Genomic DNA, 56,730 nt, shown 5'->3' with positions numbered 1-56,730 from the left:
CGGCAAAGATAAACAAAAAGATGAGCACCTTCGGCGCTAACGCCTGCGCCTGAAGCTTCGAGGGCTCTCCCACATAGGCAAGAAAGTTTGTGAGGTCATAAACCGTCTCTTCAAACTCCTCTGGCGAGAGCTCGCCCTGACGAGTAATTTCCAACGTATTACAGCCAGTTTCGCTGCCGGAGGTACCTTCTGATGCATCTGCTTCAGGACATACCTTTTCCTGTACACCCTGAAGCGGCTCCAGCACATTGGGCATGGCGACCAGCTCGAATACCGCATTATTAACCCCGGTAGGACGGCTCGGATCCTGATAGAAACTGAGTAGATAGGAATACAACCAATCAGTGCCGTGCAGCCTAGCTGACAGTGTCAGGTCAGGGGGCGGCGCACCAAACCAGGTCTCACCGTCTTCCTCGCTCATTGACGTTTCCATTTGATCGTTGAACGCCATTTCGGAGGAAAAGATGACATTGTCCTCAATAATGTCCCGTGGAATATCCAAATCCTCAGCGGCGCGCGAAAATCGCTGATACTCAAGCGAGTGGCACCCCATACAATAGTTAACGTAGAGCTTCATGCCATTTTGCAACGACGCCTGATTCTGCAGATCCGGCTCCATGGAGTGCGGGACACCTGCGCCACCGGCAGCCATTGTGGTCATAGGCACCAGAACAGCAATGAGCGCGATCAGTTGTTTTTTCATTAGCCTGTCACCCTTTCCGGAACGGGTTTTGTTCTTTCCAACCGCGTATAGATCGGCATCAACAAGAAATAAGCGAAATAGATCGCTGTACAGACTTGGGCCAATAGTGTTCGCCCCCCTGTTGAAGGCATTACACCTAGAACACCCAGCGTCACAAAGCTTGCCGCAAACAACGCTAACATCAGCTTGGATATCCAGCCTTTATAGCGGATCGAACGCACAGGGCTACGATCCAGCCACGGCAGCACAAACATCACGGCAATGGCCGCCCCCATGCACATCACCCCTAAAAACTTAGCCTCCAAACCGAAAATCGAGAAGGTAATGGCACGCAAAATCGCGTAAAAGGGCGTGAAATACCACACGGGCGCGATGTGGTCGGGGGTTTGTAACGGATTCGCCGGTTCAAAGTTGGGTGTTTCAATGAAATACCCACCCCCTTCCGGGAAATAGAAAACCACAATGCAGAACACAAACAGAAAAACGGCAACGCCAACCAGATCCTTAACCGTGTAATAAGGATGAAAAGGGATACCATCCCGCGGATTACCGGCTTCATCTTTCTTCTGCTTGATATCAATGCCGTCCGGGTTGTTTGAACCCACTTCGTGGAGTGCCACAATGTGCAGCACCACCAACGCGAGAATCACAATCGGCAACGCGACCACATGCAAGGCAAAAAAGCGATTCAGCGTGATGCCTGAAATCAGGTAGTCGCCACGCACCCACTGCGCCAGATCCGGACCAATAAAGGGAATGGCAGAGAACAGTGAAATAATGACCTGCGCACCCCAGTACGACATTTGCCCCCAAGGCAGCAGATACCCCATGAAGGCCTCGGCCATCAGGGTCAAATAAATGGCCATGCCGAAAATCCACACCAGCTCTCGGGGGGCTTTGTAGGAGCCATATAGCAATCCCCGAAACATATGCAGATAGATCACCACAAAGAAGGCTGATGCCCCCGTGGTATGCATATAACGGATAAGCCAGCCCCACTCCACATCGCGCATAATATATTCAATGGAGTCAAAGGCGCCTTCCGCACTGGGGTTGAAGCTCATGGTAAGCCAGATCCCGGTCAGAATCTGATTGACGAGAACCAATAGCGCGAGTGAACCGAAAAAATACCAAAAGTTAAAATTTTTCGGCGCGTAATAGTGCGATAGATGGTCCTGAAAGAACTGCGTTGCCGGAAAGCGGGCGTCAATCCAGCGCATCAGGCCTCGGGGCGCTTTGGTTTTATTCGAATTACCCATCAGGCCGTCTCCTCATCTTCACCGACAACAATGATGTTATCGCCTTCGAAACGATAGGGGGGCACTTCCAGATTGGTCGGCGCCGGTACATTGCTGAACACTCGTCCCGCCAAATCAAACCGTGAGCCATGACAGGGACAAAAGAAGCCACCAGGCCAATCCTCGACGCCAACGCCCGCTGCATCAGGCTCGGGACGATAGACGGGCGAACAACCCAGATGCGTGCAGATACCAATCAGGACACCGATTTCCGGGCGTATGGAGCGCATTTGACCGGCAATATAGGAAGGTTGCAGAGACGCTTGAGATTCAGGGTCAGCGAGGCGATCAGTGGCAAAGGATTCCGTGCGCTCGATCATTTCGGGCGTTCGGTTGATAATCCAGACGGGTCGCCCTCTCCATTCGACCGTCATACGCTGCCCGGGAGCCAGTTTCGAAACATCGGCCTTAACAGGCGCCCCTGCCGCACGGGCTCTTGCACTCGGCTGCCAAGCTGACACGAACGGGATTGCAACCCCAACCGCTCCTACTGCGCCGACAACCGTCGTCGCGCCTACAAGGAAACGCCGCCGCCCCTTGTTAACGCCGTTATTTGCCATATCCGGCCCCCACTTTTTCCTCACGCAACGCTTAACGTTCCGCAAGAATGACTGTTGTTATTTAATGTCTATGTATAAAGTAGTTTAACCAGCGTGCAGTTCGCCAGGCACGCTTAATCAACGTACACCTTGACGGATGATTGTTATAGCAAAAAAAAGCCCAGGCCAATGGCCTGGGCTTTTTCCACAGTATTTGAGCGTCCGATTAACGCTTGGAGAACTGCGGACGACGACGTGCTTTACGCAGGCCGACTTTCTTACGCTCTACCTGACGTGCATCGCGCGTCACATAACCCGCGGCGCGCAGTGCAGGACGCAGGTCTTCGTTATAATTCATCAGCGCACGGGTAATACCGTGGCGAATGGCACCGGCTTGTGCTGAACCACCACCGCCTTCAACCGTGACGTAAACGTCGAACTGGTTGAGGGTTTCGGTCAGTTCTAGCGGCTGACGCACAACCATACGACCGGTTACACGACCGAAGTAATTGTCGAGTTCACGGTTGTTGACGGTAATTTTGCCGGAACCCGGCTTCATAAAGACGCGGGCGGTGGAAGTCTTGCGGCGCCCGGTACCGTAATACTGCTGTGTCATGGCGGAGATTTCCTCAGATGTTCAGTTCAAGCGGCTGTTGGGCAGCATGCGGATGCTCGGCACCAGCGTACACTTTCAACTTGGTGTACATGGCACGGCCAAGCGGGCCTTTGGGCAGCATGCCTTTCACGGCAGACTCAATAATACGCTCGGGCGCATGGTCGATCATTTTATCGAACGTCATGGAGCGTAGACCGCCCGGGTAACCAGTATGGCGGTAATAGGTCTTGTCCTTCGCCTTGTTGCCGGTCACTTGGACTTTTTCAGCGTTGATCACCACGATGTAATCGCCGGTATCAACGTGAGGGGTAAATTCGGGCTTGTGCTTACCGCGCAAGCGGCGAGCAATTTCGGTAGCCAGACGGCCGAGCGTCTTGTCCGTTGCGTCGACAACGTACCAATCGCGCTGGACGGACTGCGGCTTAGCACTGAACGTCTTCATGGATGAAATCACCAGTTAAATGTGTTGGGTACGACACACCGCAATGCGGCGTTGCACCATCCCTATTTTTTTTGGTTGCGGGATCTTGACCCACAACGTGTAGCGAGGCGGCATTCTACAGCAAGCCATCCGTCAAGTTAAGCCTTTATAGGTATTCACCGAGACTTTTCTGGATTTATCTTTTTATGTGGTCATGGTTCATACAGCCAAGTTTCTACGACCGAGTTTTATATGGCTATACTTTATGCCGCTAGGGCTTGTGCGGCAGCGCCAAATATTCATGGGACTGCATCTCCTGCAGCCGAGAGAGCGTTCGCTGGTATTCAAACGTCAGCTTTCCACCTTGGTAGAGCGACTCCACCGGCACCTCTGCCGACATCAAGACCTTGACGCCCCGGTCATAGAACTCATCCACCATATTGATAAAGCGCCTTGCCAGATCGTCATCTGCGCCGCGCATAGCAGGGACATTAGAAACGATAATCGTGTGAAATTCGCGTGCCAGCTCGATATAGTCATTTTGGCTACGCGGTCCATCGCAAAGCGCCGCAAACTCAAACCAGGCGATGTCATCGTGCAGCCGGCGAGTCGTCAGCACACGCTGATTAATTTCAAGCGGAGCGTCTTCCTCCCCAGCGTGCCCCGCAATTTCGCGAAAACTGCGTGCCAGCTCTTTTTCGGCGGCGTCGTCGAGCGGCGAGTGAAAGATTTCTGCGCGCTCCAGAGCGCGCAGTCGGTAATCAACACCCGAGTCAACATTCACTACCTGACAATGGCGATTGAGCAAATCGATAGCAGGCAGGAACCGGGCGCGTTGAAGACCGTCTTTATACAGGTCGTCAGGCACGATATTCGACGTTGCCACGAGGACGACCCCTCTTTCAAAGAGGGCTTCAAGCAGGTTCGCCAGGATCATGGCGTCGGTGATATCCTTGACGAAGAACTCGTCAAAGCAAATCACCCTCGCCTCACTCGCAAATTTGCTCGCCACCAATGTCAGCGGGTTCTTTTCCCCTTTGTAATGGGTGAGCTCGTTATGCACACGCTGCATGAAGCGATGGAAATGGGTGCGCATTTTATCGGCAAACGGCAGCGATTCGTAGAAAGTATCCACCAGATACGTTTTGCCGCGACCCACACCTCCCCAGAAATAAAGTCCCTGAACGCTCGGCGTCACCGGCTCTTGAGCGGACGTTTTTTTACCTATCAACCCCGCCACCTTGGCCTTAAGCCCTTTATTGGCAAGGACCGTTTTCGGCACCGTCGTCGGGGTTGACAGCAATGCATCGTATAAACGCTGCAAATGCGCCACTGCCGCTTCCTGGGCCGGGTCGTACTCAAACCCCTCTCGCTTAAGGTCTGCACGATAACGCCCCATCGGCGTCGCCGTATTCGGCGCTGGCCCACCACCGTCCGACGTTGCCCTCATCGTTTAACTCTCCTGTTATTTCCGCCTAGGATTACTGAAAACCAACACAACATAAATAAAGGCAACAAGTATACGTGGTTAGGCTCACCAACGCATGAGCATTGACCCAACCATCATCAAGGCGCCTATAATAGCAATCGACTGTTTCATGCGCTGTATAACCAGCAGCGACAGGCATCAAGGGAGATAAATGTGGAAAGCGAGCCATTAACCTATGCAGCAATAGGCCTTGTGATCGGCTTGATAATCGGCGCAGGATGCTACCGGTTACTCAGCAAAAGCCAGCGTCAACTTGCTTCACTTCGCCAAACACTATTGGAACGTGAACATCAGGTGGCGTCACTCAAGAATGGCGTCAGCCATCAACTGTCCAGTGTGCATGAATCGCTGGCAACGATCCGCCAGGAAACCGACGAGCTGGAAAAAAAGCTGCAAGACGACGCGGGCCAGTGGCAACTAGACCAGCTAACACATCGCCCTGCCGAGTTGACTGACCTTCGCCCTGTAAACGAGCCCAGTGATACGCTGAGTGCACCCGCGACGCCTCGCGACTACGCCGATGGCCAGAACGGCACGTTATCCGAACATTTCGGCCTCAAGGATAAAGAGGCTCGCGACGACACGGCAACACCGCCACGTTACTGAGCGCTTCCAGTGTGAGTTGACCCTCGGCAGCATTGCCGAGGGTCAACGTCATCAAGCTGGATTATCAATATCGACAAATCGGTGCTCAACACCATATTCATCAGCCAACCATTCCCCTAATGCCTGAACACCATAACGTTCAGTGGCATGATGGCCTGCCGCCAGATAATGGATCCCCATTTCTCTGGCAAGATGCGTCGTTCGCTCTGAAATTTCTCCGGAAACAAATGCCTGCGCACCACCTTCAAAAGCGGCACTGATCATATCCTGCGCCCCACCCGTGCACCAGGCGATGCGCTCTATGTCACCCACACCCGGCGCTTCAATGAGCAGTGGTTCTCGCTGCAAGGTCTGGCTTATTTGCCCGGCAAGCGCGGTCGCACTCAGTGGCTTGGCAACGCGCCCAGACCAAAGCAAACCTTCACCCAGCTCCCCATCCAGGCAACCTTCAACTTTCCAGCCAAGCTGCCTGGCCAGCTCAGCGTTGTTGCCCATCTCGCTGTGGGCATCAAGGGGTAGATGATAGGCCAGCAGGTTTATCTCATGATCGAGCAAGGTTTTGATTCGTCTTTGCTTCATGCCCGTAATGGCGACCGGCTCGTTCTTCCAAAAATAGCCATGGTGCACAATCAACATATCAGCCTGCCAGCTCACTGCTTCGTCAAGCAAGGACTGGCAGGCCGTCACGCCGGTCATGACACGGGCTACTCGATCACGACCTGCCACCTGAAGGCCGTTAATTGTAAAGTCTTTAAACTGTGAAGCGCGAAGCTGATGGTCACAGGCTGCTACTAATATATCGCGTTGAATCACCGTTGCTCCTAAGTATCTGCTGGCATCCATGAGATACAAGCCAATAAAATGTTATCATTTATAAGATAACGTCTAGTGTAAAACTGACGACTCGTCAGCGCTATTATCTACCCCTCGACGATCGCCAAAGGAAACCTCAATGAAACGCTTTGTGCTGCCTTATATATGGCCCATCATCACAGGCTTTTTGCTGGCAGCGGTCATCATGTTTGCGTTTCCTGAGCGCTTCCCGCTGCCCTTTCAGCCTTCAGCCCCCCAAACCGCAGACACGCCCTCTCTGGTCACCACGGCAGATAAAGAGACCGACCCAGACCGACCGGCACCTGAAGTCCGGCGAGCGGCGCCCCTGAACCGCAACCAGGGCCCTGCCAGCTACGCCGCTGCAGTCAACCAGGCGGCGCCTGCCGTGGTCAACGTCTACTCATCTCGCATCGTCGAACGCGACGAACACCCACTGATGTCAGACCCGTTCTTTCAGCAGTTTTTCAACGGCGATGACGCCACTACCCATCAACGTATGCTGTCGAGCCTGGGGTCAGGCGTTATCGTCAGTGACGAAGGCTATGTGCTCACCAATCACCATGTCATCAACGGTGCCGACGAAATCCAGGTAGCGCTGCGCGATGGCCGCGAAGTACTCGCTGAAGTGATTGGCACTGACCCTGAAAGTGACCTCGCCGTGCTTAAAATCGACCTGGAAAACCTGCCCGTTATTGAGCTGAGCAATTCAACGGATGTTGCCGTTGGCGATGTCGCCCTGGCCATCGGCAACCCCTTTGGCGTTGGACAGACGGTGACAATGGGGATTATCAGCGCCACCGGGCGTACCCATCTGGGCCTGAACGCCTATGAAGATTTCATTCAGACCGACGCAGCCATTAACCCGGGGAACTCGGGTGGAGCGCTGGTCAACCCGGAAGGCGCGCTGGTGGGCATCAATACGGCCATCTTTTCGCGCTCGGGGGGGTCTCAGGGTATCGGGTTTGCCATTCCAGCCAACCTTGCCCATAGCATTCTGGACGAGTTGGTTACCCAGGGGCGAGTCATCCGTGGCTGGCTGGGGATTGAGGCGCAGGCACTATCCAGAGAGCTTGCCGCCTCTTTCGGCCTACGCACGCCTCAAGGGGTGATTGTCGCTGGCGTTGTGGATGGAGGGCCCGCAGAGAAGGCGGGATTATTGCCTGGCGATGTCCTGCTATCAGTCGATGGCCAACCTATTCTCGATGCGCGCGCCACCATGAGCGATATTGCCTCGATCAAGCCAGGCACCGAGCTACCGCTGACGATTGTCCGCGACGGTGAACGCATGGAGATGACGCTGAATGTTGGTGAGCGCCCCATTCCTTCGACACTTCCACAACCCGACGGAACCCGCCGAAGTGACAATGATGAAGGCGAACCAACCCAGCCCTGACGGACTGAGTGGCCGCCTTTTTCACCCCATCAGGACGGTTTGATTCGATATTCAGCGGATCGCGCGTGAGCGGTCAACGATTCACCGCGTGCCAATACTGAGGCGACCTCACCCAGCGCTGACGCCCCCTCGGCCGAGCAGTGAATCAACGACGAGCGCTTTTGAAAATCGTAGACGCCCAGCGGTGATGAGAAGCGCGCGGTACCCGAGGTGGGCAGCACATGATTCGGCCCCGCACAATAATCACCCAGCGCCTCTGCCGTGTAACGCCCCATGAAGATCGCGCCCGCATGACGAATACCCGCGAGCCACGCATCTGGCGTTTCCACTGAAAGCTCAAGGTGCTCGGGGGCAACCCGGTTGATCAGCGTGACGGCCTCCTCCGCATCGCGGCAGTGAACCAGCGCGCCGCGTCGACGCAATGACTCACGGACGATATCGGCCCGCTCCAGGGTCGGAAGCAGACGTTCTATAGCGGCTTCTACATCCGCCAGATGCTGAGCGTTCCAACTCACCAGGATGGCTTGAGCATCTTCATCGTGCTCCGCCTGGGAAAACAAGTCCATCGCCAGCCAATCAGGGTCGGTCAGTCCATCCGACACCACCATGATTTCAGAGGGACCAGCAATCATGTCGATACCCACCTGACCGAATACGGCCCGCTTGGCCGTGGCCACATAGATATTGCCCGGCCCGACGATCTTATCCACCCTGGGGACGCTTTCTGTTCCGTAGGCCAGGGCGGCAATGGCCTGGGCTCCGCCAATGGTAAACACCTGGTCCACACCGGCCACGTGCGCTGCCGCCAGTACAAGATCGTTGAGTACACCATCGGGGGTGGGAACCACCATGATGATCTCTTGCACTCCCGCCACATGAGCGGGAATCGCATTCATCAGAACTGATGAGGGATAGGCCGCCTTGCCGCCAGGTACGTAAATCCCTGCGCGGTCGATGGCCGTCACTTGCTGGCCAAGCACCGTTCCGTCAGGTTCTTCGTATTGCCAGGAGGTCGGTTTCTGATGCTCGTGATAACGCCGAATTCGCTCGGCAGCCCTCGCCAAGGCATCACGCTGCTCAGCGGGCAGCGACTCAAAGGCCTGACGCAATTGCTCAGCCGTCAGACGAAGCTCATCCATTTGGGTAACCGAGACGCGATCAAAGCGATTGGTGGCTTCGATGACTGCCGCATCACCATGACGCTTCACGTTGGCGAGAATGTCATTCACGCGCGCCTGAACAGCACTGTCTGACACGCCCTCCCAATCCAGCAACGCGTCCAGTTGTCCGGCAAACGCCTCATCGGCAGTGTTGAGCCGTGCTATCGTCACTGTAGCGTTCTCGTTCATAGCAACCTCACTTAGTCGGCGGACGATATCGTCTTGCGATCGGCAATGGCGCGTTCCAGTCGAGCCAGCAATGGCTTGATACGCGCGTGCTTCATGGTCATGGCCGCCTTGTTGGCCACCAGGCGCGTGCTGATCGGCGCAATCAGCTCACGCGGTTCCATACCATTGGCGCGCAGGGTATTACCGGTGTCGACGATATCGACAATTTCATCGGCCAGGTTCATCAACGGCGCCAGCTCCATGGCACCATAAAGCTTGATCACCTCGGCCTGGATACCTTGCTCGGCATAGTAGCGCCGAGCGATATTGACGAACTTTGTTGCCACCCGACGGCGTGCCAGCTTCGGCGGCTCACCGGTAACGCCGGCGGTCATCAGCTTGCAGCGTGCAATATCGAGATCAAGCGGCTCATAAAGCCCTTCGGCGCCGTGCTCTAAAAGGACATCCTTACCGGCCACCCCCAGATCGGCTGCCCCAAGCTGAACGTAGGTCGGCACGTCCGTTGCCCTGATCACGACGAATTTGACATCGGGCAGGTTGGTATCGAACAGCAGCTTACGACTTTTATTTAAATCCTCTGTAGGCGTGATGCCTGCATCGGCCAGCAGCGGTAGCGTCTCTTCTAGAATACGGCCCTTTGAGAGGGCTAAGATCAGTTGCTTACTCATTTTGGTTGCCAATGGTTGGGGGCCGGGCTCAGCCTGGGATACGGCGGATACGCGCACCCAGCAGCTGCAGTTTTTCCTCGATACATTCGTAGCCACGGTCAATATGATAAATGCGATCGACCAGGGTTTCGCCCTCCGCCATCATGGCGGCAATCACCAACGAGGCGGACGCGCGCAGATCCGTCGCCATCACCGGCGCACCCGAGAGCTTGTCAACACCGCTAATCAGGGCGGCATTGCCCTCCAGAACGATATTCGCACCCATGCGGTTCAGTTCCTGCACGTGCATGAAACGGTTTTCAAAAATCGTTTCAACAACTCTTGATGCCCCTTCTGCCACGGCGTTCATGGCCACGAACTGGGCTTGCATGTCGGTAGGAAAGGCCGGGTACGGCGCCGTGCGGATATTCACGGCACGGGGACGCTTGCCGTGCATGTCCAGGGCAATCCAGTCGTCGCCGGTAGAAATCTCGGCACCCGCCTCTTCCAGCTTGGCGAGCACGGCTTCAAGGATATCCGCCCGGGTGCGTTTTACCTTCACGCGACCGCCGGTCATGGCCGCCGCAACAAGAAAGGTACCGGTTTCGATACGGTCCGGCATGACATCGTGAACGCAGCCCCCAAGCGACGCCACGCCTTCAATCGTGATGGTATCGCTGCCGTGTCCACTGATCCGAGCGCCCATTTTGATCAGACACTCAGCCAGGTCGACCACTTCAGGCTCACGAGCGGCGTTTTCAAGCACGGTGACGCCATCCGCCAGTGTGGCGGCCATCAACAGGTTCTCGGTGCCGGTAACCGTCACGGTATCAAAATAAATCGTCGCCCCTTTCAGGCGACCATCCACTCGCGCACGAATATACCCTGCTTCGACGCGAATCTCGGCGCCCATGGCTTCGAGACCACGAATATGCAAGTCCACCGGGCGGGAACCGATCGCACAACCACCGGGCAAGGACACATCAGCTTGGCCAAAATGTGCCAGCAGAGGCCCCAGCACCAGAATGGAGGCGCGCATTTTCTTTACCAGCTCGTAAGGCGCGTGGCAGTGAGTGACCTGGGAGCCGTCCAGTTGGATGGTGAGGTTATCCCCCATCACCGGCTCGACGCCCATACGGCCAAGCAGTTCCAACGTGGTGGTAATGTCCTGCAGGTGCGGCAAATTACCGATCACCACAGGCCCCTTGGATAAAAGACTAGCGCAAAGGATGGGCAATGCCGCGTTTTTGGCGCCGCTGACCCAAACTTCGCCGTCAACCGAGCCATTGCCGGTAATTATGAGTTTATCCATGAGATAACCGTTACTGCACGTTTTCAGCAGCGGTTTGCCACTGTGACGGGGTGTAGGTCTTGATGCTGATGGCATGCAAGGCACCCGAGGCAATCTCATCACTCAAGGCTGAATACACCAATTGCTGGCGCTTCACGGGCGATAATCCTTCAAAGGCATCACCCACTGCAATCACCTGAAAATTACAGCCTTCGCCCTGAATATGGAACTGACATCCGTCGACACGCGATTCGAGCAGGGCTTTCACCTCTTGGGGTTGCATAGGACAGAGACTCCTTAAAGGACGTTTGTAAGTGGGTAGATGGATATCAAGAGGAGGACATCATAAAGAAAAGCTGGCGCTTTGGCGACGCCCACGAATCAGCCAACAGACTGCTCGCCGGGCGCCCGGATCAATGCGTCCAGCTCGGCAAGTTCGGCAAGCCGCTGGAGCGGCGCTGACAGGGCAATAGACGTTACCCTGATACGATACTCATGGCATGTGCGCAACCATTGGAGCAAGACGCTCAAGGCGACGTTGCGCGGCGTTGCCACCTTACTGAAATCAAACGCGACCGTTTCGGGCTTTTGACTGGCTAACCAGCGCGCGCCCTCTGCAGCAAGTGCTGCCGCAGAGGCAATATCCACGTCACCCTGCACACTCAAGCCATCGGCCTGCTGGTGCAGCGATACATCGCGGTCGGTAAAAATCACCGTCACGCATCGCCCCCTGCTTCGAGCTCGTCGACACCCACGTCCGGCGCCCAGCTATCAATTACCGCATCGTAATCCCGGTTATTGTCACGCATTGCCTGATCAAACTGGTTACGGAAGGTCAGCCCCAGATTGATGCCGTTCACAATGACGTTGACGACACGCCACTCGCCGTCGGATAACCGCAGACTATAGTTGACCGGATAGACATCACCATTAGTGGCGACGACTTCCATGGCCACGCTGGCACGGTCTTCTTCACGCTGAGGACGCTGGTCATCCAGAACGCGAATGTCATCGTAGTCAAAGGTCACCAATCCGCGTGTGTACGTATCGATAAGCGTTTGACGAAACACGTCGACAAAACGACTGCGCTGCTCTGGCGAGGCATTACGGAAATAACTTCCCATCACGCTGGCACCGATGTAGCGAAAGTCCGCCACTTCTTCAAGACTCTCATCGACTTGCTGTTTCAGCTCATCGATATTTTCTTCGTAGTACGCCTCACGGCCTTCAAGCTGGGCCATGAATTCGTTGATATTGCTGCGAATCATCTCTTCGGGTGGCTCGGGTTGAGCGCTTGCCGAGAGCGGCACCATCGCCGCGAAAAGCGCGACAGCAAAGGTGAACACCGAGACGAACGACCCTTTCTTTACAGACATCCTTTTATCCTCCTATTGACGGCGAACAATGTCTCCGTCACCTGTTTCAACACGAGCAAGTCAAACAAATACGGCAAGGGCACCTCATCACAATGATCAGTTAGTTGCCATATTGGATATAAATTGCTGGATAAGTTCTTCAAGCACCAGAGCCGATTGGGTATCGCGTATCGTATCGCCTTCCTCAAGCATCTCGGGGTCGCCCCCCATGCTCAGGCCAACGTACTGTTCCCCGAGCAACCCTGACGTCAGAATCGCGGCAGTGGCATCCCGGGAAATCTGACCTTCCAGCTCATTGCTCAGGTTCAGCGTTACCCGGGCGTCATACCATTCGGTATCCAGCTCGATCGACTCGACATGACCCACCGTGACACCTGCCATGGACACCCGCGCACGAGGTTTCAGGCCGCCAATGTTGGAAAAGTTAGCCTCCAGTTGATACGTATTAGACGCACCCGAAAAGGTCAAGCCACTCACCCGCAGCCCCAGAAACACCAACCCCAGGATGCCCACCAGGATAAACAGGCCGACGCCAAACTCCATGGTCCTACTTCGTTTCATGAAACAGCTCCAGCTAATCAGAGGCCGCCAAACATAACGGCGGTTAATATGAAATCAAGCCCCAGTACCGCAAGCGACGAATAGACAACAGTCCGCGTTGTCGCGCGGGAAATACCTTCGGAGGTAGGCAGCAGATCATAGCCCTGGAAAACCGCTATCCAGGTGACCACCACGGCGAACACAATGCTTTTGATCATGCCGTTGCCAATGTCGTTGATAAACGCCACGCTGGCCTGCATGTTGCTCCAGTAAGACCCTTCAAAAACCCCCAGCCACTCGACGCCGACCAGGTAGCCGCCCCAAATGCCGACAACGCTGAACCCCACAGTGAGAATCGGCAGCGCCACCACACCTGCCCAGAAACGCGGCGCCACCACCCTTCTCAGCGGATCCACGCCAATCATTTCCATGCTGGTTAGCTGCTCGGTGGCTTTCATCAAACCGATCTCGGCGGTCAGCGCCGAACCAGCACGACCGGCAAATAACAGAGCAGCGACTACCGGGGCCAATTCACGTAACAGCGAAAGCGCCACCATCTGACCCAGGGCGTCCTCGGCGCCAAAATCAATCAGAATGGTGTAGCCCTGAAGCGCCAGCACCATACCGATGAACAGGCCGGATACCAGCACAATGGCCAGCGACAGGACACCGACAAAATGCAACTGCCGCACCCACAGGCGGAAGCCTTCAGCTGATGGCACCCCCACCGCAGACTGAGCAAGAAACACCCCGGCACGGCCCAGCGATTCCACTACATCACAGCTGCGCCGCCCTAACCGGGTAATACGCGTGGCGACCTGCCCACCTCTCATCGACATCAGGCTTCTCCTCGGGTCGCCGTATCGCCCAGCATATCCTGGTAAAACTGAGCGGCTGGGTAATGGAAAGGAACGGGACCATCGGGCTCACCATGGATAAATTGCTTCACCCGTGCGTCCTGGTTGACGTCGAGATCCGCTGGCGTTCCATGTGCCACCACATGGCCCTCGGAAATAAAGTAAAGATAATCAGCAATCGTCAGGGTCTCCTTGATATCGTGGGAAACCACCACTGACGTCAGGTTTAGCGCCTGATTCAGCCGCTTTATCAGTTGGACAAGCACGCCCATGGAAATAGGATCCTGCCCCACAAACGGCTCGTCGTAGAGGATCAGTTCCGGATCCAGCGCCACGGCCCGCGCCAGCGCAACGCGTCTGGCCATGCCCCCCGAAAGCTCGGCTGGCGTGAGATGGCGGGCACCGCGCAGGCCGACTGCCTGAAGCTTGAGCAACACCAGGTCACGGATCATGGCATCGGGCAGGTCCGTATGAACCCGCAATGGAAATGCCACATTTTCATACACATCCAGATCGGAAAACAGCGCCCCACTTTGAAACAGCATGCCCATGCGCTTACGTAGCGTAAATAGTGCCTTGCGCGAAAGCCGATGCACGTCATCCCCGTCGATCAGCACGCGGCCCTTGTCGGGGGTCAGCTGTCCGCCGATGAGCTTTAACAGGGTCGTTTTGCCAGTCCCGCTGGGGCCCATGATCGCCGTCACTTTACCGCGCGGGATGGTCATGTTCACCCCGCGGAAAATCTCGTTATCACCCCGAGAAAAATGCAGGTTCTCGACTTCAATAAAAGGCACATCGCTCATGGAACCATCGACTCTCGCGTTGACTTGCACCATTGCTCGCTTCACGCAGCAATTAGGAAACAGTGATAAAAAATCCGTGTTAAAAAAACTGTATTTAAAAAACCACGTTAAAAAACCATTATCGAACAACGTATTCTAACCCTAGCAGACGATGACAAGCGAGCATCGCTTATCCTCACGACAAAACGATGGGGCAAAGTCCACTCGGTCAATGTTACTCTTACGTTTTAATTGTCATTTTTAACGAGCCACGCGATTACCCATGCCAGCGACAACTGCGACCACACCCTTTCGCCAAAGCGCATTGCGCACGCTAGACATTGAGCAGGCCGCCATCGCAGGCTTGGTCGGCAAACTGGATGCGCATTTCGACCATGCCTGCGAGCTGATTCTGGCTTGCCAGGGACGCGTTGTGGTGACCGGCATGGGAAAGTCAGGCCATATTGCCGGCAAAATCGCGGCCACACTGGCCAGTACTGGCTCGCCGGCGTTTTTTGTTCACCCTGGTGAAGCCAGTCATGGTGACCTGGGCATGATTACCCGCTGCGATGTCGTGATCGCGCTCTCGAACTCAGGAGAAACTGCTGAGGTAACGGCTCTGCTGCCGCTGCTGAAGCGCCTGGGTACGCCACTGATCAGCATAACAGGACGCCCGACCTCTACACTTGCCCAGCATGCGGATGCTCATTTGAACAGCAGTGTCGATCGGGAAGCCTGCCCACTGGATCTAGCGCCGACAAGTTCTACCACAGCGGCATTAGCCCTGGGCGACGCTCTCGCTGTTGCCCTACTTGAAGCACGCGGCTTTACCGCAGAAGATTTTGCCCTGTCGCATCCTGGCGGCAGCCTGGGCCGCCGCCTCCTGCTTCGCGTTCGTGATCTTATGCATCAAGGCGAACGTTTACCTCAGGTCGCCCTGGGCAGCCCCCTGCGCGATGCGTTACTGGAAATCACCCGACAAGGGCTGGGATTCACCTGCGTGGTAGACCCCGACGGCCTGTTAGTCGGCGTATATACGGATGGCGATCTGCGCCGCACCCTGGATAACTTTCACGACCTGCGTGACGTACAGGTAGATGACGTCATGACCCGGCCTGGCAAGCGTATATCTCCCGACCTTCTCGCGGCGGAAGCCGTTCGTATAATGGAAGACAACCGCATTACCGCGCTGGCCGTAGTGGACGAACACCAGCGCCCGATAGGCGCGCTGCATATGCATGACCTGCTTGCCAGCGGCGTTATTTAACCTAAATCGACCGGAGTCCTAATGACCCTTTCTGCTGACCTACTCGACCGACTACGTCGCATTCGCTTATTTGCCCTTGATGTCGATGGTGTGCTTACCGATGGTCGCCTCTACTTTCAAGCCGACGGTGTCGAAATAAAAGCCTTCCACACCCAGGACGGCCATGGACTCAAGTTATTGAAACGTGCGGGCATCTCAGTAGCCTTGATCACCGGCCGCGACTCCCCCATGGTCAGCCAACGTGCCGCCGCTCTGGGCATCCCCCACGTCTATCAAGGCTGCGAAGATAAACTGGCCGTCCTCCGCGGCCTGTGCCAACGCCTGGAGCTTGACTTGTCTCAGGTTGCTTATTGCGGTGACGACCTTCCCGACCTGGCCAGCATCAAGCGTTCGGGGGTTGGCATCACGGTACCCAACGCCCCTGACTACATGCACACCCACGCTGACTGGGTCACCGAACGCCTGGGGGGACACGGCGCTGTCCGCGAAGTCTGCGATACATTACTCGATGCTCAGGGCCACTGGGGTGCCGTCGTCGATACTTATCTACACGGCTGAGGCACTATGCTGAAGACACTGCGCACGCGCCTGGGACTGGCCCTGATAGTGCTGGCTCTGGGTGGCTTTCTGGTATGGCTGGACCCAGGTGGCCCACAGACTGTCCCGACAGACCCGGAAGCCCGAGCCGAGGAGCCAGGTCATGTCCTTCACAATGCCGAGCTTACACTGTTTGATGAACAGGGGAATATTCAGCAGGGGTTAACCACGCCTCGTCTGGTACATACCCCCCAATCCGCCTCAACACTCGCCGAAACGCCGCACGCCACGCTTTATGACAGCGAGCGACGTATCTGGAACGCCACGTCAGAGATAGGTACGCTGAATACCCGTTCCCAGGAGCTGACGCTTTCGGGCAATGCAAGATTGATCGCCCCTGATGAAGGCTGGCAGCTCGACACGGACGTTCTGCACTATGAGGGGAAAACCGCCCATGCGTGGAGTAATACTCATGTGCTGCTCCAGCAACCGCCCCAGCGCATGACAGCACAGCGAATGGATGCATGGCTCAACGAGGAGGAGGTGCGCCTCGAAGGTAACGTTCAAGGCCACCACCCTCCGGAGACGCAACCCGGACAGGAATGAAACATGAAAGCGTTTATCTACACGGCGATGGCTGCTGCCTGCCTAGTGCCTTTTTACGCAACCGCAGATAATCACCAGCAACCGGTTGAAGTCGTCGCCGACCAGCTCGACCTGGATCAGCGCGCCGGTACAGCGGTCTACACCGGCAACGTCGAAGTTCGCCAAGGCAACATGCTGATAAGAGGCGACGAAGTGGAAATCCAGCGAAATGAGGAAGGCGAGCTCTCGCGGGCCACGGCGCTGGGCGAACGGGCCTATTTGCGGCGGCAGCCCGAAGACCAGGATGGCCCGATGGAAGGCTGGGGTCGAAGGGTGATTTACCATGTCGCCGAGCGACGCGTCGAGTTGATTGACCAGGCGGAAATCATCCAGCAAGGCGACCGCTTCACCGGGGGGCGGCTGGAATACTTTATCGACCGCGAGTTCGTCAAGGCGCGCTCCGACGTCGACAATCAAGAGTCGCAGCGCATCCGCATGACGCTGCAACCCGAGGGATAAGGAGAGCCTGATGGCAGTTGCCGACAACAGCGCAACACGAACGCTATACGCCCGCCATTTGGCGAAAAGCTACAAGCGCCGACGCGTCGTAAAAGACATCAACCTGGATATCTCACAAGGCAGCATCGTCGGTTTGCTCGGCCCCAACGGCGCCGGTAAAACCACTTCATTCTACATGATTGTCGGCCTGGTCAAGGCAGATGCAGGCAGCGTCGGGATTGATAGCCTGGACCTTTCCCGAGCACCCATGCACGAGCGTGCCAAGGCAGGCATTGGCTATTTGCCCCAGGAGGCGTCGATCTTTCGCAAACTCTCCGTCGCCGACAACATCATGGCCATTTTACAAACCCGTCACGACCTGGATCGAGCCGGACGCGAAGCACGCCTGGAAACACTCCTGGAAGAGTTCCATATTACCCACATCCGCGACAATATGGGCATGAGCCTTTCCGGAGGCGAACGGCGCCGCGTCGAGATCGCCCGGTCCCTCGCGACAGAGCCTGCGTTCATCCTGCTTGATGAGCCTTTCGCAGGTGTAGACCCCATCTCCGTGGGCGATATCAAGTCGATCATCCGCGCCTTGAAGGAGCGAGGTATTGGCGTATTGATTACCGATCATAACGTGCGTGAAACGCTGGATATTTGCGATGTGGCGTATATCGTCGGCGACGGGCATATTATCGCCAGCGGTTCGCCGGCCGCCATTCTTGACAACCAGGAGGTGCGTGACGTTTACCTAGGTGCTGATTTCCGTCTCTAAAGCCAGCAGTGGCATATTTATTGCCGATGGCATACTTATTGCACTTGCACCCAAACACAACTCGCACTAGGGTGGATGCTTTCCGATAAACGAGTGGTTCTCAGATGGTCATGAAAGCTTCTCTTCAACTGCGGATCGGCACTCAGCTCACCATGACACCCCAGCTGCAGCAGGCAATTGCCCTGCTACAGCTATCAACGCTCGATTTACGCCAGGAAATCCAGCAAGCGCTTGACGCCAACCCCATGCTCGAGCAGGAAGATGAGTTCAGCGAAAGCGAGCAAGCTGACAGCGAGCCGGAAGCAAGCGAGTGGGCAGATAGCATTCCCAAGGAGCTATCCGTCGATAGCGACTGGTCAGATACCTATCAGGATACGATGGGCAGTGGCAGCACAAGTAGCGAGGGACCTGACTTCGAGCGCCAGGCCACCGGGCAAACGCTGCATGGCCACCTCCTCTGGCAACTCGCCATGACCGATTTGAGCCAACGTGAACAGTTGGTGGCCGAGAGCCTGATTGACGCACTGGATGCTAACGGTTATCTCACCCAGCCCCTTGCCGATATCCGCGAAGGACTGCGAGACCAGGGCGTGGAAGGCCTCAGCCAGCGCGAGGTTGAAACTATTCTACTGCGACTGCAACAGTTCGAGCCCACCGGCATCTTCGCCCGCGATCTTCGCGAATGCCTGATGCTTCAGCTCGCCGCACTACCCGGTGACACACCGCTGCTGATTCCTGCGCGGCGTCTGGTTCGCCAGTTCCTTGAAGCGCTGGGTAAAAATGATCAGCGCCTCCTCAAGCGAAGACTCGGCCTGGACGATGTGCAACTCGATGACGTCATCCAACTGATCAGAAGCCTGGACCCGCGCCCCGGCAGCGTTTACAGCGCCACTGACGATAGCTACGTGATTCCCGACCTGGTAGTTCGCCACGATAACGAAGGCTGGCACCTCGAACTCAACCCAGAGGCCTTACCCAAGCTCAGGATTCAACCCGACTACGCTAGCCTGATCAAGCGCGCCGACAAGAGTCATGATAACCAGTTCCTCAAGGATCACTTGCAGGAAGCCCGCTGGCTGATCAAAAGCCTCTCCAGCCGCAACGACACCCTGTTACGCGTCGGCCGCGAAATCATCACTCGCCAGATCGGCTTTCTCGAACACGGCGAAGAGGCCATGAAACCGCTTATCCTGGCCGATATTGCCGATGCGGTAGAGATGCATGAGTCGACCATCTCTCGCGTCACCACCCAGAAGTTCATCCATACACCGCGGGGCATTTTCGAGCTTAAATACTTCTTTTCCAGCCAGATCAGTGGCCAGGACGGCGACAGCCACTCCAGCACGGCCATTCGCGCTCGTCTCAAAAAACTGATTCAGGAAGAACCCCCCGGCAAACCTTTGTCAGATAGCCGTCTTGTCATCCTGCTGGAGGAAGCCGGCATCCACGTGGCACGTCGCACGGTTGCCAAATACCGCGAAGGCATGGGCATCCCTTCGTCCAGCGAACGGCGTCGCTTACGTTAAGCAAACGGAAACTCAACACAAGGGCTTTGCTTAACGCCAAAAAGGGTTACAATCGAAGGACAGTCCGACGGATAAGGAGTACGTCAATGCAAGTCAATATCACCGGTCATCATGTAGATCTGACTGACGCCTTGCGTGACTATGTCAACGAAAAGCTGGAACGCGTTGAGCGCCATTACGACAACATCACCACCGTGCAGGTAACGCTCTCGGTCGAAAAAGAGCGTCAACAGGCCGCCTGCACACTCCACGCTGCTGGGGCTGACTTGCATGCTGAGGCCCTCGATAATGACATGTACGCCGCCATCGACGCCCTGGCGGACAAGATTGATCGACAGCTCGTTAAGCATAAGGAAAAAGCACAAGCCCGCGCCCAGGGCGCAGGTGTGCGTTAATTCAATGACGTTGGCCACAATCCTCCCCCCGGAACGCGTTCTCTACGATGTGCCCGGGGGCAGCAAAAAAAGGGTGCTGGAGTTTTTCAGCACCTTTATCGCACAAAACATTCCCAGCCTCGACAGCCAGGAAGTGTTCAGCCGTTTGATTGGTCGTGAACGCCTCGGCAGTACGGGGATTGGCAACGGCGTGGCGATTCCCCATGCTCGAAGCCCGCACTGTGATTCACCTATCGCCGGCTTTCTCAAACTCAATGAAGCGGTCGACTTTGACGCCATTGATGGCGACCCGGTTGACCTGGTGTTTGTTCTTCTCGTGCCTGAAGAAGCCGACGACACCCACCTCGCACTGCTGGGACAAGTTGCTTCCATCATGAATGATGCCGACACGCGCCAGCAGCTACGTAAGTCGGGTAGTCAACGTGAATTGCTGGACCTCATCTCCGCCAAGATACGCGACCAGGCGGCCAGCCTTTAATAGGTCGGCACGTAATGAACCGTCCTGACCAAGGGGCGTTTATCCAAGTCGCTTGACCGCAAGCAAGAGAGCCTTCATGCAACTCGTCATTATTAGTGGCCGATCGGGGTCAGGCAAATCGATAGCCTTACAGGCACTGGAAGATCTGGGTTATTACGCCATTGATAACCTGCCCGCCATGCTATTGGACTCGCTGGTGGATGAGTTGCGTGATCAGGGTGATCGCTCCCACTTGGCTGTCAGCATTGATGCACGCAATCTGCCAGGCGCACTTGCCAAACTTCCAGAACTGCTCAAAGAGCTTCGACAGCGGACCATCAAGTGCCAGATCGTGTATCTCACCACCGACGCACGTATTTTACTGGAGCGCTATTCAGCCACTCGCAGGCGGCATCCGCTCACGCGCAACAGCAGTCTCACGCTAGAAGAAGCCATCGACAAAGAAGAGCAAACGCTGCACGAGATACGCGATCTGGCCGATTTGACCATCGACACAACGCGGCTTTCAGTCCATGACCTTCGTCGGCGCATCACCGACCAAGTCGCCCATCAGCGGCGCGATGAGCTAACGCTGACCTTCGAGTCCTTCGGCTATAAGCGCGGCGTTCCGCTGGATGCCGATATTGTCTTTGATGTCCGTTGCCTGCCAAACCCCTACTGGGACCCTGTGCTACGAGGCTCCACTGGCCGCGATGCCGACATCATTGCGTTTTTATCCAGCTACCCACTGGTCGATGACATGACCAGCGATATTCAGGCATGGCTTGAACGCTGGCTGCCCGCCTACCAGCATAGCCAGCGCAGCTACATGACCATTGCGATCGGCTGTACCGGCGGTCAGCATCGCTCCGTGTATATGGCTGAACAACTGGCGCAACGCATCGCCAGCCAACAGGGCGAAGTAAAATTACGCCACCGCGAGCTAGGCTTGCAGTACACGGTTAACGCGCCGCTTTAAGTTCGAGCCACATTGACCCGCTATCACGAAGACCCTCATAGCCAAAAGGAACCAGGGTGCCAGAACGTAGACTTACCCTCACTAACCAACGCGGTCTTCACGCGCGGGCCGCCACGAAGCTTGTTCAGTGCAGTCAACAATTTGACGCCAACGTACGCATTTGCAAACAGCAACAGGAAGCCGATGCCGCCAATATCATGGCACTGCTGATGCTAGCGGCGCCCTGTGGCACGGAGCTATGCATCAAGGCAGAAGGCGATGACGCCGAACAGGCGCTGGATGCCATTCAATCGCTGTTCGACGCTCGCTTTGACGAAGACAAGTAAAGCCCTGCCTTCAACGCTTGGTTAGTTACCGGCGATGGTCATGCCATCAATCAACCAGCTACCGGAATGGATGCTACCCCGGCGGTCGATATCATCTCCCACGCCTACCAGGCCTCCGAACATACGCTCCAGGTTGCCCGCAATAGTGAACTCCTCGATCGGGTATTGAACCACGCCTTTCTCGACCCAGAAACCGGCCGCACCGCGGGAATAATCGCCGGTCACGCCATTGATTCCCTGCCCCATCAGCTCAGTCACCCAGACACCAGTGCCCATTTGCTCGAACAGGGCTGCCGGGCTGGATAACGGCGCGGTAATGCGCAAATTGCGCGCGCCGCCAGCATTACCCGTGGTACTCATTCCCAAACGCCGTGCGCTGTAGGAGGACAACATATAGCTTGCTATCTGGCCGTTTTCGATAAAGCGGTTGTTGCGCGTTTGAACACCTTCTCCGTCGAAGGGTGAGCTCGCCGTCGCGCCGATTTCCATGGGTCGTTCTTCCAGGCTGAACCAATCGGGAAACAGCGCGGTATCGAGTCGATCACACAGAAATGAGGCCTGACGGTATAGCGCACCGCCTGCCAGCGCGCCCATCAGATGGCCCACCAGACCACTGGCCAGACTTGGATCGAACAACACCGGATACGTACCGGTAGGTGGCCGTTTGGCCCCCAGCCGACGCAACGTACGTCTCGCCGCTTCGCGGCCTACCGTCGCCGGGTCGGTTAACTGCCCAGGATCACGTGCCGAGGTATAGTCCATGTCGCGCTGCATGCCTTGCTCGTCTTCGGCAATCAACATGCAGGAAAGCGAATGTCGGCTACCTTTTTGGGTACCGATGAAGCCATGGCTGTTGGCGTACACCCGCACGCCTTCACCGCTGGACAACGATGCCCCGTCCGACTGGGTAATCCCCGTTACGTCCCGTCCTGCCTGCTCACAGGCCAAGGCCAGCTCGATCGCCTGGTCAGTGGTTAACGCCCAGGGGTGATGGACTTTCAGATCCGGGATATCGGTCGCCATGAGCGCCGCATCAGCAAGACCTGCCGACGGGTCCTCCCCCGTATAGCGGGCAATCCCCAGGGCCTTTTCGACGGTTGCCTGAAGCGAGGCCTCGCTGGCATCAGTGGATGATGCGCTACCCTTGCGCTGCCCCACATATACGGTGATGGCAATCCCCTGGTCACGGGAAAGCTCAACGGTTTCCACTTCGCCCTGGCGGACACTGACGCCAATTCCCTGATCAACACTTGCGCCCACTTCAGCGGCATCTGCCCCCATCCGTTTGGCCATTGCCAGCGCGCTTTCAGCGCGAAGAGTGAGCAGTGCCTGCTGGGCAGATGCGTCGAACGCTTGTGCCATACAATCTCCTTAACCACCGACATGGTCGGTAGATCAATATTGAGCATCGCAGCCTGATATAATAAGACCACGAATTCTGTTGATGAGAACCTACGATGCCAAAACAACGCCCCGAGCCCCTAGACGACGGCATGGCAGAGCGCCCCAGCAAGTCCCAGTTGAAGCGCGAAATGCATGCGCTTCAAGCATTGGGGGAGACACTGATTGCCATGCAACCCGCCGAGCGGGCGCGTTTCCCGCTATCCGATGACATGCTGCGTGCCATCGACGAAACCGCTCGCATTCGTTCCCATGAAGGGCGCCGTCGGCATATGCAGTACGTCGGCAAATTAATTCGCAAGGAAGACCTTGCCGCCATTCAGGCCGTGTTCGACAACATCGAACAAGAAAAGCAGCAGCGCGACCATGCGTTTCATCGACTTGAAAAATGGCGTGACCGGCTAATTGATGAAGGGGACCCGGCCGCTGAGCAGTGGCTCAACGAGCACCCGGACACCGACCTTCAAACCCTTCGCCAGTTGATTCGCAACGCCAGACGCGAGCGTGATCAGGACAAGCCACCCACCAGTGCTCGCAAGCTTTTCAAGTTTTTACGCAATACCGCTGAGCTGTAATTTTTTAAGACTGCGTGCCGCCGACGGTCAGCTCGTCAACTTTCAACGTCGGCTGACCAACCCCCACCGGCACGCCCTGGCCTTCTTTGCCGCAAACACCAATGCCGGTATCCAGCGCCATGTCATGGCCGATCATCGAGACACGGCTCATGGCGTCAGGGCCATTTCCGATCAGCGTCGCGCCTTTAACCGGCGCTGTCACGCGGCCATCTTCAATTAAATAGGCTTCGCTGGCGGAGAACACGAATTTACCTGAGGTGATATCGACCTGGCCGCCACCAAAGCTCACGGCGTAAATACCCCGCTTGACGCTCTTGATGATGTCGTCTGGCTCGTCATGCCCCGCGAGCATGACGGTGTTGGTCATTCGCGGCATCGGCAAATGGGCAAACGACTCGCGCCTGGCGTTGCCAGTGGGCGCCATACCCATCAGACGAGCATTGAGCTTGTCTTGCATATAGCCAGTCAGCACGCCGTCTTCGATCAACGAGGTGTACTGCCCTGGCGTGCCCTCATCGTCGACGCTGAGCGAACCACGCCCATCGCGTAACGTGGCATCATCCACCACGGTAACGCCTTTTGAGGCCACACGCTGGCCCATCCGCCCGGCAAAGGCCGAACTTCCCTTACGATTGAAATCTCCCTCCAGGCCATGACCGACGGCTTCGTGAAGTAAAATACCCGGCCACCCGGCCCCCAAGACCACCGGCATTTGCCCGGCGGGGGCATCGACCGCCTCAAGGTTGACCAGCGCCTGACGCACGGCCTCTTTGGCGTAGCGCTCCGAGACCTGCTCATCGCGCAGCCGCGACATTGAATAACGCCCGCCCCCACCGGCACTGCCGCGTTCGCGACGGCCGTTCTTGACGGCAATCACACTGACATTGAAGCGCACCAATGGACGAATATCCGTCGCTAGCGTGCCGTCACTGGCCCGTACCAGCACCACTTCGTAGGTGCCGGAGAGCGACGCGCTCACTTGAGTGACGCTGGGGTCGGCCGCACGGGCAATACGGTCAGCATCTTTCAGCATGGCGACTTTTTCGTCAGCGCTCAGCCCGGCCAGCGGGTCGATGCCAGCATAGTAGGACGCAGCCGTCACCGGCTTGACCGCCTGTCCGGTCAATTGCTTGCCACTGCGCACGATACCGGCTGCCGTTCGTCCGGTATCCATCAACGCATCGGCGGTGATCTGGTTGGAATAGGCAAAGCCGGTTTTCTCGCCTGCCAGCGCGCGTACGCCGACGCCGCCATCGATGTTGTAGCTTGCCTCTTTAACCTCTCCATCTTCCAGTACCCAGCCTTCTTCCCAGGAGCGCTGAAAATAAAGGTCAGCATAGTCGACCCCGGCGCCCATGGCGTAACCCAGGCCGCTGTCCAAGGCGTCAATATCCAGTCCGCCCGGGGTGAGCAAAATCGAAACGGCGGTTTGTAAGTCGTTAGTGTCTGCGGTCATCGAGAACCTTCTAAAGTCACTTGCGGCGAGGCCCATGGCCCCTCCACACGGTAATAAATTGTGGTCACCTGATCCAAGGCGTCGCCGAATAGTTGGTCGGCCAGGAACAACGCGCCGCCTACCACGGGCGCTCCGATAGCGAGCGCCGCCATTGGTAAGCTTTGGCTTACCGGTAATGCGACGCCAAGGCGTTGATCAAGTTCACGGTTCACCAAATCAACGTCTCCACTAAGCGATAACGTGGCGGCAGGCGCCTCTATTTGCAATGGCCCCCGCAGCATGAGCTGACCATTGGCGATGTCGGCAGCGCCGTGGACACGATCAAACGCCGTGCCTTGACCTGTTACGTCGGAAAAATCCAGCCGCAAACGCCGCAAGATATTGTCGAAGTTTAGCAGCCCTACCAGGCGTGCCGGTGCCGATTCCAGGGTAAGAAAACGACCATCGCGGATGTCGGTGGTCATCTCCCCTCCTGCCTTGGCGAGATCCAACTGCCATGGGGCGCCGGGCCAGGCAAGCGCGGCATCCACCCGGGTACTGCGGCTGCGCATGGCCACCGGCTGGTCAAGACGTTCAAGCGCGGTGGCAATATTGCCACCCTTGATCGACACGTCCGTACGCGTCCGACTGGTGGCACTCCCCCCTTCCCAATGCAGCGAACCGGCGGCGGTGAGCTGCCCCAGCGTCAAGCCGACGGGCTCCAGCGAAAAGCCGTTACCATCGGCATGCCAGAACGCCGTTAAAGGGCCCATTCGCTTGCCGTCGAGCAACATCTCGGACAGACGCAAACGGCCATCAGGAACATCCGCCAGCCATTCGGGCAAAGCCATTGGAGTCGATGCTTCAGGTGTCGTTGTCTGAACGGATTCGGTCCAGGAAGTCGGCATAGGCGCCGTTGTCTGCTCCCGACCATCCCTCGTCGCCGCCTCCACAATGGGGTCCAGGGAGAGCTGAGTGAGCGCGATATCCAAGGGCCTCGGCCCAGCGGGGCGGTACTCAACCTGCCCCCTCACCACATCGCTGTCGACCATCAGCGACACCTTGCTGTCACGCAGGCTGCCCTCAGCGGTACCACCTCCCAGGCAAGCCTGCTTATAGACCACGCAGGACGTGGCGATATTCAGCGAAAGCGGCGGGAGTGTTGACATTGACGTATCGCCAGCGTCTGCCGCGTCGCTGCCCCGAACAAGGGGGGATAACGCCCTTTGCCAGGCGGCGATGTCCAGCCGTTCAACCTCGGCAGCCAGCTGCCAGCCAGGCGTTTGCCGCCAGCCCGACGTACGACGAGAAGCTTCACCCAGGCGTACGCTGCCAGCAAGCTCGCCGACGGTAGACTGGATATGTAAATCGGCGATATCGGCTAGGCGGCTCTGAATACGTAACGGCTCAAGGTCCGCCGTTAGTGTCCAGGGCCATGCCTGTTGGGCACTCTTGGCAAAGGGAGCGGGCAGCTTGACGGCCATGCCTTGCCAATCACTTTCCAACACCAACTTGGGCGTGGGCGATAGGACCAGTTGCCCCTGCCAGGATGACCGACCTTCGACAAGCGACCTCGCCGCTTCAGGGCTAAGCCCTGCCAACCCCAGCAACCCGCGAGCCGATGCGTTGCCCTGAAGCGCCACGCTGTCTTCCCGGGTATCAATCGCCGCCTGAATCACGCCATCCAATAGTTGCCCATTCAATTGGCCAACCAGTGCGCTTTGCTTGCCTTGTTGCTGCCAGCTAATCTGGCCCTGCAATGCCTCGATGCGCTCGGCGAGGGCACCATAGCCTACCTGCATGCTTCTGGGTTCGGCGTTGACTTCCAGAGTTAGATCGCCTTCCTTTTCCAGCGACAAGGCAAGTGCCACGTCTCCATCAATATCGCCCTGGAGCTCCAGGACGTTGATGTCAGGGGTATCGATATCGGGCATCACCGACAAGAACGCCAGCGCGTTTTGCCCGCTTGCCTGCCACTGGCCTGACAAGTTCAGCACATCGTCCTGTAACCGAACGGCACCATCGCTAAGCACTACGCCTTGTGTTTGCCCACGCTCCACCTCAGCCAACAGGCGGCCATTTTGCCACTTCAAGCGACCGGCCAAATCCTCAATCTGCGGCCAGCCAGGGGCCATAGGCAAGTGTCCATCGCGCAGTGTCAGTTCCAGGGTGGACGTTAACGCATCGTCGCCAACGTCATCGCCGAAAGGCTGGCTGAGCTTTAATGCGCCCTGGGTGACATAGCCCCCCACATCGTTACTCAGCCACTCGCGCAATTCCGGCTCTAGTGCCTTCATTGGCACCCACTGCGCGAGCGGGCTATCAAGGGCATCGACATCCTGAAAATCAATATCCAGGCCGAAATGCCCACGATCAGCATCGGTGACTAGTCCAAAACCTCCGGTGACGCGTGCGCCATCCCAGTCGAGGGTGATATCCCGCCCGCTGACTAATGCCCGAGGGCCATCGTAAACCCACTCCACCTGCCCTGTGGCATGCTGTAACTGCATGGGGGCATCAAAGAGTTCTGGAAAGTAAAGAGTGCTTTCGCGTTGGTTGGCAAACTGAACGCGCCCCCTGAAATCACGCGCCTGTACCCAGGCATCCAAGGGACCACCTCCGGGTGCCTGCTCCCAGGGCAACACTTCGAGGTTGCTGATGGCCGCATCAACGCCCCACTCACCGTTCTTCTGACCAATACGGAATCCTTGCACCTGACCACGCGGAGCGAGCGTTTGTAATACGCGGGTCACCGACTCCGGCATCAGTACATAGTCTCGCCATGCGGCAAGTGACGCCAGCTCAAAGGGACTGGTGCGCATTTCCCAATCATTGGGCTGGTGCGTCAGGTACCAATGCCGGGGAAGCGCGGGGCCCTCACTGACGCCCGCGGGCTGTGCCCACTCGACATTTTCCGCATCACCACTTAGCCAGGCTTCGCCACCATTGCCATTGCGTTGCCACTGGCCCAAGGCTTCTACATTTCGCAATATGGCGCGTTGTACATCGTGGCTCAGTATCAACTGGGGTATATCAACGCCCACACGCGCCCGGTCCAGCTGGCCTTTGTACCACTGCCCCCAAAGACGCGCATCCCCCCCCGCCTGGGTAATCTTGGGGACATACTCGGGACGTATGACCTCCGCCAGGAGAGCCAGATTGTCAAGTTGAACATCTACGCTCAACGCCGCCGAGAAGTCTCGATAGCCGTCCTCCCCCGGAGAAACCTCCGCCTGCAGAAACGCCACCGGCAATGGCCTTGAAGGCTCACCTTCCGTCTGATCAATAATATTAATACTGCCTTCAAACTGAGTGTGCTCTTCATCCCCCCCCAGCAATAGTGTCGGCGCATGTAAATCGACCGTATTATCCTCACCGTGCAGCACCAGGCGCGTATCTTCCACGCTCAGCCGTTGGCGGAGCAGAATCCCCGTCCAGCGATCCAGCGCGGTTAAATTGATATCAGGCTGGGCTTCCATCACAGGCAGTTTGGCAGGAGCTGGCCACTCCCATCTATCACTGAAGAGACGATAAAGGTGGAATTCGGTGCCACGAATATCAGCCTCATTGAAAATAGGCGCGCGCGCCTTGAGCGATGCCCAGACATCCAATCGAAGCGTTGCTTGGGCCAGCTTGAACAGGGGATAGCCATTGGGGGTCTGGGCGCTGACATCGCCCACCATGAGTTCGATATCATTACGCTGAAGGGCGAGCGTCAGCTGCTCAATGTGAACCGGAACGCCAAGCTGGGACTCCAGAAATGCTTCAACGCGGGGCGTCAGTGCATCCGCCTGACTCATCGCCAAGCGCACTAACAGCAGCATAACCGCCAGCGCACCAAGCCACCACGCTGCGATTCTCAACGCAATACGCACCACTGGACGAATCCTCATGGATCACATCAACACAATATCGTACTGCTCTTGAGAATAGTGCTGTTCCACCTGAAAGCGTATCGTCTTATTTATAAATCCTTCCAAGTCCGCAACGGCAGCTGACTCTTCGTCCAATAAACGGTCAACCACCGGTTGGGAAGCCAACACCATGTACATCTCGGCACTGTAAGCGCGCTCTTCACGAAGAATCTCGCGGAAAATCTCGTAGCACACGGTCTCGGGGGTTTTGAGAGTGCCTCTACCACTGCAGGTAGGGCATGCTTCGCACAGTGTTTGCTCAAGACTTTCCCGGGTACGCTTACGGGTCAGTTGTACCAGGCCAAGCTCGGTGACACCGGTGCATTTTGTCTTCGCATGGTCACGTTCCAGCGCCTTTTCCAGCACGCGCAGCACCTGTCGCTGGTGTTCGACATCTTCCATATCGATAAAGTCGATAATGATGATGCCGCCCAGGTTGCGCAGGCGTAACTGCCGGGCGATCGATGTTGCCGCCTCCAGATTGGTCTTGAAGATGGTTTCTTCCAGATTGCGGTGCCCTACATAAGCACCGGTGTTGACATCGATGGTGGTCATTGCCTCGGTAGGGTCAATCACCAAATAGCCACCCGACTTCAACTGCACTCTACGGCCAAGTGCTTTCTGAATCTCGTCTTCGACGCTGTACAGGTCAAAAATGGGTCGCTCGCCAGGATAATACTCAATACGGTCCACCGCGTCGGGCATGAACTCCTCGGCAAACTCCACCAGCCTGACAAAATTTTCACGGGAATCGATGCGGATTTTTTCGATATCATCGCGCATCACATCGCGTAAGGTGCGCATGAACAGGGGCAGGTCATCATATATGACCGTTGCGGGCGCCGCCGAAATTTTACGCTCGCTGACCTTGCGCCATAGCCGCAGCAAAAAATGCATATCGCCGATAAGCTCTTCATCGCCCACCCCTTCAGCCGCGGTACGCACGATAAAGCCGCCGTTTACATCCAGCGTTTGCTCGCCGATGCTGTTATCCAGTAATGCCTTTAAACGCTCACGCTCACGCTCGTCTTCAATGCGCTGGGAAACACCGTGGTGGGGCGAATCGGGCATGTAGACCAGATAGCGCGAGGGAACCGAAAGATGCGTGGTCAACCGCGCCCCTTTACTGCCGATCGGGTCCTTGGTGACCTGCACGACCAACGCCTGGCCTTCATGCAGCAGTTGGCCAATGGTCTGCTGCTCGTCAACGGAGGTACCAGGGGCCATCACTTCCTGGGCATGGATAAAGGCGGCACGTTCGAGGCCAATATCGACAAAGGCAGCCTGCATTCCAGGCAGCACTCGTACCACCTTGCCTTTGTAGATATTGCCGACGATGCCGCGCCGACGGGAACGCTCGATGAGCGCCTCTTGCAATACGCCGTTTTCGACCAGCGCCACGCGGGTCTCCATCGGCGTCAAATTAATCAGAACCTCACCGCTCATGCAAAAATCCTTGTGGGTTTACGCGGGTAAATATCCATCCCATAACGGTACCCCCTGACGACGCAGCAAGCACGCTGTTTCAAAAAGCGGCAGCCCCACCACTGCCGAGTGACTGCCTTCAATCCCGGCTACAAACACCGACGCCAATCCCTGTATCGCATAACCGCCGGCCTTGTCCTCTGGCTCAGTCGTTTGCCAGTAGGCCGCTATTTCTACTTCACTGATGTCACGCAGCGTCACGCGGGTGGTCACACCACACGTCAACACGCCTTGGGGGCCGGTGACAGCGACACCGGTCAGTACCTGGTGCTCGCGCCCCGAGAGCTGGCGTAACATCCAGGCGGCATGCTGCTGACTCTCGGGCTTGCCTAGAATCCGCCCATCCACGACCACCGCCGTGTCGGCGCCTAATGTGGGTAGTGGCGTCAGGGCTGCCGCCGCTTGCGCCTTGGCCTTTGCCAAGCGTTCCACATAGCCCTCAGCGGACTCATTGGCTAACGGTGTTTCATCGATGTCGCAGGGCTGCACCTGCACCGCCACGCCGATCGATGCGAGCAGCGCGCGGCGTCGTGGCGATGCGGATGCCAAGCACAACACCGGCTCTGATTCCAACGCCATATCAGCTCCACGTCGATTTTCAGGCCGCCTTACCTGTTGTTAGCGGGCAAGGCGGCGCTGCAGGGCGGAAAACATCGTCGCAAGCCAAGGCCACAACGCGGCGCTGACCACCGACGAGGTTAAAAACGCCAGATGAATAGAGAAATCTCCCACCAGGCTGCGCAACCACTGGTCGACCAGCTGGACGAGCCCCAGCAGCACCAGCACCAGCAACGCCTGCTGGAGCAGTGAGTAGGCACGAAAACGGGCATAGACAAGTGCGCACAGAAACGCCAGCAAAGAGAACATGATGGCGTGATGACCCAGAGGGGTTCCCTCGATCAAATCCAGCAGAATACCTAGCACAAAGCCGTGGAACACCCCCACTTGATCGGGCTCGCGCATACACCAATAAATCATCATCAAGCCCAGCCACTCGGGTCGGAACACCTGCCACTCATCACCCAGCGGCATCACCTGCAGACACAGCGCCATCAGCAAGGTCAACCACACCACCACCAAAGGCGTTACCGGAACGCGGGGCATCAGGGCACCTCCTGGGAAGATGATTCATCGTCAGGGTTTGCCACCTGGTGAGCACTGCGTAACGCGTCGACCGAGACTCGCAGAGAGTCATCCCAATATTGCTCATCAGGCAGTTTTTGGGGCGGGGGGGAAAGCAACAGAAAATAGCGCGAGCGTTTCAACTGAGCCGTGGGCTCTGCGGTAACCTGAGCAAACGGCTGTCCAGGGTCATGCGCAACCTTGGTGACCCTGGCAACGGGGTAGCCAGGCGGAAACCGCCCTGCCAAACCCGACGTTGTCAACAAATCGCCTTCGCGGATATCCGCCGTGTTGGGCACATGCAACACATTCACGCGACCATAGCGTCCCGTGCCCTGGACAATGAAACGCAAACCATTGCGATTGACTTGCACCGGCAGGGCATGACTGGCATCGGCGACCAGCAGCACACGACTGGAGTAGGTCGAAACGGCGGTTACCTGACCGACCAGCCCCGTGGCATCAATGACCGGCTGGCCCACATAGGCACCATGGCGATGCCCGCGATCCACCACCATCTGATGACTGAAGGGGTCATTGTCGAGAGACAGCAGTTCCGCGGTCATAAAGGGGATATCGCGCTGCTGGGCAGCGCCTAGCAAACGGCGTAATTCAGCATTTTCCTTGGTGAGGTTTGCCATTTGCTGCCCACGGTGGGACAGCGTCAGAATTTGCTCACGCAGGCGCTGATTCTCATCAACGAGCGCTTGCTGGTCTGAAAACGCCAACGACCCCCAATCCAGAAGCCGGCTGGGAACGCCCACCACCCACTGGATGGGGGCTACCACCACTGACATCTGGGCGCGCACGTTTTCCATACGCGTAAAACGCTGGTCGGCAAACATCAACGCACTGGCAATCAGCACGCAGAAAAATAGCCGATATCCCGGTAAAGGACCATGCGAAAACAGCGGTTTAATAGGCAAATCCCCCGCAATTAACCGCTGCGATTAGTCGCTCGACAGCAACTCAAAAGTGTGCTGATCTATCATTTCGAGCGCCTTGCCCCCGCCGCGCGCTACACAGGTCAGCGGATCTTCCGCCACGATCACGGGCAACCCGGTTTCCTCAGCGATCAGCTTGTCGATATCACGCAGCAACGCGCCACCACCGGTCAGCACCAGTCCCCGCTCGGCGATATCAGACGCCAGTTCGGGAGGTGATTGCTCCAGCGCATTTTTTACCGCTGCGACAATTGAGCCCAGTGTCTCTTGCAGTGCTTCGAGAATTTCGTGGGAATTGAGCGTAAAGCTGCGCGGAATCCCTTCAGCCAGGTTACGCCCGCGCACATCGATCTCGCGAAGCTCGCCACCAGGATAAGCGCAGCCAATTTCTTCCTTAATACGCTCAGCCGTCGCTTCGCCAATCAAGCTGCCGTAATGACGGCGCACGTAGGCAATAATCGCTTCGTCGAAGCGGTCGCCACCCACGCGGATAGATTCAGAATAGACAATACCGTTGAGCGAAATAATCGCAATTTCGGTGGTACCACCGCCGATATCCACGACCATCGAGCCTTGCGCTTCTTCCACGGGAAGCCCGGCACCTATTGCCGCTGCCATGGGCTCCTCGATCAGATCCACCCGACGTGCGCCAGCCCCTTCGGCTGACTCGCGAATCGCGCGGCGCTCCACCTGTGTCGCCATATAGGGGATGCACACCAGAACGCGCGGGCTGGGTGTAATGAAGGTGCTTTGATGCACTTTACGGATAAAATGCTGAAGCATTTGCTCGGTGACGGTAAAGTCAGCAATGACGCCGTCTTTCATCGGGCGAATAGCCGTAATATTACCCGGCGTACGCCCCAGCATGCGTTTAGCATCGGCACCTACTGCCGCGACGCTTCGCATATTACCGGATTGACGGATAGCAACGACGGATGGCTCGTCAAGGACGATGCCACGACCGCGTACGTAAATCAGTGTGTTGGCCGTACCCAGGTCGATCGATAGATCGCTGGAAAACAGCCCCCTCAGACGTTTGAACATGGATGTTGATACCTAGTGCAGACTGGGAACCCTGTGCGGATGCAAACGGTATCACCGCAACCCCCTGGCAGCAAGCACGAGTCGCGCCAGACACTGCCCGTTTGCGCCAAGATGTGGTACATTTTGCGGCTATTTTACACATCTGCGATACAAGACGTTATTACGATGACTGACTGTATACCGCGTAATGCGGGATATGTTCCATCACCTTCGCGAGGAATTTCGAACATGGCGCTTGAAGACTCTCATGTGCGCCGGGCCGCCCACCTAGCCCGGATCGCCGTCAGCGATGACCAAGCCAGCAGTTTCGTAGAGGACCTGAGCCGCATCCTGGACATGGTCGACCAGCTGCAGGTCGTCAATACCGACGGCGTCGCGCCCCTGGCCCATCCCCTCGATGCCACCCAGCGCCTGCGCGCCGACGAAGTCACCGAAACCAATCAGCGCGACACTTTCCAGCGCTGCGCCCCAGCGGTTGAAAACGGTCTGTACCTGGTGCCCCGCGTCGTCGAATAGCGCATCACTCAGGGCATAAGCCACCTTTTCAGCCTTATCTTTTGCTTCGAACGGAGCTCTCAGGTCATGCACGACAAGACACTGACGCAACTCGCCAACGCGCTGGGCAGCGGTGAACTATCCAGCCGCGAGCTCACTGAGCACTACCTGCAACGCATACAACATAGCGGTGCAACACTAAACAGCTTTATTACCGTCACCGCTGATCAAGCGCTGGCACAGGCCGATGCCGCCGACCAGGCGCGCGCCAACGGCAACGCCGGATGGCTGGCCGGTCTACCGCTTGCCCTGAAGGATATCTTTTGCACCCAGGGCGTTAAAACCAGCTGTGGCTCCAGAATGCTGGACAACTTTACAGCGCCTTACGACGCCACCGTGGTAGAAAAGCTCAAGGCGGCGGGCACCGTCAGTCTTGGCAAGACCAATATGGACGAGTTCGCCATGGGCTCCTCCAATGAAAACAGCTACTACGGCCCGGTGAAGAACCCTTGGGACTTGAGCGCCGTGCCAGGAGGCAGCTCTGGCGGCAGCGCGGCCGCGGTGGCCGCAGGCCTGACGCCGGCGGCCCTCGGCACCGATACCGGCGGCTCGATTCGTCAGCCAGCGGCGTTCTGCGGTATTACCGGCCTCAAACCGACCTATGGACGCGTTTCCCGCTACGGCATGATCGCCTACGCCTCCAGCCTTGACCAGGCGGGCCCCATGGCACGCAGCGCCGAAGACTGCGCCCACCTCCTGAACGTCATGGCTGGCCACGACGTGCGCGACTCCACCAGTGTGGCCCGCGGCGTGCCCGACTATGCGGAAACACTCAATGCGCCGCTTTCAGGACTCAAAATCGGCCTCCCTCAAGAGTACTTCGGTGAAGGCCTCGACCCTGACGTCGAGAAGGCAGTTCGTGAGGCCGTTCGCGTCTATGAGTCGCTGGGCGCCACGGTGCGGGATGTCAGCCTGCCTCACACGCATTACGCCATCCCCGCTTATTACGTTATCGCCCCAGCCGAAGCCTCTTCCAACCTGTCTCGCTTTGATGGCGTGCGTTTCGGCCACCGTTGCGACAACCCCAGCGACTTGATCGATCTTTACAAGCGTTCGCGGGCTGAAGGCTTTGGCGACGAAGTACAGCGCCGCATCCTGATCGGCACCCATACCTTGTCAGAGGGCTTTTTCGACGCCTATTACACCAAGGCGCAGAAAGTTCGCCGCCTGATTCGCCAGGACTTCCTGGATGCCTTTGAAGATGTGGACGTCCTGATGGGGCCTGCCTCGCCGACACCGGCTTTTGATCTAGGCGCCAAGAAGGACCCTGTATCGATGTACCTGCAGGATATCTATACGATTGCCGTCAACCTGGCGGGCATCCCGGGCATAAGCGTTCCCGCCGGCTTCGTGGGCCGCCGGCCCGTCGGCCTGCAGATACTGGGCACCCACTTTGCCGAAGCCCAGTTGTTAAATGTCGCCCACCAGTTCCAGCAAACGACCGATTGGCACTTGCAACGCCCTGATTTTGCCGAGGAGAGCGCCTGATGCAATGGGAAACCGTTATTGGGCTAGAAGTCCACGTTCAACTTGCCACCCACTCGAAGATTTTCTCCGGCGCGTCAACGGCTTTCGGCGCTGAACCGAACAGTCAGGCCTGCGCGGTCGATCTGGGTCTGCCTGGCGTGCTGCCGGTACTCAACGAACAAGCCGTGGCCATGGCGGTGCAGTTTGGCCTGGCCGTGCATGCCGATATCCCTGAAGTATCGGTGTTCGACCGTAAAAATTACTTCTATCCCGATTTGCCGAAGGGTTATCAGACCAGCCAGATGTATCACCCCATCGTGGGGCCCGGTGAGGTAGAGATCGCCCTGGATGATGACACCACCAAGCGGATTCGTATTCACCACGCCCACCTGGAAGAAGACGCAGGGAAATCCCTGCACGAAGATTTCCACGGCATGACGGGCATTGACCTTAACCGCGCTGGCACACCGCTGCTCGAGATCGTCTCCGAGCCGGATATGCGCAGCGCCAAAGAAGCGGCTGCCTACCTCAAGGCGATTCATTCAATTGTCACCTACCTGGGGATTTCCGACGGCAACATGGCGGAAGGCTCGATGCGTTGCGACGTTAACGTTTCGGTGCGCCCCAAGGGACAGGAAGCCTTTGGCACCCGGGCCGAAATCAAGAACGTCAACTCTTTCCGCTTTGTGGAACGCGCCATTGCCTTCGAAGTCGAGCGGCAGATCGAACTGATCGAGGACGGCGGCAAGGTCGTCCAGGAGACCCGCCTGTTCGACCCTGAGCGCGACGAGACACGCAGTATGCGTACCAAGGAAGAAGCCAACGACTATCGCTACTTCCCCTGCCCAGACCTGCTGCCAGTGGTACTCGACCAGGCCTACCTGGACCATCTTCGCAGCCAGCTACCGGAGCTGCCTGCTGAAAAGCGCGAGCGCTTTCAGCAGGCACTAGGCCTATCGGCCTACGATGCATCCGTGCTTTCCGCCAGCCGCGAAATGGCAGAATATTTCGAGGCAGTCCACCGCGCCTGTGGCGATGCCAAACAGGCAGCCAACTGGGTGCAGGGTGAGCTGTCCGGCGCGCTCAACCGCGAAAACCTCAGCATCACCAACAGCCCGGTCACTGCCAGCCAACTGGGTGAGCTGGTTCAGCGTGTGCTTGACGACACCATTAACGGCAAAGCCGCCAAACAGGTCTTCCAGGCACTTTGGCACGGCGAAGGCGCCAGCGCCGATGCCATCATTGAGGCGAAAGGGTTAAAGCAGGTCACCGACACCGGCGCTATCGAAGCAATGATTGACCAGGTGATTGCCGACAGCCCCGCTCAGGTGGCCCAGTATCGTGACGCCGAACCCGAGAAACGCGGCAAGATGATTGGCTATTTTGTCGGCCAGGTCATGAAGGCATCCCGCGGCACCGCCAACCCTCAGCAGGTAAACGGCCTGCTAAAAGAGAAGCTTGACGCACTGCTGTAAATATCGCTGTTGGTTGGAAAACGGCCGCTTATGCGGCCGTTTTTAGTCCAACTGGCCAGGATGCAGAAAACGCGTCAACTGCGCGCAGCCTTTTGCCCATACCGGTGCAGTGAACTCGGCAAGCCCGGCGGTGGGAAATCCCACGCCGCGGGCTGAACGACCGTCGACCAGCGTTTCAGCAAGCTCTCCTACCAGCGGCATATGGCTGACCAGAATCAGTCGTTCATCGCTTTGCTCGAGCAGCCAGTCGATGACCGCTTCGGGTGCGTCGTCCGGAGTAATCAGCGGCAGGGTTTCTACCGGCACCGACAGCGCCTCACTCAACCGGGCAGCTGTCTGCTGAGCGCGACGATAGGGACTTGCCAGCAGCCTCGGCGGCGCCCCTCTCTGGGCCGCTATATGCGTGGCCAGCCATGCCCCGACCTTGGCAACTTCCTGCTCGCCGAGCGGCGTCAGCGTTCGCTGTTCATCTGGCCGCCCGGGGCCGGCTTCACCGTGGCGCATTAGCCAGAGTTGCTGGGTGGATGAATCATTCATGCCAATGTCCTGTTTCGCGGTGGGCTTGCTGGACGTCCTCGCGCGGCAAGATGAATTCCACGTCGCTACTTTGCTCGCCCATCATTAACGTACGTGCCATGTCCTCAGCGGGCACACCGTCAAACAGCACATGGTAGAGTCCTTCCGCCAGAGGCATGTAGACGCCGATCTCGGCCGCTTTGGTACACACAAGCCTGACAGTATTGACACCTTCCGCCACCTGGCCAAGCGCATTGATGGCTTCATCCAGCGACCGGCCCTCACCGATGGCGTAGCCGACGCGGTAGTTACGCGACAAGTCTGACGAGCAGGTGACGATTAAATCCCCCACCCCGGCAAGACCCAAAAATGTCATGGGGTTAGCCCCCTGGGCAACAGCGAAACGGCTCATCTCGGCCAATGCCCGGGTCATCAGCATGCTGCGGGTATTCTCACCCATGCCGAGCGCCGCGGCCATGCCCGCGGCAATGGCGTAGATATTTTTCAGCGCCCCACCCAGTTCGACACCGTGTCGATCATTGCTGGCATAGACACGGAAGTAACGGCAACCAAGGGCCTGCTGAACCCGGGTACGAGTCAGGGCATCGGCGCTGGCGATCACCGTGGCAGTGAGCTGTTTATCGGCAATTTCCGAAGCAAGGTTGGGGCCCGCAATTACCCCAATATGGGCAAAGCCGGTTTCCTGTTCGAGCACTTGGCTCATCAATAAAAAGCCGGATTGCTCAATCCCCTTGGTGGTGCTGACCAGAATTTGCTCGGGCCTTAGCCACGGCTTGGCCGCCTGAACAACACTGCGAAAGGCCTGGGACGGAATCGCAATCAGCACCAGCTCAGCGTTGTGCAGCACCGTTTCCAGATCGGTGGACGCCTGTACAGCGGGGTTAATGGCATAATTCGGCAAATAGCGGCCGTTGCGTCGCTCCCGGTTAATCTGTTCCACCAGCGCTTCATCACGCATCCATTGACGCACCTGCGCGCCATTGTCAGCGGCAATGCTTGCCAGGGCAGTGCCAAAACTACCGCCGCCCAATACGGCGACCTGAATCTGCTGCTCAGCCATGGGAATCCCGGATAGTTGGTAAGCGAAAAACTAGAAGTCCTAATTAACGTCATGAGCGAAGGCCGGACAAGGCGTAATTAGCCAAAAAAGGACCGGGCTCGCGTATGAGTTTACACGTAGTAAATCAGTATTTGGATCGGACTCGCGCACGAAGCTAATTTCAACGCAGTATGGGCAAGCGCAATCGTTAATAAGGGTACGAAAAAACAAACGGCCCACTTGGGATCACTCCCAAGGGGGCCGTTATACGCCGTTAAGTGAGCGTTATGCCGCCAGCACCCCATTGAGGCGCTTCACGTAGGCAGCCGGGTCATCCAGATGGCCGCCTTCCGCGATAATCGCCTGATCCAGCAGGATGTGTGCCAGGTCGGCAAACAGTCCATCTTCAGCACTTTCCAGGCGCGCAACCAGTGAATGACTGGGATTCAGCTCCAGAATCGGCTTGACCTCGGGCAACGGCTGCCCGGCGGCTTCCATGATGCGGCGCATCTGATAGCCCATTTCATGCTCTGGAAGCACTACGCAGGCTGGCGAATCCGTCAGGCGGTGGGTCACTTTGACATCCTGCACACCTTCACCCAGCGCTTCCTTGACGCGCTTGACCAGTGACTCCTTGGCTTTGGCGGTTTCTTCCTGCTCTTTTTTCTCGGCTTCATCTTCCACATCGCCAAGGTCAAGCTCGCCTTTACCCACGTCAGCGAAGGATTTGCCGTCAAATTCGGTGAGATGGCTCATCAGCCACTCATCAATGCGGTCGGACAGCAGCAGTACTTCGATGCCCTTTTTACGGAAGATTTCCAGATGCGGGCTGTGCTTGGCGGCATTAAAGCTGTCGGCCACCACATAGTAGATTTTCTGCTGCCCTTCTTTCATCCGCGCAACGTAGTCGGCCAGCGAATGTTCCTGGGCGGCCGTATCGGTGTGGGTCGAGGCAAAACGCAGTAAGCCAGCGATTTTCTCGCGGTTGGCCGCGTCTTCGCCCGGGCCTTCCTTGAGGACGCTACCGAAGGTGTTCCAGAAGGTCTGATACTGCTCGTCGTCTTTGGAAAGCTTCTTGAGCATATCCAGTGCGCGCTTGGTCAGGGCGCCCTTGATCTTGTCGACTTTGGGGTCCTGCTGCAGCAGCTCGCGGGATACGTTGAGCGACAAGTCGCGAGTATCCAGCACACCTTTGATGAAGCGCAGGTAAAGCGGCAGGAATTGCTCGGCGTCGTCCATGATGAAGACACGCTGAACGTAGAGCTTCACACCACGGGCACCGTCGCGGTCGAACATATCAAACGGTGCACGACCGGGCACAAACAGCAGGCTGGTATATTCCAGCTTGCCTTCCACTTTATTGTGGCTCCAGGTGAGCGGGTCGCTAAAGTCATGGGCGACGTGTTTGTAGAACGCCTTGTACTCGTCATCCGAAATATCGCTCTTGGGGCGCACCCAAAGCGCCGTGGCTTCGTTGACGGTTTCCCAGGTGGTCACTTCGCTGCCTTCGACCGGATTACCCTCATCGTCCTTGGCAGTTTCGGTCTTGGGCATGCGAACCGGTACTTCGATATGGTCCGAGTACTTACGCACCAGGTTTTGCAGACGGAAGTCGTCAGCAAATTCTTTGGCGTCGTCTTTCAGGTGCAGGGTGATTTCGGTGCCGTGCTGCTCAAGATCGATGTCGGCGACGGTGAACTCGCCTTCACCTTTCGAGCGCCATTCCACACCAGTGCTTACATCTTCGCCGGCCTTACGTGTGCGAACCGTTACATCATCGGCGACAATAAAGCTGGAATAGAAACCCACGCCGAACTGACCGATCAACTTGGCGTCTTTCTGCTGTTCACCTGACAGCTGCTTGAGGAACTCGGACGTACCGCTACGCGCAATGGTGCCCAGGTTGGCAATCACATCATCGCGCGTCATGCCGATACCGTTGTCGCGCAGCGTTACCGTTCCGGCGTCGGCATCGTGCTCGATTTCGACACGTAGCTCGCTGTCGCCTTCGTAGAGCCCATCGTTGTCCAAGGCCGCGTAGCGCAGCTTGTCACAGGCGTCGGCAGCATTGGATATCAGCTCGCGAAGGAAAATTTCCCGATTAGAGTACAGCGAGTGAATCATCAGATTCAGCAGCTGCTTAACTTCCGTTTGAAAGCCAAGGGTTTCTTCGTGGGTCGTGTTGGACATTCGCTCAGCCCTCGTTGATCTCGGTACGTAAAGCGCCTCGCCAAGTTGGCAAAGGCATAAAAGTCGGTGTGAACGAGATATGGGGCTGAGGGAAAATTTTTCAAGCGGCCGTGTGCGGGGAATCAGTGGATTCCCTCTCGGGATACTTCCAGGCACGATAGCCGGCCAGTTGCTGGTCCATACGATTGAGCAACCAACCAACAATGACCGCATCGTCGACCACGCCAATCAACATGAGAAAATCGGGGATCAAATCAAACGGCAACACCAGATACATCAGCGCCACCGCCATCAACCCGAAAGCCGACCAGGGCACAGGCCGAAAACGGCCCTTGACGACGTCACGCGTCATGGGGAAAAACAATGACAGCGCACGCCACATGCGCTTGAATACCCAAGCACGGGATTTCAGTCGACGCAGCCACCACCAGCCGGATAATAGAGCCATCAGTATTGAATCCTCCAAAGCGTTCGGTTGTCGGAGTCTTTTGCGTTAGGATAGTTCAGTCCCCCAAGGCCACCCAATGCCGTATCGAGGAAGCATCATGCCCTGCACTGCCCGCGTATTATCCATTGCGTTCATTGCCTGCTTACCAAGCATGTCATGGGCCTTGAGCGACAGTGCAATGCGCGACGCGCTCGATGCTGCACGCAACCAGCAGTGGGACCGCATTGACATGGCGGCCATTGAAGACCATCCGTTAAGCGGCTATGTCACTTATCATCGGTTGCGCAACCAGCTACCGGACCTGCCGCCGGAAACGGTCAACCGCTATATCGATACCCACAGGGACTCACCGCTGAGCGACTGGATGCGTGGACAGGCCATCGATCAATACGGTAAGGCAGGCCAGTATGGCCGTGTACGGGCGGTCAGCAATGGTGAGCCCAACGGCGCCGCCCGGCAATGCCACTACCACACGGCCCATTTTGACATTGCCCCACAACAAGCGGTTGAGGCCGGCCAACGCCTCTGGCTTGTGGGCCAATCCCAACCGAACGCCTGCGATCCGTTGTTTGACCGGTTGAGAGCAAACGGCACCATCGATGGCGAGTTGATTTGGGAACGCCTGATGTTAGCCTGGCAGGCAGATAACCGTCGGCTGGCCGACTACCTGAGCAATCAATTAAGTGAGCGCTGGCAAACCGCCATTGATACCTACGAAGCGGTGGATAGCGACCCGCAGCGCTTACTCAGTGCCCCCACCTGTCTGGGCCCTGAATGCGCGGCTACGGCCGCTTTTTACCAAGCGGCAATGCAACGCCTTACGCTAGACGACACCCCGCGAGCGCTGTCCGTTTGGCGCTCACTGACTGAGCGACTGAGCCTGTTGCCCAGCGATCAACAGCTTATCGAGGAAGAGCTGGCGTATTACGTACTGGTGCGTGAAGTGCCCAATTCGATGGCGTGGGTCGATAGCGTTTTGCCCAATCTGGACAGCGAGCGCGTTCTTGAATTGCGTGTTCGCCGCGCCCTTCAAGCTCATCAATGGGAGTCGGTGCGCCAGTGGATTACCCAAATGCCCAGCGAGCAGAAAGCGGATGCACGGTGGCAATACTGGCTCGCCCGAGCCAGCCAGCAGCTAGGCGATCAGACGGCGGCAGCAACGCATTTCCAGCAAGCTGCTTCACAGCGTAGCTTTTACGGTTTTGCCGCTGCTGAGCGTTTGGGGCAGCCGTTAGCGCTGAACAATGAGCGCTTCTATTTTGACGACGCTTCACGTGAGCGTATCGCGCAACTGCCCATGGTGCAGCGTACCCAGGCATTGATGCGCATCGGCGAAGACGGCCTGGCCAATAGTGAGTGGCTGCATGCCGTTCAGCAGGCATCCACCGAAGAAGCCCGAGCGCTGGCGGACTTTGCCGCCGAGCAGGATTGGCATGCCCGGCTGGTGCAAACCACCATAGCGGCGGGTATGTGGGACGCCCTCGAATGGCGCTTCCCCCAGGCCTACCACGACGACTTCATCCACTGGGGGCGCATTAGCGGCGTGGATCCTTACCTGCTAATGGCGATTACCCGGCGCGAAAGCGCCTACAATCCCGATGCCCTGTCACCTGCCGGCGCCCGCGGGCTGATGCAATTGATGCCTGGCACCGCTGCCCAGGTAAGTCGCCAACTGGGACTCGATGATCCTGGCCCCTACGGTATACTCGATCCGGAGCTGAATATTCGCCTGGGCAGCACGTACTTACGCGACAAGCTGCAGCGCTACCAGGGCAATCGTTTAGCTGCCGCAGCAGCTTACAACGCGGGCCCTGGACGGGTAGACCGCTGGCTGAGGGATGACAGCATCGAGGCCTTTGACCTCTTTGTGGAGCGCATTCCCTACCGTGAAACGCGCAACTACGTGCAGGCGGTGCTGAGTTATCGTGCCATTTTTGAAAGTCTCGCCAACGGCTCAAGTGATGGAATATCGCTGCTGAGCGACGGCGAAAGGCAGGTACGTTACAGTCGGGCGCTGGTCAATCGCGATTAATCCACGCTCTAGCGTTACACCGGCCGCTGCGAAAACGCCAGCCGGATCCCCAGCATCACCAATACGGTGCCAGTCATCGCGTTGAGCGTTTGCGCAAAACGCGCGCTGGCCAGCCATTTTCCGGCGCTGCCGACCATCAGTACCACACTGATTTGCCAGAGGTTGGCAATCACGAAGTGAACGCCTGCCAACCATAGCGACTTGACCAGCGCTGGATCGCTCGGGGCAATGAACTGCGGCAGAAAAGCCATGTAAAATACTACCGTCTTGGGGTTAAGCACATTGGATAAAAACCCTTCTTTCAGCGGTTGCCAGAGTGGAACGGCCGTATCCATGGTCATCACACCCTTCACCGGCAATGGTTGTCCACGCCGTGCCGCCAGCAGACTGCTAATACCCAGCCAGATCAAATAGCCAGCTCCCACCAGCTTCAAGGCATGAAACGCCCAGGCTGACTGCAGCAGGATCAGCGAAATCCCCATTGCCGAGATGGTGGCATGCACGAACAGGCCGCTGCAGATCGCCATGCTGGTGGCGACCCCGTCACGCAGCCCTCCCCTGGCCGTATTACGGATCACCAGCAACGTATCGACCCCAGGGGTGATCGACAGCAACGTAATGGCAATGACAAATGGCACAAACTGCGCATCAATCAGGCTAAATGGCGTCATAACAAGGCACTCGTACGATGGAAACGATTCAATCACATTGTGACTGGACGACAGGTTTTTTTGCATCTAGAGTAATTCAAGCGGGTTCGCAATAGCGCCCCGCTTGAACATCAAGCTCGTGAAGGAAATGCATAATGGCAACTGGCACTGTCAAGTGGTTCAACGATACCAAAGGTTACGGCTTCATCTCCCCGGATGACGGTGGTGACGATCTGTTTGCTCACTTCTCCGAAATTCAAGCTGAAGGTTTCAAAAGCCTGCAGGATGGCCAGAAAGTCAGCTTTGAGGTAACCCAGGGTAAAAAAGGCCTCCAGGCTTCCAATATACGCGTGGCGTAATTCGCTATCGCGCACAAGGCCCGCATGACGATGCGGGCCTTTTTATTTGCCTAGCGCACAAGCCTCACCAGGGAAGTTATTCTTCCTGCTCTATGGTTTCAGGGCGCTCTTCCTCGATTGATTCAAACTGTTCATTCAATCGCTGCTCAGCCTCTTCAAAACGCCGCTCGGTGTCTTCTATCAGCTCATCTATATCTTTACCGCGCGTACGTTCTCCGTCGCGAGCCGACTCAGGCAGACTGCTTTCAAACTCCCAGCGCTCCTCCATCTCTTCATCGCTGATAGGATCGACAACAGGGGACTGCTTCTCGACTTCCTGAAACTGCTCTTCCAGCCGCTGCTGCGCCTCGTCAAAGCGGCGTTCGGTTTCGGCAATCATATCGTCCACATCCGACCGAGTTGCCTCACCGGGCATTGCGCCGCCTTCCTCAAGCACGTCTTCAGGATCAGCAGCCAAGGTATCCTCGCCGGCCTCGACATCTTCGGTCTGCACGGCGCTGTCTTCCTCCGCCTGTTCGCCTTCAAGGGCCTCAGTTCGATCCAGCTCATCTTCCGCCTGGGATTCAATAGCATCGCTATCTTCCTGGCTGCCGCTGGCACCGGGCTCGTCGACGGCTCCCTCCTCTTCAGTACCTGCTGGAGCATCAGCAGATACAGCGTCTCCGTCATTTGATGATGAAGCAGACTCTTGCTGCTGATCGGCGTTGGACGTTTCGTCGTTATCGCCACAGCCACTGACCACCAACACGACAGCTGCCAGCAAGGGTAGCCAAACGCTTTTAGTCATTTATGTTGTCTCCTCAATGTGTATGTCTCATCGCCTCTGTAAAAGTGGGTCAATGACAGATTATTAATTTCAGGTCTCTATGACCGATGACAGTAGTGGGCATTGATCGGGCAGCACCACATGGATAGCCAACGGCACAACATCAGCGCGAAAGCGTCGATAATGGCGTGCTTCACCATCCAGGGTTAACGGCCACGGGGGATCGTCAGATAGTGTCGATACGCTGAGCGCATCCGCCGATACATAGCGCACGAATTGCCCATGGCTGGGAAAATCCTGCAATTCGCTGACCAGATCCGTCAGTGCCCGCGCTGTGAGAAAATCCTTGACCACGAGGATATCAAGATGACCGTCATCCAATTTCGCCTTTGGGGCCAGCACTTGCCCACCCCCTGACTGGCGACCGTTGCCAATGGCGAGCAGTAAAAGCGACGTCGACTCTTCCTGATCGTCCCAGTGTAGCGTGCCACGGTAGCTATGGTGTCGCCATGCCTTGACGGCCCCCATCAGGGAATAAGCGCCGCCACCCAACATGCGCTTGAGCATTTTGGGAGTGGACGAGGTAATTTCAGCGCCAAAACCTGCCGTCATCATATTAACGTAATAGCTGGTGACCGACTCAGTGTCGCTCTCGGCACATAGTTTAACAACGTCAATCGGGTAATCAGACAGCGTCAACGCCGCAGACAGCGCCTCGGAGGGCTCCAGCGGCAAGCCCACCGAGGTCGCAAAGTCATTTGCGCTACCCAGCGGCACAATTCCCATGACCGGCCGCCGCTCTTTATCCAGACGCATCAGACCGTTCATCACCTCGTTGACGGTACCATCCCCGCCACAGGCAATCACATGAGTCATTCCCATATCGACGGCGACCACGGCAAAATGCCCGGCATCGCCCGCTTCCCAGGTTACCCGAACACTAATCGACATCCCTGCCTTTCTTTGCTCAGCTACCGCTTCACGTAACGCCGCATTACCGGCTGATTTACCATTAACAATGAGTAAAAAACGCTTTTTTGGTGTTGTCACTGAGATTTCCTTTCCTTGTCACTCCATCAATTTGTTACGCCAATGCTTTCTCCACCACCTCATATACGTTACTCGATAGCGGTTCGCGTTGAATGCGCTCAAGCTCAGACCGCATCAAGACCTGTCGTGTTTCATCGAACCGTTGCCAACGGGTTAGCGGGGTAATCAGGCGCGCCGCTATTTCCGGGTTCAGCCGATTCAACTCAATCACGACATCAGCCAGTAGAGCGTAGCCCTGACCATCCAGACGATGGAAATTGACGCGATTTTGGGCAAAAGCGCCAATCAGCGCGCGCACACGGTTGGGGTTCTTCAGCGAGAAGGCGGGATGGGCCATCAGGTACTTCACACGGTCGATCACATCCGGCTGGGGGCGCGAGACCTGAATCGTAAACCACTGATCCATGACCAGCGGGTCATGGGCCCACTTTTCACCGAAGGTCTTGAGCGCCGGAGAGGCCAGGTCGTCACGGTCACTATGAACCAGCAGCGTCAATGCATGACGTACATCAGTCATGTTGTGGTTCGCCGCAAACTGACCTTCGCAGAGCGCCACGCCCTGCTCATCTTCAATCGACATCAGGTAGCTGAGTGCTACATTCTTCAAGCTTCGCTGGGCAATCTGCTCAGGCGTCGGTGCATAAGGCTCACTGGAGCGATTGGCCTCAAAGGTCGCCATGAACTCATCACGCAGCGCCATCGCCAGTGACTGTCGGACAAACTCTCGGGCCGCGTGGATGGCATCGACATCGACAATCGGCTGCTGCTCAGCGATGTACGCTTCCGAAGGTAGCGTGAGCATTTCGGCAAGCACCGCCTTGTCCGCCGGCGCATCGGCCAATAGCGTTCGGAATGCCTCGACGACACGGCTGTCCATTACCTTTTCCACACCATTACGGTGAGCGGCAATCAAGTCATCAAGCGCCAGCATCGCCAGCCGTTGCCCGGCATCCCAGCGGTTAAACCCATCGCTGTCCTGGGTCAGCAGGAAGGCGAGATCTTCCCGCGAATACGGAAAATGCAGCTTCACTGGCGCGGAGAAGTTACGCAGTAGCGAAGGCACAGGGGCCTCTGCCACGTCGGTAAACACGAAGGTCTGCTCGTCTTCGCGCAGGTGGATGACTGTCTCTTTACCGAGCTTGTTGCCGTCCAGGGTAAGCGCCAGGTCCTGGCCCGACTTGGTACCCACAAGGCCCATGGCAATGGGGATATGCAGCGGCTCTTTATCTACTTGGCCCGGCGTAGCGGGGGTCCGCTGACGCAGCGTCAAATGGTACTCGCCGTGGGCATAGTCGTACTCGCCATGGGCGTCGATTTCGGGTGTTCCCGCCTGGGAATACCAACGCATGAACTGACCTAGGTCAAGTCCCGAGGCCTCTGCCATGCAATCCACAAAGTCTTCGATGGTTACCGCCTGACCGTCAAAGCGCGCAAAGTAACGGTCGGCCCCCTGCCGAAAGGCGTCCCACCCGACCAGGTTGCACAACATGCGAACAATTTCAGCGCCCTTTTCATAAATAGTCAGAGTGTAGAAATTGGTGATCTCAATATAATGATCCGGCCGCACCGGATGGGCCGTCCGTCCAGCATCTTCGGCAAACTGCGCCGTGCGGAAAAACGAAACGTCCTGAATCCGCTTCACTGGGGCAGAGTTGGTCTCGGCGGAGAAACATTGATCACGGAAGACAGTGAAGCCCTCTTTCAGGGAGAGCTGGAACCAGTCGCGGCAGGTGACTCGATTACCCGACCAATTATGGAAATACTCGTGGGCAACAATGCCCTCAACCGTCTGGAAAGCGCCGTCGGTCGCTGTATCCGGATGGGCTAATACCGCCGCCGAATTAAAGATATTGAGACCTTTATTTTCCATGGCCCCCATATTGAAGTCATTCACCGCCACGATCATGAACAGGTCCAGGTCGTATTCACGACCGTAGGCTTGCTCATCCCAGGCCATGGCCCGTTTCAGCGACCCCATGGCATGCTCGGTTTTGGCCAGATTTTCTTGTTCAACCCAAAGCTGCAGGCTCACTTCGCGCCCGGACCGGGTGGTAAAACGGTCTTCAACGCTATGCAAATCGCCGGCGACCAGGGCAAACAGGTAACAGGGCTTGGGGTGCGGATCCTCCCAGATAGCAAAGTGGCGACCGTTTTCAAGATCGCCTTGTTCAACCGGATTGCCGTTGGCTAGCAGAACGGGCTCTCGCTCGCGATCCCCGATGACGGTCACTTTAAAGGTCGACATTACATCCGGACGATCGGGATAAAAGGTGATACGTCGAAATCCTTCCGCCTCACACTGGGTACAGAACATGCCGTTGGACTGGTAAAGACCTTCCAACGCGGTGTTGTCCTTGGGCGAGAGTTGTACTTCACTTTCCAGGGTAAAGCGCGCAGGCACCTGTTCAATACGAAGCCCCTCATCGCTTACCTGATAATCATTACCCGACAGTGGGTTGCCATCAATCAGCAAGGCGTCAAGGGTCAGTTGCTCACCGTCAAGCTTGAGTGGTTCATCAGCACTGGCCGTTGCCTGTCGCTCGATGTGCAGGCGCGCTTTGACTCGAGTCGCGGCGGGGTCAAGATCAAACGTCAGCTCGGTATGGGTCACCCGGTAGGCGGGAGGCTGGTAATCGCTTAAATAAACCGGCTGCGGATCAGACATGATGAGAAACTCCTTATAGTCATTGCTGTTATTGGCGGCGTAAAGAGGTTACCAGGGCGTCGGGTCAATCCCGGAAGTTATCGAACTGAAGCGGCAGTTCCGGTCCTTCCTCACCGCGCAATAGCGACATGACGCTTTGCAAATCGTCACGCTTTTTACCTGTAACCCGCACCTTTTCACCCTGAATTTGTGCTTGGACTTTTAGCTTGCTGGCCTTGATACGCTTGACGATATCTTTCGCCTCGCCTTGATCCAGGCCTTGCTTGAGCGCCACTTCCTGACGGGCTTTAACACCCGATAGCACAGGGTCTTTAATATCCATACAGCGCGCATCGATACCCCGTGCAATCAGACGGTTACGCAGTACATCAAGCATCTGTTTGAGCTGAAAATCGACCTCGGCTTCAAGCTGAACCGACTCCTTTTCAAGCGTGAAAGACGCATCCACGCCCTTGAAATCAAAGCGGGACTGAACTTCGCGGTTGGCTTGGTCGACAGCATTGGCAGCTTCGTGCTGATCAAACTCAGAGACAATATCAAATGAGGGCATAAACGGATTCCTGACAAGACATGACCCACTATTCTAGAGCAGCCAGCCCCCCACCGGCCAATTATGTGGATATAAATAGCCAAAATACTGAATCCAGACGACTTATCGTGGAATAAAAGAGGGTTCTCCTAGATGTTCAAGGCACGATGAATCGCTTAGGCTAAGGCACCGGAACGCTCTATTCGCAGCTGAGGAACCCCCATGACCGACCGTAATACACGCCATAAAGCATCAATGGAAAAACTCAAGGCTCGCGTCGACGAGAAAGTCGCGGATGCCACCGAGCAGCGTGGCCTAATACTCATCAACACCGGCAACGGCAAAGGGAAGACGACAGCGGCCTGGGGCACGGTGACCCGCGCCCTTGGCTACGGCTATAAAGTTGGCGTCGTTCAGTTTATCAAAGGGCTCTGGGAGTGCGGCGAGCGCAATCGATTGGAAGAAGACCCCAACCTGAGCGTTGCCATCATGGCCACCGGCTTCACCTGGGAAACGCAAAACCGTGAGGCGGACACCCAGGCATGCCAAGAGGTATGGCAAGACGCAGAGAAAATGCTGGCCGACCCCGACACCTACCTGGTGGTACTGGACGAGATCACCTATATGCTCAAGTTTGGCTACCTGGATATTGCCGAGGTCAAAGCCGCTCTGGAGAAGCGTCCTCGCGAACAGACCGTGATTATTACCGGCCGCAACGCCCACCGCGATCTCGTCGCCATGGCAGACACGGTGACCGAAATGCAGGAAGTCCGCCATGCCTTCAACAACGGCATCCAGGCGCGCCGCGGCATCGATTTTTAAGCGTTCGAATGACAGACCTGAAAAGGGGCGAACACGTCGCCCCTTTCTTTACACCCACCCGACAGAATGTGTCAGCTATTCAGCCGGTTATCCATCAAACGGATTGCGCAGCACGATCGTTTCAATGCGGTCTGGGCCAGTGGAAATAATGTCGATGCTGGTGCCTACTTGTTCTTCCAGGAAACTGATGTAGGCCCGCGCATTGGCCGGCAGTTCTTCGACCTTTTTTACGCCCAGGGTCGACTCTTTCCAGCCAGGCAGGTCCTCATAGACTGGTTCAAGGGCTTCGTAACCTTCTGAGTCGACCGGCGTATCGAGCACGTCACCGTCTTTGCTGCGATAACCAACGCACACGCGGATATTTTCCAGCCCGTCGAGCACGTCCAACTTGGTCAAACAGATACCCGAAACCGAATTGATCTGCACCGCATGGCGAAGCGCGACAGCATCGAACCAGCCACAGCGACGCGGACGGCCGGTGGTAGCGCCAAACTCATGGCCCTTCTCGGCCAGATGGCGGCCGTGGTCGTCAAACAGCTCGGTGGGAAACGGACCTGACCCGACGCGTGTGGTGTAGGCTTTGGTGATACCCAGCACATAGTCCAGGTACAGCGGACCAACGCCGGACCCCGTCGCCGTTCCGCCCGCGGTGGTATTGGAGCTGGTCACAAACGGATAAGTACCGTGGTCGATATCCAGCAGCGACCCCTGGGCACCTTCGAAGAGAATATTCTCTCCGGCTTTGCGCAGATCGTGAACCATGCTCACCGTGTCGCTCACCATGGGGCGTAGTTCTTCGGCCATCTGCATGGCGCTATCGAGCACTTTCTGGAAGTCTACGGCTGGCTCGCCGTGGTAATTAACCAGGACAAAGTTGTGGTAGTCGAGCACTTCGCCCAGTTTGGAAGCAAAACGTTCGCGGTGAAGCATATCGCCCAAACGCAAACCCCGGCGAGCGACTTTATCTTCATAAGCGGGGCCAATCCCCCGGCCCGTCGTACCAATCTTTGCGATACCGCGGGCTTTTTCCCGCGCCTGGTCCAGGCATACGTGGTAGGGCAGGATCAACGGGCAGGCAGGCGACAAGCGCAACCGTTCACGCACCGGGACACCTTTGGCTTCAAGCTCGCGAATTTCTTTGATCAGCGCTTCCGGCGAGAGCACGACGCCATTACCGATGATGCAGGTCTTGTCAGGCCGCAGTACGCCGGAAGGAATCAGGTGAAGCACGGTTTTTTCACCGTCAATCACCAGCGTATGACCCGCGTTATGGCCACCCTGAAAACGCACCACCGCCGACGCCGACTCAGTCAGCAAATCAACGATCTTGCCTTTGCCTTCATCGCCCCACTGGGTTCCCAGGACTACGACATTCTTACCCATTATGCACTCGTCTCTTGTGTCAGTGTCGTTGGCTGCCAACGACCATCGATAAACTCAAGACGGCGGTCACAACCGTGTTCCGCCGGTCCCGTACGCTGCCCTGGCAGCGCCTGAATTACCCGCTCGCCCTGCTCACGCAGCAAGGCAATGGCAGCATCAAGTGATGCGGCCTGCTCTGCTGGCGCCCATATCGCGCCCTGCTCCGACGAGGCCATATCCAGTGAGGCCAACTGTTTCAAGTCCATCGAAAAGCCGGTTGCCGGACGCGCACGCCCGAAAGCACGCCCCGTATCATCATAGCGACCGCCTTTCGCCAGCGCATGGCCGTAGCCTGGCACATACGCCGCGAACATCATGCCGGTATGGTATTGATAGCCACGTAACTCAGCCAGATCAAAATACAGCGAGACATCAAACTGTGCCAGTACACCTTGATAGAGGGCATCCAGTTGGTCCAGCGCTGCGACCACGGACGCGGGCGCACCCGCCAGACGTTCACGCGCTTGAAGCAAAATATCGGCATCGCCATGCAGTTCGCCCAGGGCCAATAGCATCTCAGCCAAGGCAGGATCTCTTACGCTGGTGCTGACGTTTTCTGCCAGCAGGCCCGGTGACTTGAGCGCCAGAGCGTCAAACAGCTGCGCTTCCTGCTCGGCGTTCAATTCCGCCGCCTCTACCAGGCTCCGATAAATACCGATATGCCCCAGCGCCAGGTGGATCTCCTGCGCACCTGCCGCCTGCAGGCTCGACAGTGCCAGATGGATAATTTCCTTGTCAGCATCCAGACCGGCGTGGCCAAACAGCTCGACCCCCACCTGGACAGGGCTCCGCCCCCCCTGATGCTGGTCTGCCTTGGCACGCAATACGTTGGTGCAGTAGCACAGGCGCACCGGCCCCTGGCGCTTGAGCGAATGGGCATCCATTCGGGCCACCTGCGGTGTAACATCCGCCGACGCGCCCATCATCCGCCCCGTCAACTGGTCGGTCAACTTGAAGGTCTGGAGGTCCAGGTCGGTTCCCGTGCCAGTAAGCAGAGAGTCCAGAAACTCCACCGGCGGTGGCATGACTTGGTCATAGCCCCAAACATGGTATAGATCCAGCAACGTCCGGCGTAGCTCTTCCATACGGCTTGCCTGAGGCGGCAGCACTTCGTCCATGCCGTCGGGCAATAGCCAGCGGTCAGCAATGGTCATGTGAACAATCCTGCGAGACGACAATAGTGAAGGCCCAATGACGTAGGGCCACAAAAAAACCGGGCGACGCCCGGTTGGTAAAGTCTATCACGTTTTATGACGTGTTGAACCCCGCCGGTGTCCGACGGGGCCTACGTCAATGGCTTAACTGTCTTCGTCAGGCATGGCGCTGCGCAGGTAGCGGAAGAAGTCACTATCCGGCTCCAGCACCAACAGATTGTCATCTCCCGAGAAGCTCTCACGATAGGCATTCAGACTACGCCAGAAAGTGAAGAACTCAGGGTCTTGACCGTAGGCTTCAGAGAAGATGGCCGCCGCCTGGGCATCGCCCTCACCGCGCAAGGTTTCGGCACGCTCATTGGCCTGAGCGAGCAGCACCTGGCGGCGGCGATCTGCGTTCGCACGGATGCGCTCGGCCTCTTCTTGACCCTGGGCACGCCATTCCCGGGCTTCACGCTCGCGCTCTGAACGCATCCGCTCATAGACCGCGGCTGATACGTCGTCCGGCAGGTCGATCCGCTTGATACGGATATCGCGAATCGCCACGCCAAGCTCTTCGCGCATCAGTGCGTCGAGCTCCTCGGTCGGGCCATCCATCAGATCGTCGCGCTCCTCGGCGATGATCTGCTGAAGGTTCAAGCGACCAAACTGGTTGCGCAGGCTTTCGTCAACGCGGGGCTGAATCAGGCGCGTCGCCATCATTTCATCCCCTGCGGTGGCCTCGTAGTAGCGAGTGGGATTGACCACCTGCCACTTCACGTAGGAATCGACAATGACCGCTTTCTGCTCTTGGGTCAGATAGCGGCTGGTGTCGGTATCCAGCGTCAGCAGGCGGGTATCGAAAGTACGCACTGTCTGCGCAATCGGCATTTTGACGTGCAGGCCCGGCTGAATGTTCTCTTCGATGACCTCACCGAAGCGCAGTTTGACCGCACGTTCGGTTTCATCGACAACATACAGGCTGTTACTGGCAAGCCACGCAACGGCGGCAATGCCGCCAACGATTAGCAGGGATCGATTATTGATCATTTACCGGCCCTCCCTGCGGATAGAGCTGCTATTGGATGAGGAGTTGCTGCTCTGACTACTGCTGTTACCGCTGCGCAGGCTTTCAAGCACCTGCGGATCGACACCGTCGCTGTTGCCCTGCTGCGAAGCGGCGGCACCCTGGCGACGATTCAACTGCTCGAGCGGCAGGTACATCATCGGTGCGTTCTCACTCACGTCAAGCAGCACCTTGGGCGTTTCGCCAAAGACATCTTCGATGGCTTCAATGTACATCCGCTCACGCATGATATCAGGCGAATTCTCGTACTCGGCGAGCAGCGAATTGAAGCGGTTGGCTTGACCCTGCGCTTCGGCCACGACCGATTCACGATAACCCTGGCCCTGTTCGACCAGCCGCTGCGCCTGACCCTGAGCCTCGGGGATGATCGAGTTGGCGTAGGCGATGCCCTGGTTGATCGTGCGCTGACGATCTTCACGGGCGCGGATCACGTCATCAAAGGCATCAATGACCGGCTGCGGGGCAGAGGTGGACTCGATGTTGATGGTCTGGAGCTGGATACCAGCGCCGTAGTTGTCCAGGTAGGACTGAAGACGGCTCGATACCGAACTGCCCAGAATTTCACGACCCGAGGTCAGGATATCGATCATGTCGGTTCCACCGACCACATGACGCAGCGATGAGTCGAGGGCGTTGTCCAGTGACAGCTCCGGGTCTCGTACATTGAGGACGAAATTGCGCGGATCGGCCACCTGATACTGAGCGGATATTTCCACTTCAACGATGTTCTCATCCCGGGTCAGCATCGACTGGGTCTGGTTCAGCGAGCGCACACGCGTCACATTGACCATTCGCACTTCGTCGATCAAGGGGGGATTCCACTGAAGTCCAGGGGTAACGGTGTTCTGGTATTCGCCAAAACGAAGCACAACGCCACGCTCGGATTGATCCACGACATAAAAGCCCATTGCGGCCCAGATCGCCAATGCGACAATAATCAACAAGCCCGGTAGCGCAAAGACATTACGAGGCTTGCCGCCGCCGCTACCTTTGTTACCGCCGCCGCCAGATTTCTTGCCGCCACCGAGCATACCGCTCAGCTTATCCTGAAACTTTTTCAGCGCTTCATCGAGATCGGGAGGGCCTTGGTTGTTGCCCCCTTTATTGCCATTGTTGCTATCGTTATTGCCACCACGGTTTCCACCGCCGTCGCTACCGCCTCGTCGGCCACCACCACTCCAAGGATCATGCTGGTTGCCGCCACCGGGCTCATTCCAGGCCATACTTCGTCTCCACTGAGGTATTCACTCACGCTCAAGCCCCGACGTTAACACGGGGCCATAGCGCAATTTAGTATTATGCAATCTGGAGCTTGTTCGGTCACTGACCGGGGCTCGTGCCTACCCGCTCCACGAGAACTCACCATTCACTCGTTTCGCGCAGCTCGGCTGGCAAATAGGTATTGGCGCGTTCACCAAGTTGCGCCATCAACTGGTTAAAGTCACGTCGAGGCAAACGCACATTCAGCACCGAACGTCCCTGTTCATCAAATGCTTCCTCCCGCACGGCATTCAATTCGTGAAGACCTGCACGCAACTTGCCCTGCTCGGGGGAAAGCGTTAGCGAAAAGCCGATGACATCGCTCGCCAGGCGCTCCGTTAGTGCCTCGTGGAGTAACGCGAGCCCCTTGCCTTCCTGGGCTGAAAGCCAAACGACATCGGGACGTCCCTGTCCGTCTCGCTCAATGCGGGGCGCGCTGTCCAGCCGGTCAATTTTGTTCATGACTTTCAGTACCGGGACATCATCGGCACCAATTTCTTCGAGTACACGCTCGACCTGCTCAACGTTTAGATCACGATCAGGATCGGCGGCATCGATGACATGTACGAGTAGCGTTGCTTCAGCCGCTTCCTGAAGCGTGGCCTGAAACGCCTCCACAAGTTTGTGAGGCAGGTGACGGATAAAACCGACGGTATCGGCCATCACGACAGGCCCTACATCTTCAATTTCCAGACGTCTTAGTGTCGGGTCAAGCGTCGCGAACAACTGATCAGCAGCATACACGTGTGACTGCGTTAACGCATTGAAGAGGGTTGATTTTCCAGCGTTGGTATAACCAACCAGCGAGACGCTGTGAATTTCTGCCCGTGAACGAGCTCGGCGATTCTGCTCACGCTGGCTGCGCACTTTATCGAGTCGTTTATTGATCGATTTGATACGGCCACGGAGAAGCCGCCGGTCGGTCTCCAACTGCGTTTCACCCGGACCGCGCAGACCGATACCGCCCTTCTGACGTTCAAGGTGAGTCCACCCGCGAATCAAGCGTGTGGATACGTATTCAAGCTGAGCAAGCTCAACCTGTAATTTACCTTCGTGGGTGCGCGCACGCTGTGCAAAAATATCCAGAATCAAGCCCGTCCGGTCCAGCACGCGGCACTTGAGTTCACGCTCAAGATTACGCTGCTGTGATGGGCTTAAACCATGGTTAAAGATGACCAACTCGGCCTGGTGAGCTGCGAGCATTGCCCGCAGCTCTTCCAACTTGCCTGACC

Annotated in this window: 57 protein-coding genes (2 of these 57 running past the window's edge); 19 read left to right on the top strand and 38 right to left on the bottom strand. The window is 57.1% G+C overall.

Translation table 11 applies throughout. From position 1 onward, the window contains the following. The 6 genes from B7L15_RS05505 to zapE form a co-directional block, all read right to left on the bottom strand. On the bottom strand, positions 1 to 703 hold the 5' portion of the coding sequence (locus B7L15_RS05505) for a cytochrome c1 (protein ID WP_085918002.1). The gene continues 47 nt to the left of window position 1, outside the view; only the first 703 of its 750 coding nucleotides appear in the window; it begins with the start codon at positions 701 to 703; its stop codon lies beyond the left edge, outside the window. Beyond that, positions 703 to 1,962, bottom strand: a complete 1,260-nt coding sequence (locus B7L15_RS05500; protein ID WP_085918001.1) for a cytochrome b — start codon at positions 1,960 to 1,962, stop codon at positions 703 to 705. Before B7L15_RS05500 ends, B7L15_RS05505 begins: the two co-directional genes overlap by 1 nt. Then, positions 1,962 to 2,561 carry a ubiquinol-cytochrome c reductase iron-sulfur subunit gene (petA, locus tag B7L15_RS05495; protein WP_085918000.1) on the bottom strand — a complete coding sequence of 200 codons (600 nt, stop codon included), beginning with the start codon at positions 2,559 to 2,561 and terminating at the stop codon, positions 1,962 to 1,964. The genes B7L15_RS05500 and petA overlap by 1 nt, the downstream gene beginning before the upstream one ends. Positions 2,562 to 2,766: 205 nt before the next feature. Next, positions 2,767 to 3,156: a 30S ribosomal protein S9 gene (rpsI, locus tag B7L15_RS05490; RefSeq protein WP_066321105.1), complete on the bottom strand. Its 390-nt coding sequence runs from the start codon at positions 3,154 to 3,156 to the stop codon at positions 2,767 to 2,769. A 13-nt stretch (positions 3,157 to 3,169) separates the two neighbouring features. Then, complete coding sequence (gene rplM / locus B7L15_RS05485) at positions 3,170 to 3,598, bottom strand: 50S ribosomal protein L13 (RefSeq protein ID WP_085917999.1); 429 nt, start codon at positions 3,596 to 3,598, stop codon at positions 3,170 to 3,172. Between the two features lie 250 nt (positions 3,599 to 3,848). Further along, the gene (gene zapE / locus B7L15_RS05480; RefSeq protein WP_085917998.1) at positions 3,849 to 5,027 is read right to left on the bottom strand and encodes a cell division protein ZapE; all 1,179 of its coding nucleotides are present in this window, start codon (positions 5,025 to 5,027) and stop codon (positions 3,849 to 3,851) included. A 192-nt stretch (positions 5,028 to 5,219) separates the two neighbouring features. Between zapE and B7L15_RS05475 the strand changes: the two genes are divergently transcribed. Beyond that, a complete protein-coding gene (locus B7L15_RS05475) occupies positions 5,220 to 5,672 on the top strand; it encodes a YhcB family protein (protein WP_176243638.1) in 453 nt (150 codons plus the stop codon). A gap of 51 nt (positions 5,673 to 5,723) precedes the next feature. On the opposite strand, the gene B7L15_RS05470 is transcribed toward B7L15_RS05475, so the two are convergent. After that, positions 5,724 to 6,485: a Nif3-like dinuclear metal center hexameric protein gene (locus tag B7L15_RS05470; RefSeq protein WP_085917996.1), complete on the bottom strand. Its 762-nt coding sequence runs from the start codon at positions 6,483 to 6,485 to the stop codon at positions 5,724 to 5,726. A gap of 139 nt (positions 6,486 to 6,624) precedes the next feature. On the opposite strand from B7L15_RS05470, the gene B7L15_RS05465 reads away from it, so the two are divergent. Continuing rightward, positions 6,625 to 7,899 carry a S1C family serine protease gene (locus B7L15_RS05465; protein ID WP_085917995.1) on the top strand — a complete coding sequence of 425 codons (1,275 nt, stop codon included), beginning with the start codon at positions 6,625 to 6,627 and terminating at the stop codon, positions 7,897 to 7,899. Positions 7,900 to 7,928: 29 nt separating this feature from the next. Here B7L15_RS05465 and hisD read toward each other — a convergent pair whose 3' ends face one another. The 9 genes from hisD to B7L15_RS05420 form a co-directional block, all read right to left on the bottom strand. Next, positions 7,929 to 9,248 (bottom strand): histidinol dehydrogenase, encoded by a 1,320-nt coding sequence (gene hisD, locus B7L15_RS05460; protein WP_085917994.1) that lies wholly within the window; start codon positions 9,246 to 9,248, stop codon positions 7,929 to 7,931. Positions 9,249 to 9,259: 11 nt separating this feature from the next. Further along, positions 9,260 to 9,916 (bottom strand): ATP phosphoribosyltransferase, encoded by a 657-nt coding sequence (gene hisG / locus B7L15_RS05455; RefSeq protein WP_085917993.1) that lies wholly within the window; start codon positions 9,914 to 9,916, stop codon positions 9,260 to 9,262. A gap of 28 nt (positions 9,917 to 9,944) precedes the next feature. Continuing rightward, complete coding sequence (gene murA, locus B7L15_RS05450; RefSeq protein WP_085917992.1) at positions 9,945 to 11,207, bottom strand: UDP-N-acetylglucosamine 1-carboxyvinyltransferase; 1,263 nt, start codon at positions 11,205 to 11,207, stop codon at positions 9,945 to 9,947. A gap of 10 nt (positions 11,208 to 11,217) precedes the next feature. After that, a complete protein-coding gene (locus tag B7L15_RS05445; protein ID WP_085917991.1) occupies positions 11,218 to 11,469 on the bottom strand; it encodes a BolA family protein in 252 nt (83 codons plus the stop codon). A 98-nt stretch (positions 11,470 to 11,567) separates the two neighbouring features. Then, complete coding sequence (locus tag B7L15_RS05440; protein ID WP_085917990.1) at positions 11,568 to 11,906, bottom strand: STAS domain-containing protein; 339 nt, start codon at positions 11,904 to 11,906, stop codon at positions 11,568 to 11,570. Then, positions 11,903 to 12,499, bottom strand: a complete 597-nt coding sequence (locus B7L15_RS05435; protein ID WP_422823556.1) for an MlaC/ttg2D family ABC transporter substrate-binding protein — start codon at positions 12,497 to 12,499, stop codon at positions 11,903 to 11,905. The genes B7L15_RS05440 and B7L15_RS05435 overlap by 4 nt, the downstream gene beginning before the upstream one ends. Before the next feature lie 159 nt (positions 12,500 to 12,658). After that, on the bottom strand, positions 12,659 to 13,123 hold the full coding sequence (gene mlaD / locus B7L15_RS05430) for an outer membrane lipid asymmetry maintenance protein MlaD (RefSeq protein ID WP_085917988.1): 465 nt from the start codon (positions 13,121 to 13,123) through the stop codon (positions 12,659 to 12,661). A gap of 17 nt (positions 13,124 to 13,140) precedes the next feature. Beyond that, positions 13,141 to 13,941, bottom strand: a complete 801-nt coding sequence (gene mlaE, locus B7L15_RS05425; RefSeq protein WP_139839351.1) for a lipid asymmetry maintenance ABC transporter permease subunit MlaE — start codon at positions 13,939 to 13,941, stop codon at positions 13,141 to 13,143. After that, positions 13,941 to 14,762, bottom strand: coding sequence for an ABC transporter ATP-binding protein (locus tag B7L15_RS05420; protein ID WP_085918106.1), 822 nt, complete (start codon positions 14,760 to 14,762; stop codon positions 13,941 to 13,943). The genes mlaE and B7L15_RS05420 overlap by 1 nt, the downstream gene beginning before the upstream one ends. Before the next feature lie 262 nt (positions 14,763 to 15,024). On the opposite strand from B7L15_RS05420, the gene B7L15_RS05415 reads away from it, so the two are divergent. The 10 genes from B7L15_RS05415 (at position 15,025) to B7L15_RS05370 (ending at position 22,092) form a co-directional block, all read left to right on the top strand. Continuing rightward, positions 15,025 to 16,008 (top strand): KpsF/GutQ family sugar-phosphate isomerase, encoded by a 984-nt coding sequence (locus tag B7L15_RS05415; RefSeq protein WP_085917987.1) that lies wholly within the window; start codon positions 15,025 to 15,027, stop codon positions 16,006 to 16,008. Between the two features lie 21 nt (positions 16,009 to 16,029). Then, positions 16,030 to 16,566, top strand: coding sequence for a KdsC family phosphatase (locus B7L15_RS05410; RefSeq protein WP_085917986.1), 537 nt, complete (start codon positions 16,030 to 16,032; stop codon positions 16,564 to 16,566). A gap of 6 nt (positions 16,567 to 16,572) precedes the next feature. After that, positions 16,573 to 17,151, top strand: coding sequence for an LPS export ABC transporter periplasmic protein LptC (gene lptC / locus B7L15_RS05405; RefSeq protein ID WP_085917985.1), 579 nt, complete (start codon positions 16,573 to 16,575; stop codon positions 17,149 to 17,151). 3 nt (positions 17,152 to 17,154) lie between these two features. Further along, the gene (lptA, locus tag B7L15_RS05400) at positions 17,155 to 17,649 is read left to right on the top strand and encodes a lipopolysaccharide transport periplasmic protein LptA (RefSeq protein WP_085917984.1); all 495 of its coding nucleotides are present in this window, start codon (positions 17,155 to 17,157) and stop codon (positions 17,647 to 17,649) included. 10 nt (positions 17,650 to 17,659) lie between these two features. Next, positions 17,660 to 18,409 (top strand): LPS export ABC transporter ATP-binding protein, encoded by a 750-nt coding sequence (gene lptB / locus B7L15_RS05395; protein WP_085917983.1) that lies wholly within the window; start codon positions 17,660 to 17,662, stop codon positions 18,407 to 18,409. A gap of 104 nt (positions 18,410 to 18,513) precedes the next feature. Beyond that, on the top strand, positions 18,514 to 19,935 hold the full coding sequence (locus tag B7L15_RS05390; protein ID WP_085917982.1) for an RNA polymerase factor sigma-54: 1,422 nt from the start codon (positions 18,514 to 18,516) through the stop codon (positions 19,933 to 19,935). Between the two features lie 86 nt (positions 19,936 to 20,021). Next, the gene (gene hpf / locus B7L15_RS05385) at positions 20,022 to 20,330 is read left to right on the top strand and encodes a ribosome hibernation-promoting factor, HPF/YfiA family (protein WP_009721972.1); all 309 of its coding nucleotides are present in this window, start codon (positions 20,022 to 20,024) and stop codon (positions 20,328 to 20,330) included. Positions 20,331 to 20,334: 4 nt separating this feature from the next. After that, positions 20,335 to 20,808: a PTS sugar transporter subunit IIA gene (locus B7L15_RS05380; RefSeq protein WP_085917981.1), complete on the top strand. Its 474-nt coding sequence runs from the start codon at positions 20,335 to 20,337 to the stop codon at positions 20,806 to 20,808. A gap of 76 nt (positions 20,809 to 20,884) precedes the next feature. Beyond that, positions 20,885 to 21,766 (top strand): RNase adapter RapZ, encoded by an 882-nt coding sequence (rapZ, locus tag B7L15_RS05375; RefSeq protein WP_085917980.1) that lies wholly within the window; start codon positions 20,885 to 20,887, stop codon positions 21,764 to 21,766. Between the two features lie 56 nt (positions 21,767 to 21,822). Next, the gene (locus tag B7L15_RS05370; RefSeq protein WP_085917979.1) at positions 21,823 to 22,092 is read left to right on the top strand and encodes an HPr family phosphocarrier protein; all 270 of its coding nucleotides are present in this window, start codon (positions 21,823 to 21,825) and stop codon (positions 22,090 to 22,092) included. Positions 22,093 to 22,113: 21 nt separating this feature from the next. Here B7L15_RS05370 and pmbA read toward each other — a convergent pair whose 3' ends face one another. After that, positions 22,114 to 23,454 carry a metalloprotease PmbA gene (gene pmbA, locus B7L15_RS05365; protein WP_085917978.1) on the bottom strand — a complete coding sequence of 447 codons (1,341 nt, stop codon included), beginning with the start codon at positions 23,452 to 23,454 and terminating at the stop codon, positions 22,114 to 22,116. 95 nt (positions 23,455 to 23,549) lie between these two features. On the opposite strand from pmbA, the gene yjgA reads away from it, so the two are divergent. Beyond that, positions 23,550 to 24,068: a ribosome biogenesis factor YjgA gene (yjgA, locus tag B7L15_RS05360; protein ID WP_085917977.1), complete on the top strand. Its 519-nt coding sequence runs from the start codon at positions 23,550 to 23,552 to the stop codon at positions 24,066 to 24,068. Positions 24,069 to 24,072: 4 nt separating this feature from the next. Here yjgA and tldD read toward each other — a convergent pair whose 3' ends face one another. From tldD to B7L15_RS05325, 7 genes are read right to left on the bottom strand one after another with little or no spacing between them, the layout of a single operon-like run. Then, entirely contained in the window at positions 24,073 to 25,524 is a 1,452-nt protein-coding gene (gene tldD / locus B7L15_RS05355; RefSeq protein WP_085917976.1) for a metalloprotease TldD, read from the bottom strand. Next, positions 25,521 to 29,396 carry a YhdP family phospholipid transporter gene (locus B7L15_RS05350; RefSeq protein ID WP_085917975.1) on the bottom strand — a complete coding sequence of 1,292 codons (3,876 nt, stop codon included), beginning with the start codon at positions 29,394 to 29,396 and terminating at the stop codon, positions 25,521 to 25,523. Before B7L15_RS05350 ends, tldD begins: the two co-directional genes overlap by 4 nt. A 3-nt stretch (positions 29,397 to 29,399) precedes the next feature. Further along, on the bottom strand, positions 29,400 to 30,863 hold the full coding sequence (rng, locus tag B7L15_RS05345; protein ID WP_085917974.1) for a ribonuclease G: 1,464 nt from the start codon (positions 30,861 to 30,863) through the stop codon (positions 29,400 to 29,402). 18 nt (positions 30,864 to 30,881) lie between these two features. Then, positions 30,882 to 31,481: a Maf family protein gene (locus B7L15_RS05340; protein WP_085917973.1), complete on the bottom strand. Its 600-nt coding sequence runs from the start codon at positions 31,479 to 31,481 to the stop codon at positions 30,882 to 30,884. Between the two features lie 39 nt (positions 31,482 to 31,520). After that, on the bottom strand, positions 31,521 to 32,006 hold the full coding sequence (mreD, locus tag B7L15_RS05335; RefSeq protein ID WP_085917972.1) for a rod shape-determining protein MreD: 486 nt from the start codon (positions 32,004 to 32,006) through the stop codon (positions 31,521 to 31,523). Continuing rightward, positions 32,006 to 32,950, bottom strand: a complete 945-nt coding sequence (mreC, locus tag B7L15_RS05330; protein ID WP_085917971.1) for a rod shape-determining protein MreC — start codon at positions 32,948 to 32,950, stop codon at positions 32,006 to 32,008. The genes mreD and mreC overlap by 1 nt, the downstream gene beginning before the upstream one ends. A gap of 24 nt (positions 32,951 to 32,974) precedes the next feature. Beyond that, positions 32,975 to 34,012 carry a rod shape-determining protein gene (locus B7L15_RS05325; RefSeq protein WP_066321157.1) on the bottom strand — a complete coding sequence of 346 codons (1,038 nt, stop codon included), beginning with the start codon at positions 34,010 to 34,012 and terminating at the stop codon, positions 32,975 to 32,977. Positions 34,013 to 34,240: 228 nt separating this feature from the next. On the opposite strand from B7L15_RS05325, the gene gatC reads away from it, so the two are divergent. From gatC to gatB, 3 genes are all read left to right on the top strand, one after another. Then, positions 34,241 to 34,528, top strand: coding sequence for an Asp-tRNA(Asn)/Glu-tRNA(Gln) amidotransferase subunit GatC (gene gatC, locus B7L15_RS05320; RefSeq protein WP_085917970.1), 288 nt, complete (start codon positions 34,241 to 34,243; stop codon positions 34,526 to 34,528). Positions 34,529 to 34,594: 66 nt separating this feature from the next. Further along, positions 34,595 to 36,055, top strand: a complete 1,461-nt coding sequence (gene gatA, locus B7L15_RS05315; protein WP_085917969.1) for an Asp-tRNA(Asn)/Glu-tRNA(Gln) amidotransferase subunit GatA — start codon at positions 34,595 to 34,597, stop codon at positions 36,053 to 36,055. Then, the gene (gene gatB / locus B7L15_RS05310) at positions 36,055 to 37,509 is read left to right on the top strand and encodes an Asp-tRNA(Asn)/Glu-tRNA(Gln) amidotransferase subunit GatB (RefSeq protein ID WP_085917968.1); all 1,455 of its coding nucleotides are present in this window, start codon (positions 36,055 to 36,057) and stop codon (positions 37,507 to 37,509) included. Before gatA ends, gatB begins: the two co-directional genes overlap by 1 nt. A gap of 42 nt (positions 37,510 to 37,551) precedes the next feature. Here gatB and sixA read toward each other — a convergent pair whose 3' ends face one another. From sixA to B7L15_RS05290, 4 genes are all read right to left on the bottom strand, one after another. Then, the gene (gene sixA, locus B7L15_RS05305) at positions 37,552 to 38,046 is read right to left on the bottom strand and encodes a phosphohistidine phosphatase SixA (protein WP_085917967.1); all 495 of its coding nucleotides are present in this window, start codon (positions 38,044 to 38,046) and stop codon (positions 37,552 to 37,554) included. Then, positions 38,039 to 39,106: an NAD(P)H-dependent glycerol-3-phosphate dehydrogenase gene (locus tag B7L15_RS05300; protein WP_085917966.1), complete on the bottom strand. Its 1,068-nt coding sequence runs from the start codon at positions 39,104 to 39,106 to the stop codon at positions 38,039 to 38,041. The genes sixA and B7L15_RS05300 overlap by 8 nt, the downstream gene beginning before the upstream one ends. 264 nt (positions 39,107 to 39,370) lie before the next feature. Then, positions 39,371 to 41,275, bottom strand: a complete 1,905-nt coding sequence (gene htpG, locus B7L15_RS05295) for a molecular chaperone HtpG (RefSeq protein ID WP_085917965.1) — start codon at positions 41,273 to 41,275, stop codon at positions 39,371 to 39,373. A 100-nt stretch (positions 41,276 to 41,375) separates the two neighbouring features. Next, on the bottom strand, positions 41,376 to 41,723 hold the full coding sequence (locus B7L15_RS05290) for a YkvA family protein (RefSeq protein ID WP_085917964.1): 348 nt from the start codon (positions 41,721 to 41,723) through the stop codon (positions 41,376 to 41,378). Between the two features lie 97 nt (positions 41,724 to 41,820). On the opposite strand from B7L15_RS05290, the gene B7L15_RS05285 reads away from it, so the two are divergent. Beyond that, a complete protein-coding gene (locus B7L15_RS05285; protein ID WP_085917963.1) occupies positions 41,821 to 43,755 on the top strand; it encodes a transglycosylase SLT domain-containing protein in 1,935 nt (644 codons plus the stop codon). Between the two features lie 14 nt (positions 43,756 to 43,769). Here the strand turns inward: B7L15_RS05285 and B7L15_RS05280 are convergent, their stop codons facing one another. After that, positions 43,770 to 44,426, bottom strand: coding sequence for a LysE family translocator (locus B7L15_RS05280; RefSeq protein WP_085917962.1), 657 nt, complete (start codon positions 44,424 to 44,426; stop codon positions 43,770 to 43,772). Positions 44,427 to 44,560: 134 nt separating this feature from the next. Here B7L15_RS05280 and B7L15_RS05275 point away from each other — a divergent pair, with 134 nt between their 5' ends. Then, entirely contained in the window at positions 44,561 to 44,764 is a 204-nt protein-coding gene (locus tag B7L15_RS05275) for a cold-shock protein (protein ID WP_066321172.1), read from the top strand. Between the two features lie 76 nt (positions 44,765 to 44,840). Here the strand turns inward: B7L15_RS05275 and B7L15_RS05270 are convergent, their stop codons facing one another. The 4 genes from B7L15_RS05270 to B7L15_RS05255 form a co-directional block, all read right to left on the bottom strand. Then, positions 44,841 to 45,551 (bottom strand): hypothetical protein, encoded by a 711-nt coding sequence (locus B7L15_RS05270; RefSeq protein ID WP_085917961.1) that lies wholly within the window; start codon positions 45,549 to 45,551, stop codon positions 44,841 to 44,843. Between the two features lie 69 nt (positions 45,552 to 45,620). Beyond that, the gene (gene yegS, locus B7L15_RS05265) at positions 45,621 to 46,580 is read right to left on the bottom strand and encodes a lipid kinase YegS (RefSeq protein WP_085917960.1); all 960 of its coding nucleotides are present in this window, start codon (positions 46,578 to 46,580) and stop codon (positions 45,621 to 45,623) included. 34 nt (positions 46,581 to 46,614) lie between these two features. After that, entirely contained in the window at positions 46,615 to 49,245 is a 2,631-nt protein-coding gene (gene pepN / locus B7L15_RS05260) for an aminopeptidase N (protein WP_085917959.1), read from the bottom strand. A 64-nt stretch (positions 49,246 to 49,309) separates the two neighbouring features. Next, the gene (locus tag B7L15_RS05255; RefSeq protein WP_085917958.1) at positions 49,310 to 49,795 is read right to left on the bottom strand and encodes a YajQ family cyclic di-GMP-binding protein; all 486 of its coding nucleotides are present in this window, start codon (positions 49,793 to 49,795) and stop codon (positions 49,310 to 49,312) included. Between the two features lie 201 nt (positions 49,796 to 49,996). On the opposite strand from B7L15_RS05255, the gene cobO reads away from it, so the two are divergent. Continuing rightward, complete coding sequence (gene cobO, locus B7L15_RS05250; RefSeq protein WP_085917957.1) at positions 49,997 to 50,596, top strand: cob(I)yrinic acid a,c-diamide adenosyltransferase; 600 nt, start codon at positions 49,997 to 49,999, stop codon at positions 50,594 to 50,596. A gap of 87 nt (positions 50,597 to 50,683) precedes the next feature. On the opposite strand, the gene B7L15_RS05245 is transcribed toward cobO, so the two are convergent. From B7L15_RS05245 to hflX, 5 genes are all read right to left on the bottom strand, one after another. Continuing rightward, a complete protein-coding gene (locus B7L15_RS05245) occupies positions 50,684 to 51,979 on the bottom strand; it encodes an adenylosuccinate synthase (protein ID WP_085917956.1) in 1,296 nt (431 codons plus the stop codon). Then, on the bottom strand, positions 51,979 to 53,172 hold the full coding sequence (locus tag B7L15_RS05240) for an ATP phosphoribosyltransferase regulatory subunit (RefSeq protein WP_085917955.1): 1,194 nt from the start codon (positions 53,170 to 53,172) through the stop codon (positions 51,979 to 51,981). Before B7L15_RS05240 ends, B7L15_RS05245 begins: the two co-directional genes overlap by 1 nt. Positions 53,173 to 53,316: 144 nt before the next feature. Further along, the gene (gene hflC / locus B7L15_RS05235; protein ID WP_085917954.1) at positions 53,317 to 54,201 is read right to left on the bottom strand and encodes a protease modulator HflC; all 885 of its coding nucleotides are present in this window, start codon (positions 54,199 to 54,201) and stop codon (positions 53,317 to 53,319) included. After that, on the bottom strand, positions 54,202 to 55,461 hold the full coding sequence (hflK, locus tag B7L15_RS05230; RefSeq protein WP_085917953.1) for an FtsH protease activity modulator HflK: 1,260 nt from the start codon (positions 55,459 to 55,461) through the stop codon (positions 54,202 to 54,204). A 136-nt stretch (positions 55,462 to 55,597) separates the two neighbouring features. Further along, positions 55,598 to 56,730 carry the 3' portion of a ribosome rescue GTPase HflX gene (gene hflX, locus B7L15_RS05225; protein ID WP_085917952.1) on the bottom strand. Its footprint extends 178 nt past the window's final position, so only the last 1,133 of its 1,311 coding nucleotides appear in the window; its start codon lies beyond the right edge, outside the window; it ends in the stop codon at positions 55,598 to 55,600.

This window comes from Halomonas sp. CSM-2 (assembly GCF_002119345.1).
Classification (GTDB): Bacteria; Pseudomonadota; Gammaproteobacteria; order Pseudomonadales; family Halomonadaceae; genus Vreelandella; species Vreelandella janggokensis.
This window is presented reverse-complemented; position numbering and strand designations above follow the sequence as displayed.

Excerpts from the sequence above, each read along its gene's own strand:
- B7L15_RS05500 (WP_085918001.1), bottom strand. The coding sequence starts at position 1,962 with ATGGGTAATTCGAATAAAACCAAAGCGCCCCGAGGCCTGATGCGCTGG.
- petA (WP_085918000.1), bottom strand. The coding sequence starts at position 2,561 with ATGGCAAATAACGGCGTTAACAAGGGGCGGCGGCGTTTCCTTGTAGGC.
- rpsI (WP_066321105.1), bottom strand. The coding sequence starts at position 3,156 with ATGACACAGCAGTATTACGGTACCGGGCGCCGCAAGACTTCCACCGCC.
- rplM (WP_085917999.1), bottom strand. The coding sequence starts at position 3,598 with ATGAAGACGTTCAGTGCTAAGCCGCAGTCCGTCCAGCGCGATTGGTAC.
- zapE (WP_085917998.1), bottom strand. The coding sequence starts at position 5,027 with ATGAGGGCAACGTCGGACGGTGGTGGGCCAGCGCCGAATACGGCGACG.
- B7L15_RS05465 (WP_085917995.1), top strand. The coding sequence starts at position 6,625 with ATGAAACGCTTTGTGCTGCCTTATATATGGCCCATCATCACAGGCTTT.
- hisD (WP_085917994.1), bottom strand. The coding sequence starts at position 9,248 with ATGAACGAGAACGCTACAGTGACGATAGCACGGCTCAACACTGCCGAT.
- hisG (WP_085917993.1), bottom strand. The coding sequence starts at position 9,916 with ATGAGTAAGCAACTGATCTTAGCCCTCTCAAAGGGCCGTATTCTAGAA.
- murA (WP_085917992.1), bottom strand. The coding sequence starts at position 11,207 with ATGGATAAACTCATAATTACCGGCAATGGCTCGGTTGACGGCGAAGTT.
- B7L15_RS05445 (WP_085917991.1), bottom strand. The coding sequence starts at position 11,469 with ATGCAACCCCAAGAGGTGAAAGCCCTGCTCGAATCGCGTGTCGACGGA.
- B7L15_RS05435 (WP_422823556.1), bottom strand. The coding sequence starts at position 12,499 with ATGGTGCCGCTCTCGGCAAGCGCTCAACCCGAGCCACCCGAAGAGATG.
- mlaD (WP_085917988.1), bottom strand. The coding sequence starts at position 13,123 with ATGAAACGAAGTAGGACCATGGAGTTTGGCGTCGGCCTGTTTATCCTG.
- mlaE (WP_139839351.1), bottom strand. The coding sequence starts at position 13,941 with ATGTCGATGAGAGGTGGGCAGGTCGCCACGCGTATTACCCGGTTAGGG.
- B7L15_RS05420 (WP_085918106.1), bottom strand. The coding sequence starts at position 14,762 with ATGAGCGATGTGCCTTTTATTGAAGTCGAGAACCTGCATTTTTCTCGG.
- B7L15_RS05415 (WP_085917987.1), top strand. The coding sequence starts at position 15,025 with ATGCCAGCGACAACTGCGACCACACCCTTTCGCCAAAGCGCATTGCGC.
- B7L15_RS05410 (WP_085917986.1), top strand. The coding sequence starts at position 16,030 with ATGACCCTTTCTGCTGACCTACTCGACCGACTACGTCGCATTCGCTTA.
- lptC (WP_085917985.1), top strand. The coding sequence starts at position 16,573 with ATGCTGAAGACACTGCGCACGCGCCTGGGACTGGCCCTGATAGTGCTG.
- lptA (WP_085917984.1), top strand. The coding sequence starts at position 17,155 with ATGAAAGCGTTTATCTACACGGCGATGGCTGCTGCCTGCCTAGTGCCT.
- lptB (WP_085917983.1), top strand. The coding sequence starts at position 17,660 with ATGGCAGTTGCCGACAACAGCGCAACACGAACGCTATACGCCCGCCAT.
- B7L15_RS05390 (WP_085917982.1), top strand. The coding sequence starts at position 18,514 with ATGGTCATGAAAGCTTCTCTTCAACTGCGGATCGGCACTCAGCTCACC.
- hpf (WP_009721972.1), top strand. The coding sequence starts at position 20,022 with ATGCAAGTCAATATCACCGGTCATCATGTAGATCTGACTGACGCCTTG.
- B7L15_RS05380 (WP_085917981.1), top strand. The coding sequence starts at position 20,335 with ATGACGTTGGCCACAATCCTCCCCCCGGAACGCGTTCTCTACGATGTG.
- rapZ (WP_085917980.1), top strand. The coding sequence starts at position 20,885 with ATGCAACTCGTCATTATTAGTGGCCGATCGGGGTCAGGCAAATCGATA.
- pmbA (WP_085917978.1), bottom strand. The coding sequence starts at position 23,454 with ATGGCACAAGCGTTCGACGCATCTGCCCAGCAGGCACTGCTCACTCTT.
- yjgA (WP_085917977.1), top strand. The coding sequence starts at position 23,550 with ATGCCAAAACAACGCCCCGAGCCCCTAGACGACGGCATGGCAGAGCGC.
- tldD (WP_085917976.1), bottom strand. The coding sequence starts at position 25,524 with ATGACCGCAGACACTAACGACTTACAAACCGCCGTTTCGATTTTGCTC.
- B7L15_RS05350 (WP_085917975.1), bottom strand. The coding sequence starts at position 29,396 with ATGAGGATTCGTCCAGTGGTGCGTATTGCGTTGAGAATCGCAGCGTGG.
- rng (WP_085917974.1), bottom strand. The coding sequence starts at position 30,863 with ATGAGCGGTGAGGTTCTGATTAATTTGACGCCGATGGAGACCCGCGTG.
- B7L15_RS05340 (WP_085917973.1), bottom strand. The coding sequence starts at position 31,481 with ATGGCGTTGGAATCAGAGCCGGTGTTGTGCTTGGCATCCGCATCGCCA.
- mreD (WP_085917972.1), bottom strand. The coding sequence starts at position 32,006 with ATGCCCCGCGTTCCGGTAACGCCTTTGGTGGTGGTGTGGTTGACCTTG.
- B7L15_RS05325 (WP_066321157.1), bottom strand. The coding sequence starts at position 34,012 with ATGTTCAAACGTCTGAGGGGGCTGTTTTCCAGCGATCTATCGATCGAC.
- gatC (WP_085917970.1), top strand. The coding sequence starts at position 34,241 with ATGGCGCTTGAAGACTCTCATGTGCGCCGGGCCGCCCACCTAGCCCGG.
- gatA (WP_085917969.1), top strand. The coding sequence starts at position 34,595 with ATGCACGACAAGACACTGACGCAACTCGCCAACGCGCTGGGCAGCGGT.
- gatB (WP_085917968.1), top strand. The coding sequence starts at position 36,055 with ATGCAATGGGAAACCGTTATTGGGCTAGAAGTCCACGTTCAACTTGCC.
- sixA (WP_085917967.1), bottom strand. The coding sequence starts at position 38,046 with ATGAATGATTCATCCACCCAGCAACTCTGGCTAATGCGCCACGGTGAA.
- B7L15_RS05300 (WP_085917966.1), bottom strand. The coding sequence starts at position 39,106 with ATGGCTGAGCAGCAGATTCAGGTCGCCGTATTGGGCGGCGGTAGTTTT.
- htpG (WP_085917965.1), bottom strand. The coding sequence starts at position 41,275 with ATGTCCAACACGACCCACGAAGAAACCCTTGGCTTTCAAACGGAAGTT.
- B7L15_RS05290 (WP_085917964.1), bottom strand. The coding sequence starts at position 41,723 with ATGGCTCTATTATCCGGCTGGTGGTGGCTGCGTCGACTGAAATCCCGT.
- B7L15_RS05285 (WP_085917963.1), top strand. The coding sequence starts at position 41,821 with ATGCCCTGCACTGCCCGCGTATTATCCATTGCGTTCATTGCCTGCTTA.
- B7L15_RS05280 (WP_085917962.1), bottom strand. The coding sequence starts at position 44,426 with ATGACGCCATTTAGCCTGATTGATGCGCAGTTTGTGCCATTTGTCATT.
- B7L15_RS05275 (WP_066321172.1), top strand. The coding sequence starts at position 44,561 with ATGGCAACTGGCACTGTCAAGTGGTTCAACGATACCAAAGGTTACGGC.
- B7L15_RS05270 (WP_085917961.1), bottom strand. The coding sequence starts at position 45,551 with ATGACTAAAAGCGTTTGGCTACCCTTGCTGGCAGCTGTCGTGTTGGTG.
- pepN (WP_085917959.1), bottom strand. The coding sequence starts at position 49,245 with ATGTCTGATCCGCAGCCGGTTTATTTAAGCGATTACCAGCCTCCCGCC.
- B7L15_RS05255 (WP_085917958.1), bottom strand. The coding sequence starts at position 49,795 with ATGCCCTCATTTGATATTGTCTCTGAGTTTGATCAGCACGAAGCTGCC.
- cobO (WP_085917957.1), top strand. The coding sequence starts at position 49,997 with ATGACCGACCGTAATACACGCCATAAAGCATCAATGGAAAAACTCAAG.
- B7L15_RS05245 (WP_085917956.1), bottom strand. The coding sequence starts at position 51,979 with ATGGGTAAGAATGTCGTAGTCCTGGGAACCCAGTGGGGCGATGAAGGC.
- B7L15_RS05240 (WP_085917955.1), bottom strand. The coding sequence starts at position 53,172 with ATGACCATTGCTGACCGCTGGCTATTGCCCGACGGCATGGACGAAGTG.
- hflC (WP_085917954.1), bottom strand. The coding sequence starts at position 54,201 with ATGATCAATAATCGATCCCTGCTAATCGTTGGCGGCATTGCCGCCGTT.
- hflK (WP_085917953.1), bottom strand. The coding sequence starts at position 55,461 with ATGGCCTGGAATGAGCCCGGTGGCGGCAACCAGCATGATCCTTGGAGT.